The organism is Clostridioides sp. ES-S-0006-03, from assembly GCF_020662275.1.
Taxonomy (GTDB): domain Bacteria; phylum Bacillota; class Clostridia; order Peptostreptococcales; family Peptostreptococcaceae; genus Clostridioides.
In genome coordinates this window covers 1-57,671 of sequence record NZ_JADGMM010000003.1, presented here as the reverse complement: position 1 = coordinate 57,671, position 57,671 = coordinate 1, and the positions used below count along the sequence as shown (strand labels likewise).

58 protein-coding genes (1 of these 58 running past the window's edge) are annotated in these 57,671 nt (G+C 28.2%); 49 read left to right on the top strand and 9 right to left on the bottom strand.

What is annotated here, in order from left to right:
* The 13 genes from IR151_RS04710 to IR151_RS04655 form a co-directional block, all read left to right on the top strand.
* Positions 1–693, top strand: the 3' portion of a protein-coding gene (locus IR151_RS04710; protein WP_227433369.1) for a DUF4116 domain-containing protein. Its footprint begins 318 nt before the window's first position; the window shows 693 of its 1,011 coding nt (coding positions 319–1,011); its start codon lies beyond the left edge, outside the window; it ends in the stop codon at positions 691–693.
* A gap of 114 nt (positions 694–807) precedes the next feature.
* On the top strand, positions 808–1,296 hold the full coding sequence (locus IR151_RS04705) for a flavodoxin family protein (RefSeq protein WP_227433368.1): 489 nt from the start codon (positions 808–810) through the stop codon (positions 1,294–1,296).
* A 189-nt stretch (positions 1,297–1,485) separates the two neighbouring features.
* Positions 1,486–3,414, top strand: coding sequence for an EAL domain-containing protein (locus IR151_RS04700; RefSeq protein WP_227433367.1), 1,929 nt, complete (start codon positions 1,486–1,488; stop codon positions 3,412–3,414).
* A gap of 205 nt (positions 3,415–3,619) precedes the next feature.
* Complete coding sequence (locus IR151_RS04695) at positions 3,620–4,030, top strand: universal stress protein (RefSeq protein ID WP_227433366.1); 411 nt, start codon at positions 3,620–3,622, stop codon at positions 4,028–4,030.
* Positions 4,031–4,051: 21 nt separating this feature from the next.
* Positions 4,052–4,354 carry a PTS sugar transporter subunit IIBC gene (locus IR151_RS04690; protein WP_227433365.1) on the top strand — a complete coding sequence of 101 codons (303 nt, stop codon included), beginning with the start codon at positions 4,052–4,054 and terminating at the stop codon, positions 4,352–4,354.
* 183 nt (positions 4,355–4,537) lie between these two features.
* The gene (locus IR151_RS04685; RefSeq protein WP_413927348.1) at positions 4,538–4,702 is read left to right on the top strand and encodes a [Fe-Fe] hydrogenase large subunit C-terminal domain-containing protein; all 165 of its coding nucleotides are present in this window, start codon (positions 4,538–4,540) and stop codon (positions 4,700–4,702) included.
* On the top strand, positions 4,657–4,797 hold the full coding sequence (locus IR151_RS20375; protein WP_413927351.1) for a [Fe-Fe] hydrogenase large subunit C-terminal domain-containing protein: 141 nt from the start codon (positions 4,657–4,659) through the stop codon (positions 4,795–4,797). Before IR151_RS04685 ends, IR151_RS20375 begins: the two co-directional genes overlap by 46 nt.
* Positions 4,798–4,905: 108 nt before the next feature.
* On the top strand, positions 4,906–5,442 hold the full coding sequence (rbr, locus tag IR151_RS04680; RefSeq protein ID WP_227433364.1) for a rubrerythrin: 537 nt from the start codon (positions 4,906–4,908) through the stop codon (positions 5,440–5,442).
* 31 nt (positions 5,443–5,473) lie between these two features.
* The gene (locus tag IR151_RS04675; protein ID WP_227433363.1) at positions 5,474–5,863 is read left to right on the top strand and encodes a Fur family transcriptional regulator; all 390 of its coding nucleotides are present in this window, start codon (positions 5,474–5,476) and stop codon (positions 5,861–5,863) included.
* Between the two features lie 37 nt (positions 5,864–5,900).
* A complete protein-coding gene (locus IR151_RS04670) occupies positions 5,901–6,287 on the top strand; it encodes a desulfoferrodoxin family protein (protein ID WP_227433362.1) in 387 nt (128 codons plus the stop codon).
* Between the two features lie 133 nt (positions 6,288–6,420).
* Entirely contained in the window at positions 6,421–7,872 is a 1,452-nt protein-coding gene (locus IR151_RS04665; RefSeq protein ID WP_227433361.1) for a glutamate synthase-related protein, read from the top strand.
* 177 nt (positions 7,873–8,049) lie between these two features.
* Positions 8,050–8,865 carry an MBL fold metallo-hydrolase gene (locus IR151_RS04660; RefSeq protein ID WP_227433360.1) on the top strand — a complete coding sequence of 272 codons (816 nt, stop codon included), beginning with the start codon at positions 8,050–8,052 and terminating at the stop codon, positions 8,863–8,865.
* 646 nt (positions 8,866–9,511) lie between these two features.
* Positions 9,512–10,702 carry a hypothetical protein gene (locus IR151_RS04655; RefSeq protein ID WP_227433359.1) on the top strand — a complete coding sequence of 397 codons (1,191 nt, stop codon included), beginning with the start codon at positions 9,512–9,514 and terminating at the stop codon, positions 10,700–10,702.
* Between the two features lie 294 nt (positions 10,703–10,996).
* Here IR151_RS04655 and IR151_RS04650 read toward each other — a convergent pair whose 3' ends face one another.
* Positions 10,997–12,124 (bottom strand): DEAD/DEAH box helicase, encoded by a 1,128-nt coding sequence (locus tag IR151_RS04650; RefSeq protein ID WP_227863168.1) that lies wholly within the window; start codon positions 12,122–12,124, stop codon positions 10,997–10,999.
* A gap of 456 nt (positions 12,125–12,580) precedes the next feature.
* On the opposite strand from IR151_RS04650, the gene nifV reads away from it, so the two are divergent.
* The 9 genes from nifV to treR all read left to right on the top strand — a co-directional run bounded on the left by nifV (position 12,581) and on the right by treR (position 20,837).
* Positions 12,581–13,774, top strand: coding sequence for a homocitrate synthase (nifV, locus tag IR151_RS04645; RefSeq protein WP_227433357.1), 1,194 nt, complete (start codon positions 12,581–12,583; stop codon positions 13,772–13,774).
* Between the two features lie 24 nt (positions 13,775–13,798).
* Positions 13,799–15,724 carry an aconitate hydratase gene (locus tag IR151_RS04640; protein WP_227433356.1) on the top strand — a complete coding sequence of 642 codons (1,926 nt, stop codon included), beginning with the start codon at positions 13,799–13,801 and terminating at the stop codon, positions 15,722–15,724.
* A 20-nt stretch (positions 15,725–15,744) separates the two neighbouring features.
* Complete coding sequence (locus tag IR151_RS04635; protein ID WP_227433355.1) at positions 15,745–16,737, top strand: isocitrate/isopropylmalate dehydrogenase family protein; 993 nt, start codon at positions 15,745–15,747, stop codon at positions 16,735–16,737.
* A gap of 242 nt (positions 16,738–16,979) precedes the next feature.
* Positions 16,980–17,429, top strand: a complete 450-nt coding sequence (locus tag IR151_RS04630; RefSeq protein WP_227433354.1) for a MarR family transcriptional regulator — start codon at positions 16,980–16,982, stop codon at positions 17,427–17,429.
* Between the two features lie 33 nt (positions 17,430–17,462).
* Positions 17,463–17,957, top strand: a complete 495-nt coding sequence (locus tag IR151_RS04625; RefSeq protein WP_227433353.1) for a GNAT family N-acetyltransferase — start codon at positions 17,463–17,465, stop codon at positions 17,955–17,957.
* Between the two features lie 97 nt (positions 17,958–18,054).
* Positions 18,055–18,576 (top strand): nitroreductase family protein, encoded by a 522-nt coding sequence (locus IR151_RS04620; RefSeq protein ID WP_227433352.1) that lies wholly within the window; start codon positions 18,055–18,057, stop codon positions 18,574–18,576.
* Between the two features lie 189 nt (positions 18,577–18,765).
* A complete protein-coding gene (locus IR151_RS04615; protein WP_227433351.1) occupies positions 18,766–19,077 on the top strand; it encodes a helix-turn-helix domain-containing protein in 312 nt (103 codons plus the stop codon).
* A 28-nt stretch (positions 19,078–19,105) separates the two neighbouring features.
* On the top strand, positions 19,106–19,801 hold the full coding sequence (locus IR151_RS04610) for a CPBP family intramembrane glutamic endopeptidase (protein ID WP_227433658.1): 696 nt from the start codon (positions 19,106–19,108) through the stop codon (positions 19,799–19,801).
* Positions 19,802–20,123: 322 nt separating this feature from the next.
* Positions 20,124–20,837 carry a trehalose operon repressor gene (gene treR, locus IR151_RS04605; protein WP_227433350.1) on the top strand — a complete coding sequence of 238 codons (714 nt, stop codon included), beginning with the start codon at positions 20,124–20,126 and terminating at the stop codon, positions 20,835–20,837.
* A gap of 112 nt (positions 20,838–20,949) precedes the next feature.
* Here the strand turns inward: treR and treB are convergent, their stop codons facing one another.
* Entirely contained in the window at positions 20,950–22,389 is a 1,440-nt protein-coding gene (gene treB, locus IR151_RS04600) for a PTS trehalose transporter subunit IIBC (RefSeq protein WP_227433349.1), read from the bottom strand.
* A gap of 281 nt (positions 22,390–22,670) precedes the next feature.
* Here treB and treC point away from each other — a divergent pair, with 281 nt between their 5' ends.
* The 10 genes from treC to IR151_RS04550 all read left to right on the top strand — a co-directional run bounded on the left by treC (position 22,671) and on the right by IR151_RS04550 (position 34,146).
* Positions 22,671–24,329 (top strand): alpha,alpha-phosphotrehalase, encoded by a 1,659-nt coding sequence (gene treC, locus IR151_RS04595; RefSeq protein ID WP_227433348.1) that lies wholly within the window; start codon positions 22,671–22,673, stop codon positions 24,327–24,329.
* Between the two features lie 18 nt (positions 24,330–24,347).
* Positions 24,348–25,712 (top strand): sulfatase, encoded by a 1,365-nt coding sequence (locus tag IR151_RS04590; protein ID WP_227433347.1) that lies wholly within the window; start codon positions 24,348–24,350, stop codon positions 25,710–25,712.
* A gap of 47 nt (positions 25,713–25,759) precedes the next feature.
* Entirely contained in the window at positions 25,760–26,881 is a 1,122-nt protein-coding gene (locus tag IR151_RS04585) for a radical SAM/SPASM domain-containing protein (protein ID WP_227433346.1), read from the top strand.
* A 92-nt stretch (positions 26,882–26,973) separates the two neighbouring features.
* Positions 26,974–27,756: a sulfite exporter TauE/SafE family protein gene (locus tag IR151_RS04580; RefSeq protein WP_227433345.1), complete on the top strand. Its 783-nt coding sequence runs from the start codon at positions 26,974–26,976 to the stop codon at positions 27,754–27,756.
* A 60-nt stretch (positions 27,757–27,816) separates the two neighbouring features.
* A complete protein-coding gene (locus IR151_RS04575; protein ID WP_227433344.1) occupies positions 27,817–28,329 on the top strand; it encodes a PTS glucose transporter subunit IIA in 513 nt (170 codons plus the stop codon).
* 354 nt (positions 28,330–28,683) lie between these two features.
* On the top strand, positions 28,684–29,568 hold the full coding sequence (locus tag IR151_RS04570) for a fumarylacetoacetate hydrolase family protein (RefSeq protein WP_227433343.1): 885 nt from the start codon (positions 28,684–28,686) through the stop codon (positions 29,566–29,568).
* 98 nt (positions 29,569–29,666) lie between these two features.
* On the top strand, positions 29,667–30,842 hold the full coding sequence (locus IR151_RS04565; protein ID WP_227433342.1) for a phosphoribosylaminoimidazolecarboxamide formyltransferase: 1,176 nt from the start codon (positions 29,667–29,669) through the stop codon (positions 30,840–30,842).
* A 128-nt stretch (positions 30,843–30,970) separates the two neighbouring features.
* Positions 30,971–31,825 carry a hypothetical protein gene (locus IR151_RS04560; protein WP_227433341.1) on the top strand — a complete coding sequence of 285 codons (855 nt, stop codon included), beginning with the start codon at positions 30,971–30,973 and terminating at the stop codon, positions 31,823–31,825.
* A 44-nt stretch (positions 31,826–31,869) separates the two neighbouring features.
* Positions 31,870–33,105, top strand: a complete 1,236-nt coding sequence (locus IR151_RS04555) for a glycosyltransferase family 4 protein (protein WP_227433340.1) — start codon at positions 31,870–31,872, stop codon at positions 33,103–33,105.
* 102 nt (positions 33,106–33,207) lie between these two features.
* On the top strand, positions 33,208–34,146 hold the full coding sequence (locus IR151_RS04550; RefSeq protein WP_227433339.1) for a cell wall-binding repeat-containing protein: 939 nt from the start codon (positions 33,208–33,210) through the stop codon (positions 34,144–34,146).
* A gap of 334 nt (positions 34,147–34,480) precedes the next feature.
* Here the strand turns inward: IR151_RS04550 and IR151_RS04545 are convergent, their stop codons facing one another.
* Entirely contained in the window at positions 34,481–34,834 is a 354-nt protein-coding gene (locus tag IR151_RS04545; protein ID WP_227433338.1) for a GIY-YIG nuclease family protein, read from the bottom strand.
* A gap of 287 nt (positions 34,835–35,121) precedes the next feature.
* Here IR151_RS04545 and IR151_RS04540 point away from each other — a divergent pair, with 287 nt between their 5' ends.
* The 5 genes from IR151_RS04540 to IR151_RS04520 all read left to right on the top strand — a co-directional run bounded on the left by IR151_RS04540 (position 35,122) and on the right by IR151_RS04520 (position 39,968).
* Positions 35,122–36,033: a recombination protein NinG gene (locus IR151_RS04540; protein ID WP_227433337.1), complete on the top strand. Its 912-nt coding sequence runs from the start codon at positions 35,122–35,124 to the stop codon at positions 36,031–36,033.
* Positions 36,034–36,285: 252 nt separating this feature from the next.
* Positions 36,286–36,720: a DUF6323 family protein gene (locus IR151_RS04535; RefSeq protein ID WP_227433336.1), complete on the top strand. Its 435-nt coding sequence runs from the start codon at positions 36,286–36,288 to the stop codon at positions 36,718–36,720.
* A gap of 23 nt (positions 36,721–36,743) precedes the next feature.
* Positions 36,744–38,258 carry a DUF6179 domain-containing protein gene (locus IR151_RS04530; RefSeq protein WP_227433335.1) on the top strand — a complete coding sequence of 505 codons (1,515 nt, stop codon included), beginning with the start codon at positions 36,744–36,746 and terminating at the stop codon, positions 38,256–38,258.
* Between the two features lie 82 nt (positions 38,259–38,340).
* Positions 38,341–39,708, top strand: a complete 1,368-nt coding sequence (locus tag IR151_RS04525) for a M20 family metallopeptidase (RefSeq protein WP_227433334.1) — start codon at positions 38,341–38,343, stop codon at positions 39,706–39,708.
* Positions 39,709–39,743: 35 nt separating this feature from the next.
* Positions 39,744–39,968, top strand: a complete 225-nt coding sequence (locus IR151_RS04520; protein WP_227433333.1) for a NifU family protein — start codon at positions 39,744–39,746, stop codon at positions 39,966–39,968.
* Between the two features lie 121 nt (positions 39,969–40,089).
* On the opposite strand, the gene IR151_RS04515 is transcribed toward IR151_RS04520, so the two are convergent.
* Both IR151_RS04515 and IR151_RS04510 read right to left on the bottom strand, forming a co-directional pair.
* Positions 40,090–40,488, bottom strand: a complete 399-nt coding sequence (locus IR151_RS04515) for an HsmA family protein (protein WP_227433332.1) — start codon at positions 40,486–40,488, stop codon at positions 40,090–40,092.
* Positions 40,489–40,490: 2 nt separating this feature from the next.
* Positions 40,491–40,925: a MarR family winged helix-turn-helix transcriptional regulator gene (locus IR151_RS04510; RefSeq protein WP_255605859.1), complete on the bottom strand. Its 435-nt coding sequence runs from the start codon at positions 40,923–40,925 to the stop codon at positions 40,491–40,493.
* Between the two features lie 329 nt (positions 40,926–41,254).
* Between IR151_RS04510 and IR151_RS04505 the strand changes: the two genes are divergently transcribed.
* The 8 genes from IR151_RS04505 (at position 41,255) to IR151_RS04470 (ending at position 49,849) form a co-directional block, all read left to right on the top strand.
* Positions 41,255–42,241 carry an ABC transporter permease gene (locus tag IR151_RS04505; protein WP_227433331.1) on the top strand — a complete coding sequence of 329 codons (987 nt, stop codon included), beginning with the start codon at positions 41,255–41,257 and terminating at the stop codon, positions 42,239–42,241.
* The gene (locus IR151_RS04500; RefSeq protein WP_227433330.1) at positions 42,225–43,136 is read left to right on the top strand and encodes an ABC transporter permease; all 912 of its coding nucleotides are present in this window, start codon (positions 42,225–42,227) and stop codon (positions 43,134–43,136) included. The genes IR151_RS04505 and IR151_RS04500 overlap by 17 nt, the downstream gene beginning before the upstream one ends.
* Positions 43,137–43,251: 115 nt before the next feature.
* Positions 43,252–44,820: an ABC transporter substrate-binding protein gene (locus IR151_RS04495; protein WP_227433329.1), complete on the top strand. Its 1,569-nt coding sequence runs from the start codon at positions 43,252–43,254 to the stop codon at positions 44,818–44,820.
* Between the two features lie 73 nt (positions 44,821–44,893).
* On the top strand, positions 44,894–45,919 hold the full coding sequence (locus IR151_RS04490; protein WP_227433328.1) for an ABC transporter ATP-binding protein: 1,026 nt from the start codon (positions 44,894–44,896) through the stop codon (positions 45,917–45,919).
* Positions 45,912–46,856, top strand: coding sequence for an ABC transporter ATP-binding protein (locus IR151_RS04485; RefSeq protein ID WP_227433327.1), 945 nt, complete (start codon positions 45,912–45,914; stop codon positions 46,854–46,856). Before IR151_RS04490 ends, IR151_RS04485 begins: the two co-directional genes overlap by 8 nt.
* Positions 46,857–47,183: 327 nt before the next feature.
* Complete coding sequence (locus IR151_RS04480; RefSeq protein ID WP_227433326.1) at positions 47,184–48,038, top strand: protein-ADP-ribose hydrolase; 855 nt, start codon at positions 47,184–47,186, stop codon at positions 48,036–48,038.
* Positions 48,039–48,227: 189 nt separating this feature from the next.
* On the top strand, positions 48,228–49,199 hold the full coding sequence (locus IR151_RS04475) for an alpha/beta hydrolase (protein ID WP_227433325.1): 972 nt from the start codon (positions 48,228–48,230) through the stop codon (positions 49,197–49,199).
* Positions 49,200–49,399: 200 nt separating this feature from the next.
* A complete protein-coding gene (locus IR151_RS04470; RefSeq protein ID WP_227433324.1) occupies positions 49,400–49,849 on the top strand; it encodes a hypothetical protein in 450 nt (149 codons plus the stop codon).
* 171 nt (positions 49,850–50,020) lie between these two features.
* Here IR151_RS04470 and IR151_RS04465 read toward each other — a convergent pair whose 3' ends face one another.
* Complete coding sequence (locus IR151_RS04465; protein ID WP_227433323.1) at positions 50,021–50,950, bottom strand: helix-turn-helix transcriptional regulator; 930 nt, start codon at positions 50,948–50,950, stop codon at positions 50,021–50,023.
* 192 nt (positions 50,951–51,142) lie between these two features.
* Between IR151_RS04465 and modA the strand changes: the two genes are divergently transcribed.
* The 4 genes from modA (at position 51,143) to IR151_RS04445 (ending at position 54,427) form a co-directional block, all read left to right on the top strand.
* Positions 51,143–51,955 carry a molybdate ABC transporter substrate-binding protein gene (modA, locus tag IR151_RS04460; RefSeq protein WP_227433322.1) on the top strand — a complete coding sequence of 271 codons (813 nt, stop codon included), beginning with the start codon at positions 51,143–51,145 and terminating at the stop codon, positions 51,953–51,955.
* A gap of 148 nt (positions 51,956–52,103) precedes the next feature.
* Positions 52,104–52,787 carry a molybdate ABC transporter permease subunit gene (gene modB, locus IR151_RS04455; RefSeq protein WP_227433321.1) on the top strand — a complete coding sequence of 228 codons (684 nt, stop codon included), beginning with the start codon at positions 52,104–52,106 and terminating at the stop codon, positions 52,785–52,787.
* Positions 52,788–53,864 (top strand): sulfate/molybdate ABC transporter ATP-binding protein, encoded by a 1,077-nt coding sequence (locus tag IR151_RS04450; protein ID WP_227433320.1) that lies wholly within the window; start codon positions 52,788–52,790, stop codon positions 53,862–53,864.
* A 5-nt stretch (positions 53,865–53,869) separates the two neighbouring features.
* Positions 53,870–54,427 (top strand): sugar O-acetyltransferase, encoded by a 558-nt coding sequence (locus IR151_RS04445; protein WP_227433319.1) that lies wholly within the window; start codon positions 53,870–53,872, stop codon positions 54,425–54,427.
* A 213-nt stretch (positions 54,428–54,640) separates the two neighbouring features.
* Here IR151_RS04445 and IR151_RS04440 read toward each other — a convergent pair whose 3' ends face one another.
* The 3 genes from IR151_RS04440 to IR151_RS04430 all read right to left on the bottom strand — a co-directional run bounded on the left by IR151_RS04440 (position 54,641) and on the right by IR151_RS04430 (position 57,621).
* The gene (locus tag IR151_RS04440; RefSeq protein WP_227433318.1) at positions 54,641–55,657 is read right to left on the bottom strand and encodes an ABC transporter substrate-binding protein; all 1,017 of its coding nucleotides are present in this window, start codon (positions 55,655–55,657) and stop codon (positions 54,641–54,643) included.
* A gap of 32 nt (positions 55,658–55,689) precedes the next feature.
* On the bottom strand, positions 55,690–56,712 hold the full coding sequence (locus IR151_RS04435; RefSeq protein ID WP_227433317.1) for a CD0873 family tyrosine ABC transporter substrate-binding lipoprotein: 1,023 nt from the start codon (positions 56,710–56,712) through the stop codon (positions 55,690–55,692).
* A gap of 153 nt (positions 56,713–56,865) precedes the next feature.
* Positions 56,866–57,621, bottom strand: coding sequence for an ABC transporter ATP-binding protein (locus IR151_RS04430; protein WP_227433316.1), 756 nt, complete (start codon positions 57,619–57,621; stop codon positions 56,866–56,868).
* Positions 57,622–57,671 lie beyond the last annotated feature (50 nt).

Genomic DNA, 57,671 nt, shown 5'->3' with positions numbered 1-57,671 from the left:
AATCAGACAGAAGAATTATGTTTAAGAGCTGTTGAAAAAAATGGCACAGCTTTAGCATTTGTAAAAGAGCAAACAGAAGAAATATGTATAGAAGCAGTTAGAAATAGTGAATTTGGATTAGCAAGGGTAAAAAATCAAACAGATAAAATATGTATGGAAGCAGTTAAACAATGTAGTTATAACCTAAAATGGGTGGAAAATCAGACAGAAGAAATATGTATGGAAGCAGTAAGACAAAATGGGCTTGATTTGAAGTTTGTAAAAAATCAGACAGAAACAATATGTCTAAGAGCTGTAAGACAAAACGGTATGGCTTTAGAATTTGTAAAGGAACAGACTGTTGGAATATGCTTGAAAGCAGTGAGACAATATGGAATGGCTCTAAAATTTGTGAAAGAACAAACAGAAGAAATTTGCACAGAGGCTGTTAAACAAGATAAAAGAGCTCTTAGTTTTGTCAAAGGAGATAAAGAAAAATATAAAGTTTTATGCGATGGCAATGAGCCATTTGCAAAAAGATACGTTAGAAATGTAATAGAAAAAGAAAATAGAGCTTTGATTAAAAAAGGAGAAGAAAATGCAAAAATCAAAATTGCAGGAAAACTTCATGATAGAGGCATGTCTTTTGAAGATATATCAGATATAGTTGAGATTGAAATAAATAAGTTAAAGGTGAGTTTGGGGATTTTTTAATATAAAATAGTTAATTAAATAATAATTGGATAGTTCTTTGTAGGATAGTAAAATAAGTGCTATAATTTGACATATAATAAATTATTTTTATTACACATTAAGGAGGGATTGAAATTGAAAATTACAATATTGTATCAAACAAGAAGTGGAAACACAGAAAGGGTAGCTAAGTTAATAGAAGATGGTGCTAAAAAGGTAGACGGAATAGAAGTTAGACTTATGAGATTAGATAGTATTGATACAGAGTATTTAAATGAAAGTAAAGCAGTAATATTTGGAACACCAACATATTTAGCTAATACAACTTGGGAAGTAAAAAAATGGTTTGATGAGGATTCAAAAAAGATAAATCTAGCTGGCAAGTTGGGAGCAGTTTTTGCTACATGTGACTATGTCTGTGGAGGTCCTGATGTAGCAATTCTTACTATAGTAGGGCATTTAATGGTTAAGGGAATGCTTGTGTACTCTGGAGGTGGCTCTTTAGGAAAACCATTTATACATTTAGGACATGTACATTCAATTGAAGGACCAGAAATACAAGACGAAAAAGCTGTAATATTTGGAGAAAGAATTGCTACAAAAGCAAAAGAATTATTTGCTTAATTTCTATATACATAACAATGCTTGAAATAAGTTTAATGTTTTAATGGGGATTTAAGGTAAAAATTGTATACAAATAAAAATTTTCCATAAAATTACTCAATATGCTATCAATATGAATTATAATATGATTGTAAACATATTATATTAAATAAAATAGATAAAATTAAACGATAATAGTGAGGTAAGTTTATGGTATGGCATATAGAATATGAAATTTTTTCTGCAATTATAGTTATTTTTTTGATGGTATACTTTTTTAAAAGTAAATTTATACCTACTTTACAAAATAAAATATATTGTGCACTTTTAATTTGTTCATTTTTATTCATAATTTCAAATGTTTTAGGCTCACTTTGTCTAAATAATATAGACAAACTTCCAATTTTTTTAACTGCTTCATTGAATCAAATATATTTATTTTTATTGCCAATACCAGCGGCTCTTGTATTATTTTATGTCATGGCTATTATTTATCAAGATATTAGATATATGAAAAAAAAGCTTTTATTTTTATCTATACCACTTATAATTTGTATGATTCTATCTATAACTAATCCTTTTACACACATTTTATTTGGACTGTCAAAAGAAACAGGTTATGTACGTGGTTATGGATATGCTGCAACTTTTTTATCATTTTTCTTTTATGCAATATATTCGGCATTTTTATCTTTTAAATACAAAAAAGCAATGCATGAATCTAAAATATGGGCTATTAGAGGTTTTCTCATAGTTTCAATTATAGCAATTATTTTGCAGGCAATTTTTTTACAGTATCTTCTTACAGGAACAGCATGTGCATGTAGTTTGCTCTTGACATATCTCTCCATGCAGAATAGAGGTCTTATCATTGATGACCTTACTGGTGTACTTAATAGACAATCCTTTATTCAAGAACTAGATTTAAATATAAATACTGAACAATCAGGATTTATCATTACAATTGCTCTTGATGATTTCAAATTTATGAATGAAACCTTTGGAACTAAAAATGGAGATATTGCATTAAAAGAGGTTGGTAAATATTTGATTCATATTCATGATGTAAATCATGTGTATAGAATAGGAGGAGATATATTTTCTATTGTTGTTAATAGCCAGTTAGGTATATCTCCAGAGAAAATTACTAAACAGATAGAAGAAAGATTTAAAAAAGCATGGCTAATAGAAGAGATAAGTTTTAACTTATCAACTAGTATTGCAGTTGTTTCTTTTCCAGAAAATGCTGAAACGACAGAAGATGTTATAGTTGCAATTGATTTCTCTATACATGAAGCAAAACGCTCTGAATCAAGACAAGTTATTTATGCAGATGCATCTATAAGTGAAAAGATAAAGAAAAAACATATAATAAAAAATTGTTTGAAAGAAGCTCTAGAAAATGATGGCTTTGATGTATATTATCAGCCTATATTTTCTACTAGTAAAGATAGATTTGCTTTAGCAGAGGCTTTGATTAGGCTAGAACATAAAGAGTTAGGGTTTATACCACCAGATGAATTTATACCAATTGCAGAGCAGACAGGTCTTATTAATTCAATTGGGTTAGTGGTTTTTGAGAAGGTATGTAAATTTATAGCTAGTGATGATTTTGAAGATTTAAAGTTAGATACCATAGCTGTCAATCTTTCTGTAGTACAATGCATGCAAAAGAATTTGGCTGATGATTTGTTTGATATTATGAAAAAATACAAAGTGTCACCAAATAAATTTAAACTTGAAATTACAGAAACTGTGGCATCAGGTTCATTTAATATAATTAGAGAGACAATGGAAAAATTAATTACTTTAGGGGTTAAATTTGCACTTGACGATTTTGGGATAGGTTATTCTGGAGTTACTAATATGCTTTCCTTACCATTTTCAGTAATTAAGTTAGATAAGAGTCTGATTTGGTCTATGAATGAAGATAGTAAGCATAAACTCACAGTTGAAACTATTATATCTCTTATAAATAAATTAAATATGAAAGCTGTAGCAGAAGGTGTTGAAACCATTGAATACGCTAAAGATTTAAAGTCTATGAATTGTGAATATTTACAAGGGTATTATTTTTCTAAACCTGTTCCAGAGGAAATTTTAAGGGATTTGTTGAGAGAAAATGCTTTTACAGTTTAATACCCTTTATTTTTTTAATTACAATTTTGTTCATTGACACTATTAGCTAAATATTATAAAATTAACACAATAATAAATATTAAAATTATTATATATATTATTAATATTTAATATTAATTCCTAGAGTAAAGATTTATTATATATTTTTATAGCTTAAAATATATATTTTACTTAATTATTCTAACGTAAGAAAGGAAGATGTGACATGAATAAAAAGAAAATATTAGTACCAATTGATGGAACAGAAAGAAGTATGCATTCTTTGGAATTTATACAAGGAATATTCAAAAAAGATGAAGTCGAAGTGGAAATAATGAATGTAAAAGAACTAGTATTTATTGATGGCATATCCCTAGCTGAAGAGATAAAGAATTCTGAGAACTTAGGAAGACGAATCCTGGACAGAGCAGCAGAGATAATGGGAGAGTATGATGTTAAAGTTCATTTTACTTTTGGTTATCCAGGAGATGAAATAATTAGAAAAGCAAAAGAAGATAATGTAGATATTATAGTTATGACAAAATCTACTAAAAAAGGTCTAACAAGAATGATAGGTTCAGTAACAGCAAGTGTAGTTAAACAAGCAAAGTGTATAGTAATGATTGTACCGGAGTAGAATTAGTGAGGTATCTGAAATATGAATAAAAAAATAGCAGCAGTTTGTGAAAGTGAAAAAAGTTCAAATTCTCTTAAAGAAGCTGCAAATATTTTAGGGTTTGACTTAGTTTATGAAATTCAAAACGATGGAAGTATAAAAAATGAACTTTCTATGTATGATATAGAAGATGCATCTATAGTGTTATTTGTTACAAGTGATTCTATAGAGGGTATAGAAAAGATTGATAGATTTATAGATAGGGAGTTTTATGAGGTCGAACCAAAATATATAATAAGTGATGCAAAATCTATAGTAAATGAAATTTTAATAGATTTAAATTAATCTTAAAAATATAGGAAAAGCTTCAAGTAAATAGTATTTACTTGAAGCTTTTTTAATATTGAGGATTAAATTATATTTGTTATTAGACAATATTTAGATGAAACACTCATTTACTGAAGTTAGAATTCCTATTGAAAAGGACAATCCTGCAATACTTAGGGACGAATATATGTTGAAGAAAAGATGGTTTCTACTTTAAGAAAATTAGGGGTAGATTATGTATTTGATACTACATTTTCAGCTGATTTAACCATTATGGAAGAAGCATCTGAATTAATAGAGCTTATAACAAAGAATGATAAATCACTAAATTTACAAGTTGCTGTCCAGTTTGGGTTAAGTTTGTAGAAACATTTTATCCAGAACTGATACCAAATTTATATCCAGAATATAATTCTAAAAATTATATGTTAAATAATATATTAAAAAATGAGAATATTTAAATAAAAAAAATAATATTATATATAGTTGACAAAATGTGGAAATTAATATATTATATAAATATAGAAATAGTAATCATTACTATTATTAAAAAGGGGGAGGAATTAATTATGAACTTAAAAGGAACTAAAACAGAAAAGAATTTAATGGCAGGATTTGCAGGGGAATCAGAAGCAAGAAATAAATATACATACTATGCATCAAAAGCTAAAAAAGAAGGTTACAATCAAATAGCTGCTATATTTGAGGAAACTGCTAACAATGAAAAAGAACATGCAAAACTATGGTTTAAACTTTTACATGATGGAATGCCTTCAACAGAAGAAAATTTAAAAGATGCAGCAGCAGGTGAAAATTATGAGTGGACTGACATGTATGCAACATTTGCTAAAGAAGCTAGAGAAGAAGGATTTGACAAAATAGCTTATTTATTTGAAGCTGTTGGAAGAATAGAAAAAGAACATGAAGAAAGATACTTAAAACTTTTAGAAAACCTAAATGAAGGAAAAATATTTAAAAGAGAAGAAGAAGTTGTTTGGCAATGTCAAAACTGTGGTCATGTGTATGTAGGTACTGAAGCACCAGAAAAATGCCCTGTATGTGACCATCCAAAAGCTTATTTCAATATAAAAGCTGAAAACTATTAAAAATTATTATAATTAAAAAGGAATGTTAACTATGAAATTTTCTAAACAAAGAGAACTGATTTTAAATGAAATATTAAATAATCCAGTTCATCCTACTGCTGATTGTTTGTATGAAAGTCTAAAAAAAGATAATCCGAGCTTAAGCTTAGGGACTGTGTATAGAAATTTAGCTCAGCTAACAGAACATGGTTTTATAAAAAAAGTTAGTATTCCAGGAAATCCAGATAGATTTGATGGTAGAATAGAAAATCACTATCATATTATATGTGAAGTATGTGGAGAGGTGTACGATTTAGAATCTGAAATTCTTAGCAATTTAAAAGAATCAATATCAGAAGAAACAGACATAAAAATAACATCTTATAACATAAGTTTTAAAGGGATTTGTAATAATTGTAGAAAGTGTAGTCAAGTAGGTTAACTTTTCAAATTCTAAAAATAATTAATGAGGTGAGTTTATGTGTAGTGAAAAAAGATTTTTTATATGTGAGACTTGTGGTAATCTTATAGGGATGATACACAGTGCAGGTGTTCCTGTTTTCTGTTGTGGAAAGCCTATGAAAGAGCTTGTTCCTAATACAACAGATGCAGCAGTTGAAAAACATGTGCCTGTGATTGAAGTAGATGGAAATAATGTTACTGTTAAAGTGAGTAGTGTTGCTCATCCAATGACTAAAGAACATCATATAGCATGGGTGTATCTTATGACTGAACAAGGTGGTCAACGTAAATGTCTAGCAGTAGATGGAGAACCTGTAGTTAAATTTGCTTTGAATGATGACGATAAAGTAATATCTGCATATGCTTATTGTAATTTACATGGATTATGGAAAGCTGAATTGTAATATTTAAATAAACTGAATTAAAAAGGAGGCTAAAAAATAGAAATTTATTTCTATAAAAATAGCCTCCTATAAATTTATATAATCTCAAATCTTAATTTATTTTGAGATTAATAGCGTATAAGGAGAAAATAATATGTCAATTTATAAATGTAGTGTTTGTGGATATATTTATGATGAATCTAAAAATGATAAAACATGGGATGAGTTAAGTGAAGACTGGACATGTCCTGTATGTACAAAGGGTCGTAGTTATTTTGGAAAAATAAGTACAGTGTATTTTGAAGGTGAAGAAAAGAAAGAAAATAAAATAGAAGCATCTGTTCAAGAAAAATCTGATGTGAGTAGTGAAAAAACAGGCGATTTAAATTATTTAAATACATATTTAAGAAGAGATGATGAAGTTGAACAACATATGGATATAATTCATGAAATGGCTGTTACAGGAAAGTCTATAATAGAGCCTATGAAAACTAAACTACCAGTAATTTCTTGGGATGATATTTTAATTATGGGAGCTCAATTAAATCCATTACCGCTAAATGAACATGATGAAGTAAATACAACAACGATAATAGGAAAAAAAGCAAAAAAGCCTATGGTAATAGAAAATCCAGTTTATATTTCTCACATGTCATTTGGTGCTTTGTCTAAAGAGTTAAAAATAGCTTTAGCAAAAGGTGCAGCTAAAAATAAAACAGCTATGTGTAGTGGTGAAGGTGGTATATTACCAGAAGAAAAGGAAGCTTCATATAAATATATTTTTGAATATGTACCAAATAAATATAGTGTAACTGAAGAAAATCTTAAAAATTCTGATGCTATAGAGATAAAAATTGGTCAGGGAACAAAGCCTGGAATGGGAGGTCATCTTCCTGGTGAAAAAGTAACTGAAGAAATTGCAAAAGTTAGAAATAAACCTGTGGGGCAAGATGTTATAAGCCCATCTTGTTTTGAAGAAATACAATCAAAAGAAGACTTAAAGAAACTTGTAGATGAACTTAGAGAAGTTTCAGAAGGACGTCCAATTGGTATTAAAATTTCAGCAGGGCACATTGAGAGAGATATGGAATTTATAGCTTATGCTAAACCTGATTTTATGACTATTGATGGACGTGGTGGAGCTACTGGAGCAAGTCCAAAGTTACTTAAGGATGCAACTTCAGTTCCAACAATATTTGCTCTTTATCGTGCTAGAAAATACATAGATACACATGGATTAGATATAGATTTAGTTATAACAGGTGGGCTTCGTATATCTACTGACTTTGCTAAGGCTATAGCTATGGGAGCTGATGCAATTGCTATTGCTAGTTCTGCACTTATGGCAGCAGCGTGTCAACAATATCGTATATGTGGTTCTGGTAAGTGTCCTGTAGGAGTAGCTACTCAAGATGAGGAGTTAAGAAAAAGATTACATATAGAAAATAGTGCAAATAGAGTGGCAAATTTCTTAAATGTTAGTCTAGAAGAACTTAAGACTTTTGCTAGAATTTCTGGTCATAAAGATATACATGATTTGAGCGTTGATGATTTATATACAGTTAACTCTGAAATATCAAATTATACGAATATACAACATGTATAAATTTTATAAAGAAAACTATTTAAAAATATGAGTTTATAAAAGAAAATAGATTTTATAAAAAGAGAATTTTATATTATAGAATTCTCTTTTTTAATGTGAAAATTGGAGAGATTAAATTGTAAAATACCTTGTAATATCGTACTATTAAACTAAACAACAATTTAAGGAGTGATTAGTATGGAAAAAATGCAGATACAAGTTCTCGTTGATAATAATACATATATTGATAGATACTTTGTTGGAGAACCAGCAGTTAGTTACTATATTGAAATTGATGGAAATAGAATTTTATTTGATGCAGGATATTCAGAAATATTTATATCAAATGCTGAAAAAATGGATATAGATTTAGGTGACTTGACTCATATTATTTTTTCTCATGGACATAATGACCATACAAGGGGTATTCAATTTTTAGAAAATAAATATGATTTATCTAAAGTTAAACTTATAGCACACCCTAATTGTTTTGAACCTAAAAAATGTGGGGAGGATAATATAGGAGCACCATTTTCTATTGAGAAAGTTAGAAATACTTTTATGTATGAACCAACTAACAAACCTTTTAAGATAAGTGAAAATTGTATATTCTTAGGAGAGATTCCATCTGTAAATAATTTTGAAAAAAGAGCTAAAATAGGAAAATATAAATCAGAAGATTTATGGGAGGATGATTATGTTTTAGATGATTCAGCTATAGCATGTAAGACCGATAAAGGTGTTTTTATTGTTACAGGATGTTCTCATAGTGGAATTTGTAATATAGTGGAGTATGCCAAAAAATTATGTGGTGATGATAGAATTGCTGGAATCTTGGGTGGTTTTCATCTTTTTGAATTGGATGATAGACTAGATAGTACTATTCAATATTTAAAAAAAGAAGAAATAAAAATGTTGTATCCTTGTCACTGTGTTTCTTTTAAGGCAAAAGCCAAGATGAATGAAATGTTAAATGTAAATGAAGTTGGAGTAGGATTAACCATAAATATATAGTATATTAATAATGAGTTTGGAAAAATAAATTTTATTTAAAAAAATTAAGGGAATTAACAACAACTACAGGTGTATAAATTAAAAGCAAAAAGATACTTTCTAAAAGAAAGTATCTTTTTTATATTATGTATTTATTTTAAGATAAATAGAAATGTATAGTATTAATTTGTTGAAAGAAGAGTTATTTTTAATTATTTAGTATTTTCATTAGTAGATAATTATATCATGTATTAATAATAATGATATAAGAGAAATAAATTAAATTAGTTTATCTAAATACAATATTATTTTAAATATAAATTTATTTTTATATATAAATCTTAATGATTTCAATAAGAACGCAAATACAGTAATAAATAATTATGACCATTATAGGTATGTTAAGTATTTTCTAATTATAGAAATTGATTTGTAAAAAATTTAACACTGTAAAAACGATTTCATATAAAATAACAAGATATAAAAATATTATTAATTCATAATAATAAAATAAATATATAAAATTTACCTAATTAGAAATAAAAAAACTAAAATTGTAAATTTTTAGAAAAATTATGGTTGAATTAACTTGACAAAAATGTTATTCTTTTGTCAAATGTATGTTAAATTATAAATTTTTACTATTATTTCTAGAGAGGATGATTTTATGCAAAAAAATGTAAAAAAAGCAAAAGCAACAGGCTCTATTCTAGCTATATTTGGAGTTGCAAGTGTTCTTTTTAGTTCGCATGCAGGTGGAGGGTTTGCTACAGGTAATCAAGAAACACAGTATTATGTGCAATATGGATGGATTGCACCACTCATGGCAATTTTAGCAATGATTATACTTACTGCCACTATGAGAGAAGTTATTATAATGTATAATAATAATAATTGTAAGAATTATAAGGACTTATTTTGTGAACTTTGGAATCCATATCCAAAGCTTGAAATAATATGGGAGATATATTATTATTTAATGGTTTTAATAGCTGTAAGTGCTGTTATAGCAGGTGCAGCAGCAGTTTTCCAAAGTATAGGAATTAATTATTTTATAGCTGTCTTTATTATCGGAATTGTACTTCTTGTTTTTACTATATTTGGAGCTATGCTTGTATCTAAAGCAGCAACAGCAATGACAATAGCTATATTAGTATGTACTCTTACTATTTTCATAGTGGGTATAAAAGCTAAGGTACCAGAAATATCTGAAATATTTTCAAATAAAACGAGCTTCACACCTGGATACTTTAAGCCAATACTTAATACTCTTATTTATGCAGGATTCCAATCAGTTGTTATACCTACACTTGCAAGCTGTTCAAGACCACTTCTTAAAAATTCCAAAGAAGCTACTAAAGCAATGCTAGTTTCATTTGTTATGAATGCAGTTGCGTTGGGGCTTGCTGTAACTATGTTAATGGGATGGTATAGAGAATTTACTGCTGCTGGGCAAACAACTCTTCCTACTCTTTATGTTGCAGGTCAATCTGGAAATAACACTATATACATAATTTATAATGTAGCACTATTCCTTTGTTTGATGTCTACAGGAGTAACTACAATATTTGGTCTTGTAAATAGATTTGAAGACCATAAAGCACTTTCTTTCCTTTCTTCAAAAATGAAAAGAAGAGTATTTACAGCATGTGCAATAATGATAGTATCAATGCTTATATCTTTGACAGGGTTAAGTAACATAGTTAAGTATGGATATGGGTATTGTGGCTATCTTGGTCTATTCACTATAGTTATACCTTTTCTAACATTAGGTCACTATAAGAATAAGAAATTTGCAAAAGAACATCCAGAGGCTAAGTGGCCAGCTGATTTAGATGAGAATGTTGAGAATTTATAGTATAAATTAGTAGTTTAAGTATAAAAAGATGGTCTAGAAAAGATTCATTAATGATGATTTAAGTGAAAAATTAATATAATATTAATAGCAGAAAAAATTTAAAATGATGTTAACAATATTATTAAAATGAAATGATATGAAAATAAAGTAAAATATAAAAATGTATGTGAATTTATCTAGGATAAGTACGCATACATTTTTATTTATGACTTTATTCAATTTTTATTTATACTGTCTTTATTTATACAATAAATATTGAAAATATGTTTTATTATTTGATAGTTGCCTTATATATTATAATTCTATAATTCTTCTATTAATTTTAGATTCTATAGCTGTTTCAATTTCACTTAACATTCTCTCATTTTTAGGGTCAATAAAAGCACAAGTATAACCCTGTTCTCCAGCTCTACCAGTTCTACCAATACGATGAATATAGTCTTCAGGCGTTTCTGGTAAATCGTAATTATATATGTGACTTACTCCAGATATATCAAGACCTCGAGAAGCTACATCTGTGGCTATTAAATATTGTATTTCTAAATTTCTAAATGATTTCATTATTCTTTCTCGCTTTGATTGTGCAATATCACTATGCAACTTTTGACAATTATATCCTCGTATAGCAAGAGCCTCTTCAAGGTTGTCAACTCTTCTTTTAGTTCTACAGAATATTATAGCCATAAAAGGATTATCTTCATTTAAAACACTGCATAAAGCATCTAATTTCTTTCTATCTGTAGTTTCTACTACTTCCTGCTTTATATTAGTAAGAGTAATTTCTTCTTTTTCAATAGAAACAACAACAGGATTTTTTGTATATCTATAAGCTAATTTTTTAACTTGAGAATCCATAGTTGCAGAAAAGCATAATGTCTGTTTTTTATTTGAAGTTTCTTTTAAAATAGCTTCAACTTCATTTTTAAATCCCATAAGCAACATTTGGTCTGCTTCATCTAAAACAAAAGTTTTTAATTTGCTAAGGTCAATTGTTTTTCTATTTAAGTGGTCTAGAAGTCTACCTGGTGTAGCTATAATCATATGAATATTTCCTTTTAGTTTTTTTATCTGAGAACCAATGTCTTTTCCACCATAAGCTGCTAGAATATTTATATCCTTAGATTCTTTAAGTTTTATAGCTTCTTCTGTTATTTGAATAGCAAGTTCTCTAGTTGGAGACAGTACAAGTACTTGTATATCATCTACATCTAATGATATATTCTCAAATATCGGAAGCAGGAAAGCCAGTGTTTTACCTGTCCCAGTCTGCGCTTCGGCTATGACATCTTTTCCTGATTTTATTAAGGGGATACTTTCTTTTTGTATAGGTGTAGGTGTTGTTATTCCTGATGTTTTTATAATATTTATAGTATTTTCGCTAATTCCTAAGCTCTTAAAATCCATTATTATCTTACCTTTCATGAAAAATTTTCTATTTTATTAATCAATTAATAATATCATATTTGTAAGTATTTTTAGTAATTTTTTCGATTATTATTTATTTATTATTTATATAGTTTAAAAATATAGTGTATAACTCTTAAAATATAGTGTAGATTAAATTAGATTTTAGCTAGAATTTTAGAGGTTTATTTTAAAAGGTTTTTTGAAAATAAATCTATTTATAAATTAAATTAAAATGCAAGAAAAACATAATAACTTTCATTTTTAAGAAGTTTTCACAAAAAGGAAAAAATATAGTGCAATAATTAATATAAAGTAATATAATAGATTACAAGATATGAAAAGCTAAAAAAATAAATTGCAAATGAAATTAAAATGAATAAAAAATAAAAAAATAATCAAAAGTTAGAGACATCACTGAAAGATAAGACCTAATATTATTAAAACTAAATGTATACTAAGGGGGGCATTAATATGTGCATTATATCAAAAGATAGAGCAAAGGAAATCAAAATAGTAGATACTACTTTAAGAGATGGGGAACAAACAGCTGGGGTTGTATTTGCGAATAGAGAAAAAATAATGATTGCTGAAATGTTAAGTGATTTAGGTGTTGACCAAATTGAAGTTGGTATACCTACTATGGGTGGAGACGAAAAAAATGTAATAAAGCACATATGTAATAGAAATTTAAAAGCAGATATAATGGCTTGGAATAGAGCAGTGATAAAAGATGTTGAAGAATCTATTTCTTGTGGTGTTGATGCAGTAGCCATATCAATATCAGTATCTGATATTCATATAGAAAATAAACTTAGAACTTCTAGAGGTTGGGTTTTAGAGAATATGGCTAAGACAGTTGAATTTGCAAAGAAAAACGGATTATATGTTTCAGTAAATGGAGAAGATGCTTCAAGAGCGGATATCGACTTCTTAACTGAGTTTATAAATGTTGGAAAGCAAGCAGGAGCAGATAGATTTAGATATTGTGATACAGTAGGAGTTATGAATCCTTTTTCTATAAAAAATGCAATAGAAACTCTTTACGAAAGAACTAATTTTGACATAGAAATGCATACACATAATGATTTTGGTATGGCAACTGCAAATGCACTTGCAGGATTAGCAGCAGGAGCAAATTATGTTGGAGTTACAGTTAATGGCTTAGGCGAAAGAGCTGGAAATGCAGCATTAGAAGAAGTTTTAATGGCACTTAAATGCATCTATAAATGTGATTTAAATAACGTAGATACTAGAAAATTTAGAGGAATATGTGAATATGTGTCACAAGCATCAGGAAGAATACTTCCTACATGGAAACCAGTAGTTGGAGATAATATGTTTATACATGAATCTGGTATACATGCTGATGGAGCATTAAAAGACCCACATAACTATGAACCATTTGACCCAAGTGAAGTAAATCTTGAAAGAAAAATAGTAATAGGAAAGCATTCAGGAAGAGCAGCAGTAATAAATAAATTGAGTGAATATGAAATGTATATTTCTCCAGAAAACGCTACCAAATTATTAAATGCAATAAGAGCTACATCTATAAGATTGAAAAGAAGTTTGATGGATAAAGAGATTCTTCAATTATATTGTGATATACTAGCACATGAAAAAGGTACAACAGAAGAAGAAGCAGTTAGAGGTTCATATATTTAAGATATAATTGTTTAGGAGGAAAGTATGGGAGATAATATAGTTTATAAAATAATCAAAAAACATATAGTGGATGGAGAGGCTGTTGCTGGCAATTCAATTGGGATAAAAATAGACCAGACTTTAACACAAGATTCCACTGGAACAATGACATATCTTCAATTAGAAGCTATGGGCATAGATAAAGTAAAAACAAAAAGAAGTGTTGCATTTGTAGACCATAATATGTTACAACAAGGATTTGAAAATGCAGATGACCATAAATATATACAAACAGTAGCTGACAAATACGGTGTTTATTTTTCTAAACCAGGAAATGGTATCTGCCATCAAGTATTTTTAGAAAGATTTTCAACACCAGGAGATACACTTTTGGGTTCTGATAGTCACACGCCTACTGCTGGTGGTGTTGGTATGATGGCTATTGGTGCTGGGGGATTGGATGTTGCTCTAGCTATGGCAGGAGGAGCATACTATATAAAAGCACCAATCGTCTGTAAGGTAAACTTAGTTGGAAAATTAAATAATATGGTATCTTCAAAAGATATAATATTAGAAGTGTTGAGAAAACAAACTGTAAAAGGGGGCGTAGGTAAAGTCTACGAATATGGAGGAGAAGGAGTTAAAAATCTATCTGTTCCACAAAGAGCCACAATAACAAACATGGGAGCTGAACTTGGAGCAACTACTTCAATATTCCCAAGTGATGAAAAAACATTAGAGTTTTTTAAGAGTCAAGGAAGAGAAGATGCATGGATGGAACTAAAACCTGATTCAGATGCAGTTTATGATGAAGAGATTACTATAAACTTAGATGAATTAAAACCATTAGCTGCAAAGCCTCATAGTCCAGATAATGTAGATGAAGTTGAAAATATAGGAAAGATAAAAATAGACCAAGTTGCGATAGGAAGCTGTACAAATTCTTCTTATGAAGACTTAATGAAAGTAGCTCAAATCTTAAAAGGAAACAAAGTTCATAAGAATGTAAGTTTGGTAATAGCACCAGGCTCAAGACAGGTTATGGAAATGATAGCTAGAAATGGAGCTTTAGGAGATATAATAAGTGCTGGAGCTAGAATATTAGAAAACTCTTGTGGGCCATGTATAGGTATGGGGCAATCTCCAGGAACTGATTCTGTATCCTTAAGAACTTTCAATAGAAACTTCTATGGAAGAAGTGGAACTCTATCAGCACAAGTATATTTAGTGAGCCCAGAAGTAGCAGCAGTAAGTGCTATAAAAGGAGAACTTACAGACCCAAGAGAATTTGATGTTAAATTTGAAAACTTAGATGTAAGTGAATTTTTAATAGATGATAGTATGATAATAAAGCCTTCTGATGTAGGAAGTGATGTAGAAGTAGTTAGAGGTCCTAATATAAAACCTTTCCCTCTTAACACAGAACTAAGTGAGTCTATAAGTGGAAACGTAATATTAAAGACAGAAGATAATATAACTACTGACCATATAATGCCATCAAATGCCAAGTTACTTCCTTTTAGAAGTAACATACCATATCTTGCAAACTATTGTTTTAATACTGTGGATACAGAGTTTCCTCAAAGAGCAAAAGATAATAATGGTGGATTTATAATTGGTGGAGACAACTATGGACAAGGTTCAAGCAGAGAACACGCTGCTTTAGCACCATTATATCTTGGTGTTAAAGGAGTAATAGTAAAAAGTTTTGCAAGAATACACAAAGCCAATTTAATAAACAGTGGAATAATTCCAATGGAGTTTTGTGATGAAAAAGATTATGAAAATTTATCTCTTTTAGATAATCTGGAAATACCAAATATTTTAGATAATTTAGATAGTGGTGTTTTAGAGGTTAAGAATATAAGTAAAGGAGCTTCTTTCAAAGTTAAAGTAGAATTATCAGCAAAAGAAGTTGATGTATTAAAAGCAGGTGGAAAATTAAATTACACTAAGAATCAAGCTAATTAATATGAAAAGAGGGAATATTGATGTATAAAGTGACACTTATACCAGGAGATGGAATAGGTCCAGAAGTTGCGAAAGCTATGAAAAAGGTTGTAGAAGCTACTGGAGTAGAGATAGAATGGGAAGAAGTTAATGCAGGAGAAGCAGTTATTGAGGAATATGGAACTCCACTTCCTCAATATATTATAGATAGTATAAAAAAGAACAAAATAGCTATAAAAGGTCCAATCACTACTCCTGTGGGGAAAGGGTTTAGAAGTGTAAATGTAACTTTGAGACAAGCATTAGATTTATATGTTAATTTAAGACCAATTAAGAGTTTTAAAGGTATAAAGTCAAGATATGAAGATGTTGATTTAGTTGTAGTAAGGGAAAATACAGAAGACTTATATGCTGGTATAGAGCATAAGATAGGTGATTATGCAGCTGAAAGTATAAAGATAATAACAAGAGGAGCAAGTGAGAGAATTGTTGACTTTGCATGTAACTATGTTAAAGATAACAAGAGAAAAAAAGTCACTGCTATACATAAAGCGAATATAATGAAAATGTCTGATGGTTTGTTTTTAGATGTATTTAGAGAAGTAGCATCAAAACATGGTGTTGAGTATGATGATTTAATTGTAGATGCAGCAGCTATGAACTTAGTTTTAAATCCAGAAAATTATGATGTAATGGTAATGCCAAATCTTTATGGAGATATACTATCTGATTTAGGAGCTGGTCTTGTTGGAGGCTTGGGTATAATTCCAAGTGCAAACATTGGTAAAGATTGTGCTATATTTGAAGCTGTTCATGGAAGTGCTCCACAAATAGCTGGGCAAAATAAGGCTAATCCAACAGCGCTTATTCAATCATCAGTAATGATGCTTAGATATTTAGGAGAATATGAAAATGCACAAAAGATAGAAACAGCTCTAGAAGAAGTATTTCTTGATGGAAGCAAATTAACTGTAGATTTAGGTGGTTCAGCTTCAACTACCGAATTTGCAGATGAGGTATGTAAGTATATTTAGTTGTTGTTTATAATAATATGATGTAAGTTTTAAAAAGAGCTGTTAATTGTATACGGGACAATTAACAGCTCTTAATTTAGTTTTGTAATGATATATTTGTAAACATCCAGTCAAAAACAAAAATAAATGTAAAAAGATTGTTTTTTTAGTTGAGTATTCAACTAATATATGGTAATATACAAATATAGTTGAAAGTTCAACTAAAAATATTTTGAATTTAGAGATATTGATTGGAGGTGTATTTGATTAAAACTTTAGACAGTAATATATTAAGAGAAGTTGGTACTTTATCTAGAGCAGTAAATTCAATAAATGATATGAAGTACAAAGAATTAAAGTTACAAAAAGGGCAATTTACTTTTTTAACACGAATTTGTGAAAATCCTGGAATAAACCTTGTAGAATTATCAAATGTGTTAAAAGTAGATAAGGCCACTACAACTAAAGCTATACAGAAGTTAATAAAAGCTGGATATGTAGATAAAAAGCAAGATGAGTTTGACAAAAGAGGATACAATTTAGCTCCTACCAATAAATCTTTAGAAGTATATGAGCTAATAATTGAAGAAGAAAATAGAAGTATAGAAATATGTTTTAATAATCTTACAGATGAAGAGAAGCAAACAGCAAATAATATACTAGAGAAAATGAGAAAAAATATAGAAGAAGAATGGTTTAGAGTAAAAAGATAATAAATTAATGGATGAATATAAGGAGATATTTTTATGATTAGAAAAGCAAATATAAGTGACTTAGATAGTATTATGGGAATTATAAAATCAACAGTAGAAGAAATGAAAGGCTATAATAATACACAGTGGGATGAAAATTATCCATCAGATAAAGACTTTATTTCTGACATTGAGAAACAAGATTTATATGTAGAAGAAGTAGATGGAAAAATAGCAGGATTTATATGTATTAATTATGATGAACCTAAAGAATATATAGATTTAAATTGGTCATCTAATGATAAGGCTATGGTAGTACATAGAATGGCAGTAAATCCAAGTTTTAGAAAGATGAGAATTGCATCTAGACTAGTTAATTTTGCTGAAGAATTAGCTAAAGAAAACGATGTATCATATTTAAAGAGTGATACATATTCAATAAACTCAAAGATGAATTCATTGCTTATAAAATGTGGCTTTATTAAAATTGGTGAAATGAGTTTCCTAGGAAAAGAGAAATCTTTCTATTGTTATGATAAAATATTATAAAAAGTATTTATCATACAAAGGCTAAAGGATATATTTTTAGTACTAGTAGGGGAATAATGTAAGCCAAATGTATGCTATTATGAAAGGGTTGATTTAGATGATTGAATTTCTAAAAAAAAGAAGAAGTATTAGAAAGTATAAAAATGTTGAAGTAGAAAAAGAGAAGTTAGATAAGATATTAAAAGCGGCTCTTTTAGCACCATCATCAAAGGGACTTAGAACATGGGAATTTATCGTGGTAGACGATAAAGAAACATTGACTAATTTATCTCAGTGTAGGACTAAAGGTGGTGGGTTTTTCCTAAAAAATGCACCTTTAGCTATTGTAGTTATTGGAGATAAAGAAAAAAATGATGTTTGGATAGAAGATGCAAGTATTGCTGCTTCATATATACAGCTTCAATCTCATGAGCTTGGATTAGGTTCTTGTTGGATACAGGTAAGAAATAGGATGCATGATGATAGTATAGATGCTGATAAATATATTAGAGATGAACTGAACATACCTGATAAGTACAGTGTAGAATGTATAATTTCTATAGGCTACCCTGATGAAGAAAAAAAATCATACTGTGACTCTGATTTGGATTATGAAAAAGTCCATTTTAATAAATTTTAATGTATAATATATTATATTAAGACAGTATGTTTTTTTGATATTGTTAATATATATTTAAAATTGTAAAAATATATCTGAATTTTACTAACTTATATAAGGGTTATGTACAAGGATTTTAAAGATAAGTATAGAAATTAATGTTTATAATCGATACATAACTATAGTAACAAAATTTAAGGAGGTTCAAATATGGGTATATTTAAAACAAAAATTGATGAGGATTGGAAAGTAAATTACATCAAAGAATTTAATGAAATGAGAGACTCTTATGAGAGTAAGCTTCAAAAAAAACAATTTGAAGTAGATAGTTTGAAATCAGAATTAGATAGACTTAGAAGTTATAAAAATAGTCTTAAGCCAAAGGAAAAGCAAATTACTGATGATGATATAAATAATATAAAAAACTTGAGAAGAGATGGTTTAAGCTATAAAGAAATTTCAAGTGAAACAAGTTGGAGTAAAGCAACTGTGAGTAGAGTACTAAATGGACTTTACGATTAGTATACACATGGGGTGATTTAAATTGGGGATGAAGTATAGTTATAAAAAATGTATAATAGATTCTATTTCATTGATGTTCATAGTTCAGATAGTAAGAATGATTTTAAATTATATACTTCTAAGTCAATTTGAATTTACTCTTGAAAATTTTAATATTGTAAATTTAATTTCTTTTACACTAGTTGGATTATCATTAATTTTATTTTTGAAAAATAGTTCTTTGTATAATAAAATGAGAAATAGAAAGATTACAGAAGCTTTCAAGGAAAATAAAGATAGTGTACTTATAAAAAGGTGTAAGTTGATACTTTTTATAGTAGTCTTATCTCTAGCTGTAATCTCAATTTATTATAATAGAAGCTATATGTTTTTTAATGTAACTATGATGACTTTATCTGTATTAATAATTCCAGTATTTGAAGAATTATTTTTTAGAGAGTACATCTGGAATTATTTAAACAATTTTATAAAATCAAAGAGTAAAGTTGTATGTATAACATCTATATTATCTGGTATTTATAATATAGGATATATAGATGTTATACGTAATTACATAATGTTATATAATAACTCTTACTATACATTTGAAGTTGTTATTTCAAAAATTATTATAGGTACTGTTTTTGGTATTATACTTGGTATTGTTAAGTCAAGATTTAAAGATGTAAGCTTTTGTATAATATTGAGAAGTCTGTTTACTATACTTACTAGACAGATAATATGATTATATATACTTAAATAATTGTAATAAGTGTATGAAGAGAATAAATGATAGCTATATATATAAAATAAACTCTAGTATCTGGAGTTTATTTTTTTTTATGAAGTTATTTTAATAAATTTATATAAGAACTGGATAAATTGCTACAATACAAATTGAATGTAAATATATTTTCTATCACAATTAAGAAATAAATGTATTACTTATACAATTTATTTTTTTAAATATTAAGAAGACTATTTGACAGGTTAGCCAATAATATGATATTTATATAAAATAAGATGAGTGTACAAACTAAAACTAATTATGAATGAGAGTGATTTACTTGAAGAAATTTTATGAAATATATTTAGATTTAGAGAAAGATATAAGAAATAATGTATATGAAGTAGGAGAGCTTTTACCAACAGAAGTAAAGCTTGCTCAAAAATATCGAGTATCAAGAGAAACTATTAGAAAAGCACAGTCGCTTTTACTAGAGAAGGGGTTTATACAAAAAAAACAAGGTAAAGGGGCTATTGTTTTAGATATAAATAAATTTGAAATAGAAGGGTCAGGGTTGATTAGTTTCAATGAATTACAAAAGAATAAAAATTTAGATACAGAAATAAGTGTACTAAAAAATAAAAAGGAGATTATGCCCTTAGAAATTTGTAAAAAACTAGATATAGATACAAAAACTAAGATTATAGCAGTTGAAAGACTTAGAAAAATTAATGGAGAAGCTGTTATTTTAGATAAAGATTACTTTATATCTGAAATAATACCAGAAATACCATTAACAGCGGTTCAAAGTTCAATATTTAATTATATAGAGAAAAATTTAGAACTAAAAATAGGTTATGCAAATAAAGAAGTAACAGTAGCTCCTGTTACAGAAGAAGATAAAATATTGCTAGATGTTGGAACAGACACACATGTTGTAGTGATACGAAGTGAAGTTTATTTAGAAGATACAAGATTATTTCAGTATCATGAATCTAGACATAGAGTTGATACATTTAGATTTGTAGATTTTGCAAGAAGAAGAAATCTTTAATTATATAAAAAGAGTGTCTTTTTTGTACTGTACCCTCAATTGTTAAATCAAAATTCTAATGATTGGGTTTCAGTATATTTAGACACTCTTTTTTTATTAGACCATATATTATTTAATTTTCTATAAATTCTTTATTAAAGTATTTGCTCTTTGAGAATATGTATGTAAGGATACAAGTAATGGCTATAGAAAGTCCCATTGCCAAGAAGTAAACACCCCATTGGTCTGTAAATATAGATAAAAACGCTGGTAACCCTGATATACCTATAGAACTTGCTTTAACATTAAAGTAAGATACAACCCCTCCAGCTATACCTGCACCTATCATAGATGCTATGAATGGGAAACGATAACGTAAGTTTATACCAAATATTGCAGGTTCAGTAATACCTAACCAAGCTGAAATTGAAGCTGTTAATGCAACACCCTTGATTTTTTTATTTTTTAATATAAAGAACATTGTCAAAGCTGCTGCACCTTGACCAAGGCTAGCCATAACTTGTATTGGCCATAATGTAGCAAATCCTAAAGTACCTATCATTTGTAAATTTATACCTAAGAATAAGTGATGCATTCCTGTTATAACCAATGGAGATAATATGAATCCAAAAAGTGCTCCTGCAAGGACTGCATTAATTTCAAATAATCCAAGAATTCCACTTGTAATTAAGTTTGCAAATGACATTGTTATAGGACCTATGATAGAGAATGTTAAGAAACCAGTTATTAATAATGTAAGAGGAGCAACAAAAATAAGTTGAACCATCTCAGGAATTTTTTTAGTTAAGAACTTTTCAATTGTTGCTAGAAGATAAGAAGAACATAAAACAGGGATTACTTGTCCTTGATAGCCTATTTTAGCAATATTAAAACCTAATATATTCCAGTAAGTAACAGCTTCAGGTGTTTTAGAGTATTGTGCACCAGGCATTAAATCTGGATTAATTAAAATAAGACCTAATACAATACCAAGTACAGGATTTCCTCCAAACTTTTTAACAGCTGACCAACCTATTAGTGCAGGTAAAAATGAAAAAGAAGTATTTGCTATAAGATTAATCATATTAGATATACCAGCCCAATTGCTATGAACTTCTAAAAAGGGTTGTTCATAGAAAATTCCTGGGTTAGCAAGTAGATTATTTATACCCATCAATAAACCAGAGGCAACTATAGCAGGTAATATAGGAATGAATATATCTGCCAACACCTTTATAGCTTTTTGAAGTGGATTTAATTTTTTATTAGAAATCTCTTTAACCTCAGATTTTGTTGCTTCCTTAAGCCCCGTAATTTCTATTAATGTAGCATAAACTTTATTCACAAGACCTGGACCTATAATAACTTGAAATTGACCATTTGAGGTAAAGCTTCCTTTCACTATATCTATTTGTTCTAATTGCTTTACATTAACTTTACTTTCTGAATTTAGAGCAAATCTTAATCTAGTAATACAGTGTGTTGCAGATATTATATTCTCTACTCCCCCAATTGCTTCAAGGATTTGTTCAACCTGCTCTTTATGATATGTATTTTCTTTTAATGTACTCATAAAATTACCTCCCCCTTAGAATGTGATGTTGTATAGACAAATCTTGAAAATAATATACCATAGAGAAATTTTTATGTCAACGTTATCCTAAATTTTTCTGAAATTTAATTACTAAAATATAAATTGTATATTATTGGAAAATCAGAAAAGTAAGAGAAAATTTGGAAGGAGTATAGGGAATATATTTTTTTATTTAGAGTAAATATTGATTTTAACAAAAAAAAGGTTTATTATAAAAATATAAAAATTGTCTAGACAAAAATGAAAGGAAAAATTTGCGTATGGATTTCAAGAAGAAAGTTATTTATCAAATATATCCAAAATCATTTAATGATTCTAATAATGATGGGATAGGAGATTTAAAAGGAATTATAGAGAAATTACCTTATTTATATAAATTAGGTGTAGATATAATTTGGATTAACCCATTTTTTGTTTCTCCACAAAGGGATAATGGATATGATATTGCTGACTATACATCAATAGATTCTATGTTTGGAACTATGGAGGATTTTGAAAAGTTAGTGGATGAAAGTAAAAAATATAATATAGAGTTGATGCTGGATATGGTGTTAAATCACACATCAACAGAACATAAATGGTTTAAAAAAGCTTTGGCAGGAGATAAAAAGTATCAAGATTTCTACTTCATTAGAGATGGCAAAGAAAATAATCAACTACCAACAAATTGGAAATCTAAATTTGGTGGAGATGCTTGGGGAAAATTTGGGGATACAGATAAGTACTACTTACACTTATATGATGTTACACAAGCCGACCTCAACTGGCGTAATCCTGAGGTTAGGGAAGAATTATATAAAGTTGTAAATTTTTGGATAGATAGAGGAGTTAAGGGGTTTAGGTTTGATGTAATAAATGTAATTGGCAAAGATGAAGAATTGAAAGACTCTACAAATAATATAGGAAAAGAAATGTATACAGATAAACCTATTGTCCATGAATTTATTAAAGAAATGAATAAAGAAACTTTTGGAAGAGTTGAGGGCATAACAACTGTTGGAGAAATGTCTTCAACAACTATTGAAAATTGTATCTTATATTCTTCTCCAAAAGAAAAAGAGCTTTCAATGACATTTAATTTTCATCATCTAAAAGTAGATTATGAAAATGGAGAAAAGTGGAGCGATATATCTTTTGACTTTATGATGTTGAAAAAACTCTTAAATGAATGGCAAGAAAAGATTGAAAGTGGCGGTGGCTGGAATGCACTATTTTGGAATAATCATGACCAACCAAGAGCTATTAGTAGATTTTGTAATGAAGAATACAGAGTTGAAGCATCAAAAATGTTAGCTGCTACAATACATCTATTAAGAGGAACACCATATATATATCAAGGTGAAGAAATAGGTATGACAAATCCAAATTTTGAAAGAATAGATGATTATTTAGATGTTGAAACTCATAATGCGTATAGTGAATTTTTAAAAAATAAAATTGAAAAAGAAACAATAATGAATATTATAAAGTCCAAATCCAGAGATAATAGTCGTACACCTATGCAGTGGTCAGATAAATTAAATGCAGGTTTTACAAATGGGAAGCCATGGATTAAAATAGCTGAAAATTATAAAGAGATAAATGTTGAAAAGGAACTTAAAGAAGGGTCAATTTTTAACTTCTATCAAAAGTTAATATCTTTAAGAAAGCAATTAAATATTATATCTGAAGGTTCCTATAAGGGAATTTTACTAGATAATGATAAGGTTTATGCTTATGTTAGAGGCTTAGAAGATGAAAGATTAATAGTATTTAACAACTTCTATGATTGTGAAGTTGAAGTTGAGATTAGTGAGGAATTTTTAGGAAAATCATTTACATATTTGATAGGGAACTATGAAAAGCGAGATTTAGAACCTAAGTTAGAGTTAAGACCTTATGAAACAGTAGCATTTTATAGTAAGGATATAAAAAAATAATGGAAAGAGGTAGTATTAATGAAACCAAATATTTTACTTATGATTTCTCATGACAGTGGTAGAAAATTCAGTAACTATGGATATAATGTGGAAACTCCATGTATAAATAAATTAGCTCAAGAAGGAATTCAATTTGATAATTATTTTTGTGCAGCACCTCAATGCAGTCCAAGTAGAGGAAGTATACTAACTGGATTATACCCTCACAATAATGGGTTAATGGGACTTGCACATCTAGGATTTTGTATAGATTCTAAACATACAACACTTCCTATGGAGTTACAAAAAAACGGATATGAAACAACATTAATAGGACTAAGCCATGAAACAATAAATGAAGCACCACCAATAAAAGATAGAGTATTTTCTTCAACCTATGACTTAGGATATGATAATTTTATAGCGGTTCCAGGGGATAGAGCTCCTAAGGTTGCTAAAGAGGCAGTTAAATTTTTAGAGGAATATAAAGAAAATCAGGAAAAGCCATTTTATTTAAATATAGGATTTTTTGAAACACATAGAGATTTTGATGAATATAAACCTTATGCAGATAAATTGGATGAAGTAGAGGTATTTAAGTTTTTACCCGATACAGAAGATGTAAGAAAAGATATAGCTTTATATAATGGTTCAGCAAAAGTATTGGATAAGGCAATAGGCAAAATATATAATAAATTACAAGAAACAGGATTAGATAAAAATACAATTGTTATACTGACAACAGACCATGGAGTTGCTTTTCCAGGAGCTAAAGGAATGTTAAAAGAAGCAGGATTAGAGACAGCACTTATAATTTTATTACCTAATTCCTCTCAAAAAAATGTAAAAAAAGAAGCATTATTATGTAATGTTGATTTATTGCCAACGATACTAGATTTAATAGAAGCTGAAATTCCTAAAAATATAGATGGAGAAAGTTTTGCCAATTTATTAAAAACTAATGAAGATATAGGTAGAGACTCATTCTTTACAGAAATGACATGGCATGACCAATATAGACCAATGAGAGGCATAAGGACTAATGAATATAGCTATGTTAAAAATTTTGAAGATGGGCCTAAAATATATATTACAGTTGATTCACATTTGAGTTTATCAGGTAAAGCTGTTAGAGATAAATTTTATGTTCCTAATGATAAAGAAGAACTTTATGATTTAAGAAAAGACCCACTAGAAGAAAATAATCTGATAAATGATTCAGATTATCAAGACATAGCAGAGGAATTGAGAAAGAAAGTTGATAATTGGATGTTAGAAACGAATGACCCACTTTTAAAAGGACCTGTAAAAGGAACAGGCTCAAGTAGATGGAAAACAGAAATAGAAGAGGGTAGAGCTTATCCAGGAAGAGACGAATATTATAGACTATTATCTGATAAGTAGAAAATATTAAACAAGTAAAAAATATTTAATAAAGAAGGTCTTTTATAATGAAAAGTATATCAGTTTTAATTAAACCTGTTTCATCGTTATGTAATTTGAGATGTAGATATTGTTTTTATGGAAATGTGAGTGATTTAAGAGAAGTAAAATCCTATGGTATTATGCAGGAAGACACTATAAAAAACATAGTAAATAATACATTTGAAATTTTGGATAATGGAGATATAGTTACATTTGCTTTTCAAGGTGGAGAGCCTACTTTAGCTGGATTAAGATTTTTCCAATATTTTATTGAGTATGTTAGTAAAATAAAAAAAAATATAACAGTAAACTACTCTATTCAAACGAATGGAACTCTTATTGATAATCAATGGTGTGAGTTCTTAAAGAAAAATAATTTTTTAGTAGGATTATCATTAGATTTACTAGAAGACTTGCATGATAAAAATCGTGTATATTCAGATAATAAGGGAAGTTATATAGATGTAATAAATACAAAAAAACTACTGGAAACACACAAGATAAACTTTAACATACTGTGTGTTTTGACAAAACAGATTGCACTTAATCCAAAAGAGGTTTTTAATTTTATAAAATTAAACAATGTGAAGTATATACAATTTATACCTTGTTTAGATGATTTAGACTGTAAAACTAAGTCAGAGTACTCTTTAGAACCTAAATATTTTGCATACTTTTATAAAATAATATTTAAGCTTTGGAAAAATGAGTTTGATAAAGGAAATTATATAAGTATTAATTTGTTCGATAATCTTATATCTGTTTTAATTACAGGAATTCCTAGTACCTGTGGGATAATTGGGAAATGCCAACCGCAATTTGTAATAGAGGCTGATGGAAGTGTATATCCATGTGATTTTTATGTACTAGATAACTTTAATTTAGGTAATATAAAAGATAACACTTTATTGGATATTTTAAGAAAATCTAAAATGCAAGAATTTTTGCATAAAGATATAAACAAAGAAAGTATTTGTTTAAAGTGTAATTTTCACAAAATATGTGGTGGTGGATGCAAAAGAATGAAAAATTCTATGTATATTGATTCTAGTAATAATTACTGTGGATATAAAGAATTTTTAATGTCTACTTTTGGTGATTTAGAAAAAATATCAGTATTAGTATATAAAAATCAAATACCAAAATAATTTTAGTATTTAGCATTCTAAGTTAAAGTGATTAAAAATTATGTATAATTAAAGGGTTTTGAGCAGAGTAAATTTAGTTAGGATGGTTTTAAATGAATGTAATTTTATTTGCAATAGCTGTACTTTCAACAACTATAGGAGCTATAACAGGCATTGGTGGAGGTGTAATAATAAAGCCAGTACTAGATTTGATTGGAATATTTGATGTTTCAACTATAAGTGTGTTATCATCTTTTACTGTGTTATCGATGGCAATTGTTTCTGTATATAAACAAATTAAATCAAAACTTTTTAAAATAAACTTTAGACTTATTTTAATTGGTGTAGCATCAGTATTAGGAGGTACTATAGGTCAAAGGTTATTAGATTTATCTATTTCATATGTAAATAATCCTTCTATAATAAAAATAACTCAAAATATTATGATGATTATTTTGTTAGTAATGGTTTATTTATATAGAGATAAAAGTTTAAATGTTAAGTTTAATACTAACATTACATATTTTATTGTTGGCATTTTTTTAGGGGTTACATCTTCATTTTTAGGAATAGGTGGAGGTCCTATAAATGTGGCCGTGTTTACAATATTATTTGGATTATCAGTTAAAGAAGCTGCGTTTAATTCCATTATAACTATTTTATTTTCTAATATTTCAAAGTTAGTTACAGTTTTCATAAATACAGGGTTTGGTATATATGATTTATCTGGATTACCTTTTATGATAATAGGAGCAGTGTTGGGAGGAATTATAGGTTCCTCTATTAGTAAAAATATGGATGACAAAAGAGTTAAATATATGTTCTCGTATATGACTATAATTATTACTGGAATAAATATATATAGTATATTTCAGGTAATATATTTTATGAATTAAAGTGTATAATGTAGATAATACGAGAAGTTAATTTAAATTATTGGAATGAGGAGATTTAATATGTTCAAAAAGTTATTCTCAAAAAATAAAAATGAAGAAGTAAAAAGTAATTATATAAAAGGAATATTACAATCGCCACTTACAGGGAAAGTATTAAGTATAACTGATGTTCCTGATGATGCTTTTTCTAGTAAAATGCTAGGTGATGGGATTGCTATAGAGCCACAAGAAGGAGTCGTATCTTCTCCTGTTGATGGTGAGGTGATTCAAGTGTTTTTGCCATCTAAACATGCTATATGCATAAAGAGTGAAGATGGTTTGGAGATACTAATACATATCGGATTAGATACTGTAAAGATGAATGGAGATGGATTTGAAGTATTAGTAAATGCAGGAGATAAAGTTTACTGTGGGCAAAAACTTATAAGATTTAATTTAGAAAAAATTAAAAAAAGCGTTAAATCTGTTATAACTCCTATAGTTATAACCAATTCTTATGACATAGATAGAGTTGAAATTTTAAGAACTGGAGATATATGTATTGGAGAAGATTTAATGAAAGTTTATAAGTAAATAGGTTTTACCAAGAGGTTTTGTCTAAATAAAAAATATTATAACTATAAAATGGCTGTATATAATAATATTGAAAGAGTGTAGGTATGCTTATTTTATTAAGGATACCTTTTTTTTATTGTGTTTTATAGAAAATTTATCTGCATAAATAAAGTTTTTAAAACTCTATTCTTATAATTATTTTACTTTTACTAATTATATTACTTATAATAATTTCTGATATTTATGAATTGTTATACTTTTTAGAACTCTATTTTTAAATATATATTGACATATATATATTATCTATTACAATTGATATAAACTAATAAAAATAAAATATTATTAATCAAATTATTGAATGGAGGAATAGAAATGAAATTTGTAACTTTCTGTACTGGCAATGAAGAAAATATAGGTGTATTTAACTCAGAAGCAAATAGTATATATGAAATTAATAGTTTGGGATTAAGTAAATTATATACAGATATGAATGATTTTATTGAAAATGTATCTACAGGTGATTTAGAAAAAATAAAAAACAATTCATTTGAAAATGCAAAGTGTTATAAGTTAGAAGAAGTGAAATTATGTTCCCCAATTGTAAGACCTAAAAAAGATATTATATGTTTAGGTCTAAACTATAAAGACCATGTCAATGAAATTCCAGATGGTGTTATAAAAAATGTAGTTATGCCAGACTATCCAATTTATTTCTCTAAAAGAGCAGATAAGGCAATTGGAGTAGATGATAAGATAAGTTTGCATGGAGATTTAGTAGAAAAGCTGGATTATGAATCAGAGCTAGCAGTAATTATAGGAAAAGAAGGTATAAATATATCAAAAGAAGATGCCTATGAATATATATTTGGATATACAATAATGAATGATATAAGTGAAAGAGCACTTCAAGACAAACATGTGCAGTGGTATAGAGGAAAAAGTTTAGATACACATACCTCTATGGGGCCTTGCATAGTACATAAAGAAGAATTTGAGCATCCTTTAAAACTGGATATAAGTAGTGTGGTAAATGGAGAAGTAAGACAAGATTCTAATACAAAATATTTTATATTTGATATACCTACTGTAATAAGTGATTTATCAAGAGGAATGACTCTAAAACCAGGAGATATAATTTCAACTGGAACTCCAGCAGGTGTTGCTATGGGAATGAATCCTCAAGTATATTTAAAACATGGTGATGTGGTTGAATGTAAAGTCGAAGGAATAGGAGTTTTAAAAAATATAGTTGATTAATGGATAAATATGCCATATAATTTTATTAGTACGAATAATTTAATTAATATGGGATTAGTCAAATTTAAGATTAATTTACTATAGAGAGGGATGAGTATATGGCAAAAGAACTAGAACTAAAGTATGGCTGTAATCCAAACCAAAAACCATCAAAGATTTATATGAAAAATGGAGAACTTCCTATAGAAGTATTAAATGGAAAGCCTGGATACATAAATTTTTTGGATGCATTTAATAGTTGGCAACTTGTAAAAGAATTAAAAGAGGCTACTGGTCTTCCAGCAGCAACTTCATTTAAACATGTAAGTCCAGCAGGTGCAGCAGTAGGTATACCTTTATCAGATACTTTAAAGCAAATATACTTTGTTGATGATTTAGAGCTTTCTCCATTAGCTTGTGCTTATGCAATGGCAAGAGGGGCAGATAGAATGTCTTCTTATGGAGATTTTATAGCACTTTCAGATGTGTGTGATAAAGAAACTGCAACTATTATAGCGAGAGAGGTTTCTGATGGTGTAATAGCCCCAGGATATACAGATGAGGCTCTTGAAATATTAAAAGGAAAGCGTAAAGGTAATTACAATATTGTAAAAATTGATGAAAATTATACTCCTGAACCTATTGAAACAAAGGATGTTTATGGAATTACTTTTGAACAAGGCAGAAATGAAATATTAATAAATGAAGACCTGTTAAAAGATATCCCAACTGATAATAAAATCTTTACAGATAACGCAAAGCGTGATTTAATTATAGCTCTTATCACATTAAAATATACACAATCAAACTCAGTTTGTTATGTTAAAGATGGACAAGTAATAGGAGTAGGTGCAGGACAACAATCACGTATTCACTGTACTAGACTTGCAGGTAATAAAGCTGATATTTGGTATCTTCGCCAACATCCTAAAGTATTAAATTTAAAATTTAAAAAAGATATAGGTCGTCCAGATAGAGATAATACTATTGATGTATATCTTTCTGATGATTATATGGATGTACTTGCTGATGGTATATGGCAAAATTTCTTTGAAGAAAAACCAGAACCTCTTACTGGAGAAGGTAAAAGAGCATGGCTTAAAACTCTAACAGGAGTAGCTCTTGGTTCTGATGCATTTTTCCCATTTGGAGATAATATAGAACGTGCTAAAAGAAGTGGAGTAAGTTTTATAGCACAACCAGGTGGCTCTATTCGTGATGATAATGTTATATTAACTTGCAATAAGTACAATATAGTTATGGCATTTACTAAAAATAGATTGTTCCATCATTAAAGTGTAAAGAATATAAATTAAATACTGATTAAATTAAAAATCTACAACAAGTTTTGTTGTAGATTTTTTTATTTGCTGTATAATTTTAAATAGAACTTTATTTTTAGATATTCAATTTGGAGGATGATATGGCTTTAAATATAAGAGACTATAGCCTATTGTGTAGTCAGGGTACAGCTAAATTTAATGAAGATGTAGTTGGTATAAGCCCATTTGGTGCGTGGATTTTGGATGGTGCGACAGGGCTCAATGGAAAAAACTTAGTATCAAATGAAAGCGATGCAAGATGGTATGTTCAGTGGTGGAATAAGTATTTATATAAAAATATGAATAGAGAAGAATCATTAAAGAGTATTATCAGTAGTGGGATAAAAGAAGTTAAAAAAGAGTATGAGATGAAATTAAATGGAATAAAGGTCGAAAAATTAGATTTGCCATCAAGTTCTATAGTCATTGTTAAGTTTCATGAAAATAAAGTAGAGTATTTTTTATTAGGAGATTGTGCTTTGTTTATTAAAAATGGAGATTCTAAAGTCATAAAAGATAGAACTATCTGTAAATTTGATAATGCTGTGTTTGATGAAATGAGTAAGTTTTCTAATTTAAAAGAAATGACTTTTGATGAGATAAAGTCAAGTGTCATGGATACAATAGTAAGCAATAGATTGAAAAAGAATACCAAAGATGGATACTGGATATTGGATTTTGATGAGGATGCTGTGGAAAATTCAATATATGGATACTTAGAAATAAAAAAAGATTTTCAATTGATGTTAACAAGTGATGGCTTTACAAGTGCATGTGATAGGTATAACCTCATAAAAGAAGAAGAATTGATACGTATAGCAGAAAAATTTGGTATAGGATATATACATAATAAAGTTAGAGACTTTGAGGATAACGACTATAAAGCAATTAAGGTTCCAAGATTTAAAGTAAAAGATGATTCATCCTGTTTGTATCTAGATATATATAATGATTAGATTATATGAAATTGTTTAATTTTAGAGGGGCGGTAAGTAAAAAAGTGAAAATTCTTCATATAATAACACAAAAACCAAATAGTACGGGTAGTGGAATATACATGTGCGGTATGATAAAAGGGTTTGAAAAAATAGGTTATGAGCAAGCTGTAATTGCAGGTATAGATGTTAATGACAATGTAAACTGTTTTTCAAGTGATATAAGTTTTTATCCAGTAAAGTATAATTGTGGAGAACTAAATTTTCCTGTTGTAGGAATGAGTGATTCTATGCCATATGAAAGTACTAGATATAGAGATTTAAATGTAGAAATGATAGATATATTAAAACATCAATTTAAAATAAATATAGACAGAGCTATGGAAGATTTTAAGCCAGATATTATAATATGTCATCATTTATATCTTTTAACAGCATTTGTCAGAGAGATTGTGAAAGATATTAAAGTTATGTCTGTTTGTCATGGGACTTGTTTAAGACAGTTAAATACTATAGATTTAGAAAAAGAATATATAATATCAAATATAAAAAAATTGGATTTAATATTTGCTCTTCATAAAAATCAAAAAGATGATATTGTAAAGACTTTTGGAGTAAGTGAAAGTAAAGTAGTTGTGATTGGCAGTGGATACAATGATAGTGTATTTTATGATAAAAATTATAAAATGCAAGGTGATAAGATAAGGATAGTGTTTGCAGGGAAGATATGTAAGTCAAAAGGGTTGATTCCATTTATAAAAGCTATATCTGGACTAATATATCGTAAAGATTTAATAGAAGTCAATTTTGCAGGTACAGGAAGTGATATTGAATCTTATAATGAGATTGTTAAGCTTGCAAATCAATCTCCATTTAAAATGAATTTCCTAGGAAAATTAGACCAAAGTGACTTAGCGGAGTTATTTAATAAGTCACATATATTTGTATTACCATCGTTTTATGAAGGGTTACCAGTTGTAGTTTTAGAGGCTTTATCATGTGGGTTAGATGTAATTACCACTGATATTCCTGGTGTTAGAGAGTGGATTGGTAGCCAAATTAATGATTCTGGCAAGATAGAATATGTAACTCTACCTTCTATGCATGGAGAAGGTATTCCAAATGAAGAAGAGTTATCTATATTTGAGAAGAATTTATATAATGCAATAGACTCTAAAATACAGTATCTATTATCCAATTTAGAGAAAAGGTCATTTGCAGATATGTCAAAAAAAACATGGGACGCTTTAGCTTATAGGATGAATGAAGTTATTTTAATGGATGAGATGTGTGTAATTTAGAGTGATTTAAATTATAAAAAAAGTGTAACTATTTCTACACTACTTTTAAGCGAATTTATATTATACTAATACTAAATATATTTATTTTGAGGGAGGTAATTTATGAAGTTTAGTAAAAGAATATTAGCATTAGGTATTTCAGCATTATTATTAAGTGTTAGTTTTCCAACATCAGCAAATGCACTAGATAAAATCGAAAATATCAAGGGAACGGATAAATATGAAACAGCTGGTATTATTTCTGATAAGCAAGATTATACAACAGCTGTACTTATCAACTCGGATTCTACGATGGTCGATGGTATTTCTGCTAGTGGTCTTGCAGGGGTAAATAATGCAGCAATTTTATTAACTAATAAGAATGATATACCAGAAGCCACTTTACAAAGGCTTAATAGAGTTACTAAGATATATATAATAGGTGGCGAAAATACTATAAGTAAAGATGTAGAAAAAATGCTACTTATGAGAAGAATGCAGGTTATAAGAATTGATGGAGTAGATAGAGTAGATACAAGTTATAAAATTGCAGCTGAAATAGAAAAGATAAAGAGTAGTGATAAGACGTTTTTAGTAAATGGATTTAAAGACGAGGCTGATGCAGTGAGTGTTGCGTCTGTTGCATACAGAGATGGTGCTCCTATTTTATTGACAAAGGATATAGCTTCAGCAGAAGAAGATACAGATTTAGACCCATGGTTTGGTGTTTCACCTGTTCCAGTATATGCTATTGGAGGAAAATCTACACTAAGTGATTATATAGTAAGTAGATATAGAGCAACTAGAATTGATGGTAGTGATAGATATGAAACTAATAAGAATGTAATTAAGAAGTTTTATAATGAAACAAAAGAGTTCTATGTGGCAAGTGGAGATGATTTAGTTTATGCTTTAGTTGCTTCACCAATGGCTAAAAACGCTCCTGTTGTTTTAGTTTCAGACAAAAGCGATAAGAGTATATTAAATAATGCTAATAAAGTTACTGCAATAGGTATAAATGATAATAAGGTTATAGAGCAATGTTTAGAAGCTACAAAATAATAAAATGTTGTTAGTAAAATGAATACATAATATATAGTAAAAGTCAGTATAATGCTTATATTTTAGTGATATATAGTATATAAATGTTAAACTATATGAATCTTCTAGTTGATTTTATGATAAAAATCAATTAGAAGGTTTTTTTTATTAAAATTATGTATCAAAATTATATACTAAATTGAATTGTATATGTTAAAAAAGAGTACGTGAGCTATTCATATATACGAATCAATTATCCTCATAAGTGAAAAGGCGAATGGAGTCATACACAAAATTGTATGACAATTCCATCCTATCACGTTTACATCAAAAAAGAAGATATGATGCCTATTTTTTATAAAGAATAAATCTCATAAGAGTTATCTTCTTTTAGCTTTTCTAACCAAACCATTTCTAAAATATCTAATTCTTCTAAGTAGTCTTTTTTAGTTTTGTTATCATCATGTTTTATAAGTTCTAAAATTTCAAATGTAAATGTTTTTTCTCCATATTTTTTCCAATCATTGTTTAAATCTCTTACCATACATGACCCAGCACCAAGTTGAAATTTGAGGGAGTTAAACTTGCTTTTTATGTCATTGCTCTTTCCAAGATAAATCTTTTTAGTAGTATCATTTTTTATCATAAATACACCAATGTCAAATTTCATTTCCTTATATAGTTGTTTTAATTCACGTTTTCTATCCATTTTCTTAGTACCTCTCTTTATAATTAATATGTAATATGTAATATGTAAAATTATTTATATATTACATATTATTATAAAGAGATTAATTTCAAATGTAAATAGATTTTGATAAAATTAATTATAAGTTTACTATTACTTAGTATCAATATCTAGGCTAATTAGAGTTATTATATGACTTAATATTATATAAAATTAAAAGAAGAGTTGACATGATGAAAATTATAGAATAAACTAAAAATGTAATAGTTAATAAATCTTAACTATTACATTCAAAGGAGGCTGTTATTATGAATAAAAATATAGAATTAATTGGAAACTTTGCAAGTGATTGGATTCGCTATAGTGATTATGAATATAAAATTACTGAAGAAGATGAACTGTATATAGTACCAACAGAAGATGCTGTATTTACTATGTACAATCCATTTGATGTTGCAGATGAAATTATAGTAGATATAATTCGCATAGGACAAGAAGCATTACAAGAGATATCAAAAGAAACTAAAGAAATGAGATTAAAAAAAGAAGTACTTGAATTTGTAAAGAAATATGGGTTGTTAGGATTAATTTATTCAAGTGTATATAATAGAGATATTGTTGGTGAAGAAAGAGTACTGATGATTGAAAAGAATTATATTACAAAAGAGAATATATTGAATACTGATGAGTATGTAAATATGTTCATCCCATTTGCAAGTGATGAAGATGTATACTTTAAAAAATATAAACGAGGTATAGATGTATCAAAACGAGAGGAATCACCCAAGTTTTTTGGAAAAAGACCATTGATTTTAGATTTAGTATTTTCAAGGTTTTATACAGAACAATTGGATTGGATTGTAAATTTTGCTAAGGATATGTGTAGACATTTTAATCAAATTTGTGTCTATAAAAACATGTCTAACCTACTAACTGAAAGTGTGACTATTATGTCTGGAGGGTTTAACCCTCAAAAGATTGGATTTTCTATAAGTCAATTAGATAAACCCACAATTGCATGGGAATTTAATTCTTTAAAAACAGCTATTGAAACTATATATGCATTTGCAATTACAAGTGAACCTGCATCTTTAAATAAATGTAAGTATTGTGGAAAGATTTATATACCTACAAATTCTAAATCTCAATACTGTTCACCTTCCTGTAGAAATTGCTCAAATGTAAAGAAAAGCAGAAGTAGAGCTAAAAAAGATAAGTAGATTAATATATCATTCTTTAGATTTTAATTATAAATAACTATTAAATTGATGAATAGTTATAAAAAATATATCTGAGTAATGATATATTTTTTTTATTGAAAAATTTAATTAAAATAGTAATTTTGAGTTGACAAAAACTACTTATAATAATATTATTATAAGTAGTTCTATAAGTTAATAAATATACTAATTTAAATATAACATAAAATGAATTAAAAGTCAATAGAAAAAATAAAAAAGGAGAATTTTAAAATGATATCACCTATTATTTTGAGTTCTATGCATCAAAATTTAAAGGAAATAGAAAGAAATGAATTGCTTGAAACTAATAAAGAATCTAAGTGTTATGGTCTAGTACTTTCCGAAGCGGATGTAAAAGATATAATAACTTCAAGAAATGATACTTTAAAGGGATATGGAAGAATAGAATTAGATATAAAAGTTACAAAACAATTAATAGAAAACATATATACATCACAGTTTACGAATATGGATGATTATTTAGAAATTATTAATGATATGCAAGAAATCTTTTATTACTTAAAAAATGAAACAGATGATAAAATTTGTGATGATGAAATTATAGAAATACTTGATGAACTTTATGAAAAATTTACAGGGAATATGGATAATGTAAGGGGAGAAGCAGAGGAATTTGCAAAAAAGTTTAAATTTGGAGAAGTTTAATCTAATGAGAGGGGAAACTTACTATGTCAAATAATAATCTAACCAACATCAATATAAATGAAAATAATCTAATAAAAAATCAATATGCAATATCTCTACTTAAAGAATGTATGGATTGTAAAGTAATAAATGAGAGAGAAGTATATAACATACAACAGGAAATATCCTTAATTCTTATAGATTTAATTAAAAAATATACAAATGGTCAAAGTACATCAGTAAAGACTGAAGTTGCTGAAAAATTATTGCTTTCAATTTGGTATTCTATTGATGCATATGTAAGTAAACTTGAAAATATAGAAAAAAGAGTTGCAGAATTGACGTCTAAAAATATTAAGTATGTATACTTAGAAGGCATTAAAATTCTTGAATATGATTTACTTGAGTTAGAAAAATTTTATGAAGTAATGAAAATTAGAAAATTAGACACTAATTTAATGGCGTATAATGATACTTTAATGGAACTGTCTGGTTTCTTTAAAAACTATAGTATAAAATTTGAAGCATATGATATTCCAGTGAGTATAGATTATCCATTGGCATTAGATGATATGGATATTCAAGGAATTTATTATGTGAAAAATTATATTGAGAGTATGGATATAGAAAATAGATTTTGTAATTTATTTAGAAAGAAAGATAGAGAAAAATTATTTTATGATTATGGAATAACTTATAAAATAGATTGTGATGTTATACTTATAAATTTATTTGAACTTATTATAAATAACTCTATTTTCTCTACAATTTTAGGTAATGAATCAACTAATTTGAAGATTTCAGAATATGAATATGAATTTTTAGAAAAACAATTTAAAAACATATACAATCATACTTTTGAAGATGAAATTAAGCAATATGAGGAAAATAATGTAGTTGAATTTATTGAAGAAAGTAATAGTTTTGATTTTAATAATTCTGAAGAGCTCAATAAAGAAAGTATAATAAATGAAAAAATAGTTTTATTGCTTGAAGAAGCAATTGATGTTTTGATAGAAAGATTAAATATAGAAGATGAAGCCATGATAAAATACATAAAAGCATATGAGAAGATATTTATTGAGTCTGTACTAAGTTCAATAAAAAGTGGCACTTTTAAAAGTATGATAACTGTAAGTAAGAATGAAAGTGAACCTTTAGAAAAGTATATTGTTGATGATGAAAATAAATTAGATGATAAGTCATTTAGAGCGATATTCAATGCTGTACTAGAGAGTACTTCTATAATTGAAAAAATAAAAATAATAAAGGAAAATATCAATGCAAAAAAAGACTTTATTGATATTCTTGAATCTGAGTGCTTATTTGGGGATGATTATCTAATGCTATTTGCTTCATTAAGTGAATTTGAATTGGCAATACTAGGAAGTGTAGTATTTTATGAAGATATGAGAATGGAAGAAATTAATTTATTAGAACTATTACTAAACAAAAATAATAAAACTACACTATGGAAAAGAGAGTACATTGAATTTATGAAGAAAAAAAATAAGGAAAAAATACATTGTATAGAAGAATATATAAATCAAATTAATTAACAAAAAATTGTGAATAAATAGAATGTTAGTATATAATATAATTTGTAAAGCATATCAAAAATACATATCTGTGGAGGAGACTATGAAAGAATATATTATAAATAATATTGAGGAGATAAGAGAAGAATTAATTGATTTATCTAAAAAAATATGGGAAAATCCAGAATTAGCTTTTGAAGAAAAGTATGCAAGCAGTATTCAAAAGGAATATCTAAAGTCAAAAGGATTTGAAATTGAAGAAGTAGACAATTTACCAACTGGATTTATAGCGAGTTTTGGAGAAGGTAAGCCCGTAATTGGAATACTTGGCGAATATGATGCTTTGCCAGAACTATCACAATCTGTGAGTACAGAAAAAAATCCATTGGTAGAGGGAGAATCTGGACATGGATGTGGTCATAATTTATTGGGTGTAGCAGGTGTAGGAGCAGTCGTTTCTATCAAAGAACTTATGGAAAAAAATAAATTTAATGGAACAATAAAATATTTTGGTTGTCCTGCTGAAGAAGAAGGTGGAGGAAAGACTGTAATGTGTGTAAATGGATGTTTTGATAATGTAGATTGCGCATTTACATGGCATCCTTTTGATATAAATGGAACATGGAGAGGTGGAAGTCTGGCAAATTTATCTGCTAGATTTAAGTTTAAGGGAATAACAGCACATGCAGCTCAAGCCCCTCATAATGGTAGAAGCGCATTAGATGCTGTTGAACTTATGAATGTAGGAGCAAATTATTTAAGAGAACATGTAATTGACTCTATAAGAATGCATTATGTTATAACTAATGGTGGAGGAAGACCTAATGTAGTTCCTGGTTTTGCGGAAAGTTGGTATTTTATAAGAGGTAAAAAAGCAAAGGATGCAGAGAATGTTCTTGATAGGCTAATAAAAGTGGCACAAGGAGCAGCTATGATGACAGAGACTGAAATGGAGTATGTAATTACTGATGGGATTTATGATTATATACCAAATCAGTGTTTAACTGATTTAGTATACGATAATATGATTCTTGTTGGAACTCCTAAAACTACTCCTGAAGAAGAAGAATTTGCAAAAAAATTATGTGCTACTCTTACTAAGGATGAGAGACTAGGTGTAGCTACAGCATTCCAAGACGATAAATCTATTGTGGACAGTTATATACATCATGGTATAGCTGATGGAGCAGAAGATAAGGGATTAGCTGGTTCTACTGATGTTGGAGATGTAAGTTATGTGATACCAGTAGCTCAATTTGCAATGGCAGCATGGCCTGTTGGTGTGGCAAGCCACACATGGCAGTCATGTGCATCAGCTGGTTCAAGTATAGGATTTTCAGCTATGATAAATTCAGCTAAGGTATTGGCTTGTAGTGCTTATGATGTATTTATGAATACTAAGATTATTGATGAGGCAAATATAGAGTTTGAAAAATCATTAGATGGACAAAAATTTAAACCATTGGTATAATCTTGGTAATAAAAATATTTATGGGGGGAATAACTATGAGAGAACAAGTTGAAAAAGTACTTGAACAAAAGATAAAACCTGTATTACAAAGAGATGGTGGAGATGTAGAGCTTATAGATGTAAATGAGAATGGTGTAGTTTTAGTTAGATTACAAGGTGCTTGTAGTGGATGTCCAGGAGCAACTATGACAATAAAAGCTGTTATTGAAAATGTTTTGGTAAGCGAAGTTCCAGGAGTAACTCAAGTGTTAGGTGTTTAATAAATTTAAATTATACATAAGGATTTATTAAGCTGTGTAAAAGAGTAAGTAAAACATTATAGATATATATGAAAAAGTGTGTAAGTGTATATTCATTTTCTTACACACTTTTTTTTATTTATTATCCAGCCATACCAATAAACATACCTATAAAGTATGGAATTAACCAGATAGTCCATACAACTATACTAAACTTATGGAAGAATTTTTTCTTATCTTCATCGTCCTTATACAAAACAAAAGTAGCCCAGCCTGCATGAAAAAGCATAAGCACAATTGCTAGGAGACCAGTTATACTATGAAGATTTTGGGACAATACAGACTTCACTTCAAAAGCGTGGCTATTAGCTATATTACTCATTGTAAATGTTCCTAAAGTATCAAATATTAAACCAAGCCAAAATATAATTACATGTTTCTTTTTTAAAATTTTAGCTTTTCTTTCTCCAAATACACCTATAGTGTAAAAAATTAAAGCTGATGTTATAAACACTATTGCAAGTATTAATTTAGAACTCATAATTATCTCTCCTTTATTTTTGCTAATATATTTCTAAGATTTTTTACTAATTCATTTAATTCTTTTTCATCACAATTTTTAAAAATACCATCAAAGCTTTCTTGCATTTTACTTTTAAAATTTGTGGCGAATTCAAGTCCATCCTCTGTAAATTTAACATATGTATTTCTCTTATCATCATATTTTTTGAACTTTTCTACATATCCAAATTGCTCTAATCTACTGATTATACCTGATACCGTTCCTTTAGCTAAAGACATCTCATCGCATAGTTGTGAAATTGTTAGTTCTTGATTATGAGCTATTAGCTTTATAACTATAATCTGTTGATGTGTTAATCCATTTTCCTTAAAATTTTCCTCTACTGTGTACATTGTTTTAGAATAGAGTTCTTTTAGAAGCATAGCTATTCTAAAACAATCATAATTAGTTTTCAATAAAATCACCTCTTAGATAGTTTGCATAGAAACTAATATAATATAGTTTCAGTAAATAGTCAATATAAAATTTAATAATTATGTAATAAATAAGAGATTAGTAATATCATAAAAATTTAATTTTAGGTAAAAATAAAACAATTTGATGAAATTTTAACAATTTTTCAAAAGTTTGTTTACACACAACATAAATGATGCTAAAATTGGTTTATAGATAAATATTTAAAATTTAATTTTTATTTAATGATAATAAAACCACGAAGGTTTAAACGTCGATTGACGCTTGCTTTTGGTGGTTTTTTTTATTGCAACAAAGGGGGAATAGGGGTTTGTTAAAGGATATAGTTAAAAAGTTGTTGCAGTTTATTTTAGTAATGTTTTTATTATCTTTTGTGGTTTTTTATATGGCAAGACTTGCTCCAGGAGACCCATTAATTTCTTACTATGGAGATGGTGTAGAAAGAATGAGTACTCAAGAAAAAGAAAATGCTATGAAAAAACTTGGTCTAAACGAACCAATATACAGTCAATATATAAAATGGATTTCAGATGCATCAAAAGGAGAATTTGGGATTTCATTTAAATATAAGCAAAATGTTACTTCTGTTATAAATGATGTTTATATAAATACTATCATATTAGGTGGTTCAGGATACATACTTACCTTTGTTCTAGCATTACTTTTAGGAATTTTTTGTACATTGCATGAAGATAAGCTTATAGATAGGGTTATATGTAAACTAGGTACGATAACCAATTGTATTCCATCATTCTGGGTTGCTTTAGTACTTATACTTATATTCAGTATAAATCTAAGTATACTTCCAAGTAGTGGAGCTTATTCAATGGGAGAGGAATATAGTATATCAAGTAGGATATCTCATTTAATATTACCTCTTACAGTACTTATATTGAGCCATTTATGGTATTACACATATATGATAAGAAATAAATTGCTAGAAGAAATAAGAGAAGATTATGTATTGCTATGTAAAGCAAAAGGTTTAAACAATAGAACCATTGTTTTTAAGCATTGCCTGAGAAATATAATGCCATCATATATAAGTATCATGGCTATTTCAATACCTCATATATTAGGAGGAACTTATGTAGTTGAAAAGGTTTTTTCTTATCCAGGGTTAGGAACTCTTTGTTTTGAGAGTGCAAAGTATCACGATTATAATATGTTATTAGTTTTATGTCTAATAACAGGAGCTTTAGTGGTATTTGGAAATATGCTAGCTCAAATTATAAACAATAAAATAGACCCTAGAATGAAGTACGATAGAGGTGATAACAATGAAGCCGCAATGTAGTGATTTTGAGATTGTAGGAGAAAATTATATTTCAGTAGTAAAAGATGAACAAATAGAAATAAAAAAAACTCTGTTTGAAAAATTTAAACAGTTACCATATATATCAATCATAATTTTATCTATTATAGTTATTGGAAGTGTATTTTCATCTTTGATAATGACACATGAGCCAACATATATGGATTTAGTAAGTTCTAATTTAGCTCCAAGTAAAGATTTTTTCTTTGGAACAGATTCAATGGGAAGAGATATATATTCTATGATATGGTATGGAGGAAAAATATCTTTATTTATAGGAATATTTTCGACAATAATATCAACTATTATAGGAATTGTTTATGGTAGCATAAGCGGTTCAGCATCTGAGCTTGTAGATGATGCAATGATGAGATTTACAGAAATCATACTTAGTATACCATCAATATTAATTATAATATTTGTACAAGCGATACTTGGGAATTCAAATCCAATATCTATGTCCATAGTAATAGGGATAACAAGTTGGATGAATATATCTAAGATTGTAAGGACTGAAGTTAGACAAATAAGAAATAGTGAGTACATACTAGCAGCTAAAAGTATGGGTGGAGGATTTTTATATATATTAAAACAGCACTTACTTCCAAACTTTGTTGCATCAATAATGTTTATGGTAGTAACAAATATAGGTGCAGCTATTGGAACTGAGTCAACACTGAGTTTTTTAGGAATTGGTTTGCCAATAGAAATTGTTTCTTGGGGAAGTATGCTATCTTTATCAGAAGAAGCACTGCTTTCAAATAGATGGTGGATTATCCTAATTCCAGGTATATTTTTAGTTACTACATTGGTCTGTATAACTAATATTGGTAATTATATAAGAAAGAGCAATAATAAAAAATCAAGTAATTTATAAATCAGCGTTTTAAGTGTTAAATAAGCAAATACTAAGGTATTTGAAATATCTATTTAAATAAATGGGGTCAAAGCTTTAAAAAATATTTATTATTAAAAGCAAAAGGGGGAGCATCATGAAATTAAAAAAATTAAAAGTTTTAAGTCTAGTAATGATACTTAGTCTAATGGCAGGCTGTTCGAGTGCAGGAAATGGGGACAAAAAAACAGATAAACCTAAAGATGGTAAAGTACTTGTTTATGGAAGTAATGACTATACAAGTATAAATCCAGCACTATATGAACATGGCGAAATAAATTCATTGATATTTAATGGATTAACAGCTCATGATGAAAATAATAAAGTAGTTCCTTGTCTAGCAAAAGATTGGAAATTTGATGAAGCAACAAATACATATACTTTTAATTTAAGAGATGATGTTAAGTGGCATGATGGAGAGAAATTTACAGCAAATGATGTTAAATTCACAATGGAAACTATAATGAATCCAGACAATGCTTCTGAAATAGCATCAAATTATGAAGATATAACAAAAATTGATGTAATTAATGATACTACTATAAAAATTGCTTTAAAAGCACCAAATACAGCAATGCTTGATTATTTAACAGTTGGAATATTACCAAAACATGCATTAGAAGGTAAAGATATAACTACTGATGGATTTAATCAAAAACCAATAGGTACTGGACCATTCAAACTTGAAAAATGGGATAAAGGGCAAAGTATAACACTTGTTAAAAATAGTGATTATTTTGTAAAAGAGCCAGGACTGGATAAAGTAGTATTTAAGATTGTACCAGATGACAAAGCTAAAGCAATGCAATTAAAATCAGGTGAATTAGATTTAGCACAAGTAACTCCTAAAGATATGTCTAATTTTGAGAAAGACGAAAAGAATTTTAAAGTAAATATAATGAAAACTGCAGATTATAGAGGTATACTATATAACTTCAATTCTAAATTCTTTAAAGATGAAAAGACTAAAGGATTACCAAATGCTTTAAGTTATGCAATAGATAGAAAAGCAATAGTTGATAGTGTATTATTGGGGCATGGTGTAGCCGCATATTCACCTTTACAAATGGGACCATATAATAATCCTGATATAGAGAAATTTGAATATAATCCAGAAAAGGCTAAGCAAGAAATTGAAAAATTAGGTTGGAAGTTAGGTTCTGATGGAATATATGAAAAAGAAGGTACTAAATTAGCTTTTGAAATAACAGCTGGCGAAAGTGACCAAGTTAGAGTTGATATGGCTAAAATATGTGCACAACAGCTAAAAGAAATAGGTGTTGATGCTAAAGCTGTAGTTGTAACTGAAACAGATTGGGCTAATCAAGATGCGCACTTAATCGGTTGGGGAAGTCCATTTGACCCAGATGACCATACATATAAAGTATTTGGAACAGATAAAGGTGCAAACTACAGTGCTTATTCTAATCCTACTATAGACAAAATACTTCAACAAGCAAGAGAAACAGAAAATAAAGATGAAAAATTAAAGTTATATAAACAATTCCAAGTAGAGATGACTAAAGATATGCCATATACATTTATTGCTTATATAGATGCTATATATGTTGGAAAACCAAATATAAAAGGTTTAACACCTGATACAGTTTTAGGTCATCATGGTGTAGGGATATTCTGGAACATAGCTGATTGGACAATAGAATAATAGTTAGATTAATTAGAAACCTTATGGATGAAATATATCCCTAAGGTTTGAATAGCATAGGGGTTGATGGTTTTTGGAACATTTATTGGAGGTTAATAATCTATCTGTAAGCTTTAAAATAGAAGAAGGCGAAGTACAGGCTGTGAGAGATGTGTCCTTTACCCTAAAGAGGGGTGAAACACTAGCTATAGTTGGAGAATCTGGTTGTGGAAAATCTGTATTATGCAAAAGTTTGATAAAGATACTTCCATATAATGGATATATCAAAAGTGGAGAGGTTCTATTTAAATCAAAGGACTTAGTTAAAAAATCTGAGAAAGAAATGGAAGATATTAGAGGAAGAGATATATCAATGATATTTCAAGACCCTATGACATCTTTGAATCCAACCATATCAATAGGAAAGCAAATAACTGAAGCTATAGTAATCCATCAAGGCATAAGTAAAAGTGAAGCTAAGAAAAGAGCTATAGAGCTTATTGAATTAGTTGGGATAGATAATCCTGAAAAAAGATTTAAACAATTTCCGCATCATTTTTCAGGAGGAATGAGGCAACGTATAGTAATTGCTATAGCACTAGCTTGTAATCCAGAAGTATTAATTGCTGATGAGCCTACAACAGCCTTGGATGTGACTATACAAGCTCAAATAATTGACTTAATAAAAGAACTACAAAATAAAATAGGCTTATCAATAATATTTATAACTCATGATTTAGGTGTAGTTGCAACTATGGCTGATAGGATAGCAGTTATGTATGCAGGTAAGATTGTAGAAATAGGAACAGTAGAAGATATATTTTATGACCCTAGACATCCATATACTTGGGGATTATTAGGTTCATTACCTACTTTAGATTCACAAGAAGATTATTTGTATAATATACCTGGAATGCCTCCAAATTTATTAAATCCTCCAAAGGGGGATGCATTTGCAGTAAGAAATAAAAATGCTCTTAGGATAGATTATGAAAAGGAGCCACCAATGTTTAAAATTAATGATACACACAGTGCAGCAACTTGGTTATTGCATCCAGATGCACCTAAAATAAATATACCAGTTAGGGTAAATGGTGGAAGGGTGATTTCTAATGAATAAAGAAAAAATACTAGAAATAAAAAATTTAAAACAATATTTTCATTTGGATAAAAGTACTATTGTAAAAGCAGTTGATGATATAAGTTTTGATATATATAAAGGAGAAATATTTGGTTTAGTAGGAGAATCTGGTTCAGGAAAATCTACAACTGGTAAAACTATAATAAAGTTACATGAGCCTACTGGTGGAGACGTAATTTATAAGGGAAATTGTATCTCAGATAAAAAATCATATAAATTTGTAAAAAAAGATGTAAATAAAAGTATGCAGATTATTTTTCAAGATTCTACCTCATCATTAAATCCTCGTATGACAATTGGAGATATAATTTCAGAGCCACTTAAAATTCAGGGTGTCTGTAAAAATAAAGCAGAAAGACTGGATAAAGTCTATGAGATGTTAAATTTAGTGGGACTTGATAGAAGCTATGCAAATAAATATCCTTCTGACTTTTCAGGTGGGCAAAGACAACGTATTGGTATAGCTCGAGCTCTTTCAGTAGACCCAGAGTTTATAATAGCTGATGAACCGATAGCCTCTTTAGATGTGTCTATACAAGCACAAATAGTAAATTTATTTAAAAAATTACAGAAAGAAAAGAATTTAACTTGTTTGTTTATAGCGCATGATTTATCTATGGTGAGACATATTAGTGACCGTATAGGAGTTATGCATAATGGAAAATTAGTAGAATTAGCGAATTCAGAAGAGTTGTATAATAATCCTATACATCCATATACAAAGTCTTTACTTTCTGCAATTCCTATTCCTGACCCAAGATATGCTAAGGTAAGAAATAGAGTGGAATATAATTATAGTATGTATAATTGTTCAAGTGATGAGTTATCAAGTTGGATTGAGGTTTCAGATGGTCATTTTGTATATGCTTCTAAATCAGATATAAATAAATACCAACAAAATTTAAAAGTTGTTTAGTGTAAAAACCATTCTAGGTAAGAGTTGCTTATTTAGAGTGGTTTTTATGTATGTAAATTTATGTGTAAAAGTGTAAGCTTTAGAACGTTCCCTTTAATTATTATCTTTAAAAATTTTATGATTAAAGTGTTAGCAAGTAGCATATTATTTTATAAAGGTTTATATAAAATACTTAAAATTGTTCTATATTTTGTCTTTAAATATATTAATATTAAAAAATTTACACTTTTAACAGGATTTATGTAAGTGTTTATAGAAATAAATAAGTATGTACATAATACATAATTATTTTTTATAATTCTAAAATAAAAGAATGGAGAGATAGCTATGAAGTGGAGAGATTATGCTGATGATGTAAACTTATTTGAGGATTTTGATAGAAGTATCAAACCTCTAACTGACGAACAAAGAAAGAAAAATATAAACACTTTAATTGCATATTTTTCAAAAGAAGTTCCTTCTAAAATATACAATTTATCAAATGATGAAATCAAGCCTAGAGATATACTTAGAGGACTTCTTAATGTATATCCACCAAAAGAAATTGCTCCAGAGATACTTAGTATGTTACATAACTTATTGTTAATTGAATGTGAAGAAAGAGAGTTAGTAGATGTAAATGATATAGAAGAAGTTGAGGAAGGCATTGCTATATGGAGAGGCAATATAACTAATTTAAAAGCAGATGCAATAGTAAATGCTGCAAACAATAAGCTATTAGGATGTTTACAACCATTACATTTATGTGTAGATAATGAGATACATTCATGCGCAGGTCCTAGACTTAGAGAAGATTGTGACAAAATAATAAAAAAACAAGGACATTTAGAATATACAGGAGATGCTAAAATAACTAGAGGTTATTGTCTACCTGCAAAATTTGTAGTACACACTGTTGGACCTATTGTATCTGGTGGTCAGCCAAGCAAAGAACAGGAAAAACAATTACTACATTGCTACAAATCATCTCTAAATACTATAAGAGAAATTGATGAAATAAAGAATATCGTTTTTTGTGGTATTTCTACAGGGGTATTTGGATATCCAAAAAAAGAAGCAGCTAATCTTGCTGTAAATAGAGTGAGATTATGGCTAAAAGAAAATCCTGAGAAAAATTTAAAAGTTGTATTTAATGTATTCACAGAAGAGGAAGAAGAAAAATATAGAAGAATATTTAGATAGCACTTGCCAATAAAGTATCTAGTAATATTTATTAGATAAGGCAATAGCTTATAAATATTAATGATTGATAAAATATAATTTGTAATTTTAGTAGATTAATAGGTATAATAGAAATCATAAGAGTAGTATAAGTAGCGATTGTATTACTTTTAAAAAACAAAATATAGGAAAATTAAATGGTAAATAAATATGAAAAATAGTTTTAAGAATTATATTAGTTTAAGAAATAAGGTAATAATTGTATCAGTTGTATTTCTGTTAATACCGTTAATCATATCGTATATATTTGGCAAATTGGTGTACGATAGCTCAGTTGGCTCAGAACAGTTAATAAAAAAAGAAGATGTATTAAAAGTATTTTCTAAGAGGAAAGATAAGCCCTTAGATAAATTGAAAAACTACAAGACAGATGAGCTGATGATACAAAGCTCTAATAATTACAAACTTGAAAGTCTTTTTATGAATTCAAATATAAAAACAAAAAATACTATTATAATTGTTCATGGAATGGGAAGTAATCACTATGAAATGCTAAAAATAGCATATGAATACTTAGATAAAGGTTATAATGTATTGATTTACAATCAAAGAAATACTGGTAATAGTGGAGGCGACAATTATACATTTGGTCTTTATGAGAGATATGATTTAGATAGTATAGTTAAGTTTGTAAAAAATAAATTCCCAGATGGTAAATTGGGAATCCATGGATTTTCTATGGGTGCAGGAACAGCTGCTATGCATACAGCTATAAACTCAGAAAGTCAAGAGGTCGATTTTTATATATTGGATTCTCCATATTCTGAAATGAAGGATGCCATTAGAATGGGAGTAATAGAAAAACATATACCAAATGTATTAGTAAATTATGTCGTAGCATGTGGGGATGTGTATAATAAATTTAAATCTGGATTTTGGTATAGTGATGTAGAACCATATAAGGCAATCGAAAAGAGTAATGTTCCTATACTATTTATACATGGAACAAAAGACACTGTTTGTAATTATCAAAATAGCCAAACCATGTATGACTTAGTCAAGCATAATAAAAAAGAGCTATGGCTCATAGAAGGTATTGAACATGTTGCTGGATATGACTCTGATAGTAGAGCATATTTCAATAGAATTTTTAGGTTTATAGATAGTAGTATTATCAATTAATAGAAATTAGTTGTATATTTTAATAGCTTATTTATTTTATTACAAAATAAATAAGCTATTTTTCATATTAAATATAAATATTTAATATGAATTAATTGATTATGAAAATGAAAATAACTACCAATTAAATTCACCTGTACCTCAAATAAAAGAGTTAGTATTATATACAATAAAATCTAACGAAAAGAGAGGTAGTATATATGAAAAACAAAAATAATAAAGAAAAAGGCATGTTGAATATGAGAGTATTAAGAGTTTTGGGATTACTATTAATATTTTTTGACTATACAGGAGATACTTTAAATTTTTATAACTTTTTTGCTAAACCCTTAGTATCAGGAAGTTTATATCAATCAGGAGGAGCTGATTATATAGTATTATTGTTATTTGTTACAGAATGTGTATACTTAGTTGGAAGATACATATTAAAAGTTAAAATAAATTGGAGTGAAGTTATTGAAAATGAAAAAGATAATTTTATTAATAATTTATTAGTTGAGAAGATACAAGAAGAAAGCAACTTTGTATATAACCTATTAAACTCATTTATTTTACCGCATGTATACAAGATAGGAAAATTATTCATATCAAAAACACATAATACGTTAATCTACATTAAGGAAAATTACTATTATGTAAATATATATTAATATATTTAACTATTTAGTATATTGAATTTTATATGTGGCTACCAAAATGAACAATATAGGTTTTTATGATAGACTGAATTTTTTGATGTACGTTTTTGGCATACATAAAAATCGCAATTTACTTTACAATTAATTTATAAATCATGTAAAAATAGATTGCGATTTTTATTTTTAAACTTCTGCTATGATTTTGCCTGTGTCAATCAAATCATATCCACCAAGACCTTGAAGTTCGGCCTTAAATTCAGCTGAATTAATTATACTAATTATAGTTTGGTAGACAGGGTTTTTCAAGTCTTCTTTTTTAATAACCAAATCATAACGTTCCTTGTGAAGAGGAATAAAGTCAATATTGTTTACTTGTAGAGCAGCTTTTTCATTGCCTAATCCAACATCAGCTATACCACGAGAAACCTTGCTTGCTACACCTAAATGCGATAATTCTTCATTATAATAACCATTTATATCAGTGCCATTAAAATTTAAAAGTCTAAGTTTGCCATCAAGCAAAACTCTAGTTCCAGCCCCTTTTTCTCGATTTACAAGTGTTATATTTGGTCTGGTTAAATCATTCCAACCTTTTATTTCCTTAGGATTTCCTTTAGCAACATAAAAACCTTGCATTCTATATGCTAGATTTATAAGTACACATGGGATTCCTGGCAATAGTTTTTTAACAAAAGTACTATTATATTCGTCTGTTTCAAAATCCCATAGATGGGATGATGCTATAGAAACCCTGCCATTATATAATTCATATAAAGCATTATAACTTCCTATATAAGAGCGAAATGTATTTACTCTATCTAATCTTTTTTCAACAGACCTAGCTAAAATGTCTAATATTACATCTTGACCAGAAATAATAATTTTACGATTATTATCAATATCTATATTTTTATTGTTAAAATGTGTATCTTTAATTTTACCAGTTTTTTGATTGTTGATATATTCTTCGACATCTTTAATATCAACTCTTATTTTTTTACCTACTTTGTAAGAAGGAAGTTCACCTCTTTTGATTAATTCATATACAGTATTTTTTGTTATCTTTAATAATTCAGCTACTTCAACAGGTGTCAAAGATGATAATGAGTCCATAATCCACCTCCATATAAGGTTATTTTAACATTAAAAAAAGAAAAATGTAGAAAAATATTTAAAAGTAATATAAATAATTTACTTGAAAATTTATTAGCAGGTATATATAATTAAGTTATACATAACAAAACATGATAAAACATGATAAAACGAATTAAAATATGTATCAAATTTACAAAAAGGGAGAGTATTATGAAAAAAATATTGGGAATATTAGGATTAGTTGCATGTTTAACTTTGGGGACAGTTGGATGTAGTAGTAAAGAAAGTCCAAAAGATGATAGTAAAGAAGAAAAAACAAATAAAAGCAGTGAGACAGTAGAACTAAACATATCTGCTGCTGCAAGTTTAAAAGAAGCAATGGCAAAAATTGAAGAAGAATATAAAAAAGTTGATTCCAATGTAAAGCTTACAGTTAACTATGGAGCATCAGGTTCACTTCAACAGCAAATAGAACAAGGTGCACCATGTGATTTATTTATTTCAGCAGGTCAGAAACAAATGAAAGCTTTAGATGAAGAAAAGTTATTGGTTTCTGATACTATGAAAGATTTAGTTAAAAATGATTTAGTTCTTATTTCTTCAGCTGATAGTGATGTATCTAGTATGAAAGACTTAACTACAGATAAAGTAAAGAAAATTGCAGTTGGAGAAGCTGAAAGTGTTCCAGCAGGTAAATATGCAGATGAAGTATTAACTAATTTAAATTTAAAAGATACATTAAAAGATAAATTGGTGTTTGCGAAAGATGTAAAAGAGGTTTTAGCATGGGTGCAATCAGGTAATGCAGATGTTGGATTCGTTTATTTTAGTGACACTGTGAATAATGATAAAATAAAAGTAGTTGAGAAAACAGATGAAAAAACTCATTCACCTATTACATATCCAGTTGCAGTAATTGAAGCTAGTAAAAATGCAGATGCTGCTAAGAAATTTGAAGAATTCCTGTTGAGTGATGCAGGACAAAAGATTTTTGAGGAATTTGGATATAAAAAAGTAGAATAAGCTTACAAATAATTTATATGTAATTAAAAAGAAGTTGTATATAAATAAATGAAAATTGAAAATAATTGTATATTATAATAAAATGGAAATAGTGAAATTAATATATTTATTAATTTCACTATTTCCATTTAAATTAAGGAGGGAAAAAATGGGGACAGATTGGTCACCTTTATGGATATCACTTAAGACAGCTTTTTTGTCAACGATAATAACTTTTATAATAGGAATATTTGTGTCATATATTATGGCTAACTATAGAGGTAAGTGGAAAGGTATTATAGATGGTATCTTTACACTTCCATTAATTTTGCCACCCACAGTTGTTGGATTCTTTTTATTGTTGTTATGTGGGAAAAATGGCTTTGTAGGTAAATTTTTACTGAATTTTGATAAAACCTTAATATTTAGCTGGACAGCAACTGTAATCTCAGCAGTAGTAGTATCTTTTCCTATGATGTATAGAACTTCAAGGTCAGCTTTTGAACAAATTGATAGCAACATGTTGTCTGCTGCTAGAACCTTAGGTCTTAATGAATGGAAAGTTTTTTTAAAGATTGCAGTACCATTAGCTTGGCCTGGGATAATAGGTGGACTTGTGTTGTCGTTTGCTAGAGCACTTGGAGAATTTGGTGCTACACTTATGATAGCTGGAAATATACCTGGAAAAACTCAAACTATGCCAATCGCTATATTTTTTGCAGTTGAAGGTGGAGATATGAATAAAGCTATGATGTGGGTTATGATTATTGTAGCGATATCTATAGCAATGATTTTATTATTAAATTATTGGTCAGAATTCCAGCAGAAAATAATAGGAAAGAGGTGTAGATAGTTGAGTTTATATGTAGATATTGAAAAAGATTTATCCTCTTTTAAATTAAAAGTAAAAATTGAACAGGAAAAAGGAATTTTAGGATTTTTAGGTGAATCTGGTTCTGGAAAAAGTATGACGTTAAAATGTATAGCAGGACTTGAAAAACCTACAAGAGGTAAGATTATATTAAATGAAAGAGTATTGTTTGATTCTGAAAAAAAGATAAATTTATCAACACAAGAAAGAAACATTGGTTTTTTATTTCAAAACTATGCATTATTTCCTCACATGACTGTAAGCCAAAATATCGAACTTGGTCTTTCAAAGTTAAGTAAAGATGAAAAAAAGGAAATAATAATGAAATATTTAGAAATACTTAAATTAAATGGATTTGAGGGTCGATACCCTTGGCAATTATCTGGTGGTCAGCAACAAAGAGTAGCACTAGCTAGAGCCTTAGCTACATCTCCAGATATACTACTTTTAGATGAACCTTTTTCTGCATTAGACCATCATTTGAGAAGTAATATGGAAAAAGAACTTATGAATATGTTAAAAGATTATAAGGGAGATATATTGTTTGTTACTCATGATATTGAAGAAGCTTACCGAGTTTGTGATGATATTATGGTTTATAATAAAGGAGAAGGTCTTCCAAAAAGACCTAAAAAAGAACTATTTGAGTCTCCAAAATATCTTATAGAAGCAAAAATAACAGGATGTAAAAATATATCTCGATTAAATAGAATAGATAACAATACTATTTATGCTACAGATTGGGGATGTAAGTTGACATTAACTGGAAACATAGGTGATAATATAGAATATGTGGGAATCAGAGAGCATCATATTAAGGTTTTAGATTCTAGTGAAAATTTAGATGGCAAGTTATGTTTTAGACTAATTAACATTATAGAAAATCCATTTACATACACTATATATGCTATAAACAATAATTTATCTAGCAAAAGTATGCCTATTCAGATAGAATTAGAAAAAAACAAAATGAAATTTGATAAGGGAGACAGCATTTATTTAGATTTTCCACAGGAATATTTATTTTGCTTTAAGTACAATTGCAAAGAAAAGGAGTAATTTATATGACTGAAAAAGAAAAAATGTTGTCAGGGAAAGGTTACTATGCAAATGATGAATTGCTAGTAAAAGAAAGAGAGTATTGTAAAAAATTAACTAGGTTGTTTAATAACTCTTTGGAAGATGAATATGAAAAAAGAGTGGATATTTTAAAAAAACTATTTGGTTCAGTTGGGAATCAAATAAATGTTGAACAAAATATAAGGTGTGACTATGGATATAATATACATGTAGGTGAAAATTTCTTTGCAAACTATGACTGTATTTTTTTAGATGTATGTAAAATTGAAATTGGTGATAATGTAATGTTAGCTCCAAATGTTCAAATTTATACAGCTTATCATCCAATTGAGGCACAGCTTAGAATTTCAGGAATAGAGTATGGTTCACCTGTAAAGATAGGAGATAATGCATGGATAGGTGGAGGCGTGATTATAACTCCAGGAGTTACTATAGGTGATAATGTGGTAATAGGTGCAGGAAGTGTAGTGACAAAAGATATACCATCAAATACTGTAGCCGTTGGAAATCCATGTAGAGTAATAAAACATATAGAAGAATAATTTTATTTATATAAATAAGTTAAGATTATTAATATATTATCTTTGGATAAGAAATATATCAATGTAAAATTGAATAGACAATATATTAAAATAAAAAAATATGCCTGTTTTTATGTTTGGAAAGATTCATAGAAACAGGCATATTGATTGTATATAAAAATATCATTAAATTTTACTTTATTTTCATATTTTATATTAATTAGAGTGGTCAAATTATTTATTTTCAGTTTTAATATAAACTATGTTCTTGTCAGAAGGTTTATCTAGAGAAAGTGCCTTTAGAGTATCTTCATTAATAATTAAATTAGTTTCTTCTAAACTTGTTATAGGCATATCTGAAACTTTAGATTCTCCTTTTAGGACCTTAACAGCCATCTCACCAGTCTTATAACCTAATTTTTCATAATCTATACCTTGGCAAGCTAATGCTCCACCTTTTACCATACCTTCCTCTGCAGCTATTATAGGTATTTTATTTTTAGTAGCAAGTTGAGAAACGATAGGCATAGAAGATGCAAGTAAATTATCTGTAGGAGCATAAATAACATCTACGCTACCCATTAAACTAGAAGCAGCTTGATTTATTTCACTAGAAGAACTAATTCCTTTTTCAACAACTTTAAGACCTTTATCATTTGCATATTTCTTCAAGTTATCAACTTGAACTTTAGAATTTACCTCACTAGTATTATATATAACACCTATAGTCTTTGCTTGTGGGATTAGTATATCAAGAGCCTTTAAACTCTTATCAATAGGTGTAAAATTAGAAGTTCCAGAAACATTTTTACCTGGTTTATCTAAAGAATCTGCAAATCCAGCTGAAACAGGGTCAGTTACAGCAGTTATAAGTATAGGTATATCTTTAGTAGCATTGTATGATGCCTGAGCAGATGGAGTAGATATAGCAAATATCAAATCTTTTTTATCAGAAACAAATTTACTAGCTATAGTTTGTGTAGTAGGCATATCATTTTGAGCATTTTGATAATCTATTTCTATATTTTTACCATCTTTAAATCCATTATCTTCTAGAGCTTTAATGAATCCTTCTCTGGATGCATCTAAAGCTTGATGCTCAACTAACTGAGTAATACCAATTTTTTTAATTTCATTATTTTTATCAGATGATTTATTTGACTCACCTTCATTATTTTTAGAACAACCTGTAATGGTAGATACACTAAGAACACCAATTAAAATTAAATTTATCAACTTACTGGACTTCATTTTGACCACTCCCTCATAAAAATCTATTATATTTATTCTTGTTTAGTTTTTACATAAGAAATATTTTCATTAGAAGGTTTTTCCATACCTAAAGCTTTTAGTATATCTTCATTAACAATGATATCTGTATCATCTGATGTAGCTACAGGCATATCAGAAACTGATTCACCATTTAAAATTTTAACAGCCATTTCACCTGTTTTGTAACCAAGTTTTTCATAGTTTATACCTTGACAAGCAAGAGCACCTTTTTCAACTGGACCAGATTCAGCTGCTATAACTGGAATCTTATTTTCAGTAGCTATTTTAGAAACTATTGGCATAGAAGAAGCTACTAAGTTGTCAGTAGGAACATATAAAACATCTATCTTACCAACTAAGCTAGAAATTCCCTGATTGACTTCATTTGAAGTAGTTATTCCTTTTTCAACAACTTTAAAACCATTTTTAGAAGCATATTCTTTTAAAGCATCAACTTGAACTTTTGAATTAACTTCACTAGTATTGTACATAACTCCTATAGTCTTTGCTTTAGGAGCAAATATTTTAAGTAGTTCTAATCCTTTTTCTACAGAAACAAAGTCTGATGTTCCAGATACATTTCCACCTGGTTTTTCAATTGATTTAACTAAGCCAGCAGCGACAGGGTCACTGACAGCAGTTATAAGTATAGGTATATCCTTAGTTGCATTATAAGCTGCTTGAGCAGATGGAGTAGATATTGCAAATATTAAGTCCTTTTTATCAGATGCAAATTTACTTGCAATACTTTGTGTAGTAGGCATATCATTTTGAGCATTTTGGAAATCTATATCAATATTTTCTCCATCTTTAAATCCATTTTTTTCTAAGGCTTTTACAAATCCTGTTTTAGTAGCATCTAATGCTGGATGTTCAACCAATTGAGTTATACCAATTTTTTTAACTTCTTTGTCTTTAGAGTTATTTTCTTGTTTAGAATTGCTAGAGTCTCCACCTTGTGAACATCCTGTAAGCATAGATATTCCAAGAGCACCAGCTAAAATTAAACTTACCAATCTTTTTTTATTAATCATTTTTATATCCCCCTCGAAAATTTTATTATTATATATGTTCATATATTCATATGAATGGTTGTAGTATTGCTAAAAATATTATGACTTTAAAATTATTTTATAAATAAACTAATTTGTAACTAAGCTAAAATTAAATTATCATAATATATACTTTTAAACAGCATATTCAAATTTTTCTAAGATTTCTTCAACTGTTAATTCTTCTTTTTCTTTTCCCTTTACATCTAAGACAACTTCACCTTTATGGAGCATAATTAATCTATCTCCATATTGAAGAGCATGCTTTAAGTTGTGAGTTACCATAAGTGTAGTTATATTTTTTTCTCTTACAATTTTATCGGTTAATTCAATTACCTCATTTGATGTCTTTGGGTCAAGAGCTGCTGTATGCTCATCAAGTAACAAAACTGAAGGACTTGTTAAGCATGACATAATTAGTGAAAGTGATTGTCTTTGACCTCCTGATAAAAATTGTACTTGTACGTCTAGGTATTTTTTTAAATCTAGAGAAACTCCTTCTAATAAATTTTCTAGAAAATCTCTTTTATAACGAAGACATTTTTTTAGATTTAATAACTTACCTTTATTAAGAGCCAAAGATAAATTTTCTCTAACTGTCATAGAGGGACAAGTTCCTAAACTTGGGTCTTGAAAAACTCTACTTACTATTTGAGTTCTTCTATGTTCAGCCAAATTAGATAAATTGTGTTTATTTAACAATACTTGGCCAGAAGATTCTTTTATAAGACCCGATATTATATTTAATAAAGTGGATTTACCAGTTCCATTGCTACCTATGATACTTACAAATTCACCGTCTTCTATGTCAATTGATAAATTTTCAAATATAGTATTAGGTTGACCGTATGGATTTGGGAAACTCTTTGAAAGATTTTTAATTTGTAACATCTATAACACCTCTTTTTTCAGATTTATTTTTGGTACTAGCCTTGCACTTG

Bases quoted from the DNA above. Each gene is read 5' to 3' on its own strand.
- IR151_RS04700 (WP_227433367.1), top strand. From the start codon at position 1,486: ATGGTATGGCATATAGAATATGAAATTTTTTCTGCAATTATAGTTATT.
- IR151_RS04695 (WP_227433366.1), top strand. From the start codon at position 3,620: ATGAATAAAAAGAAAATATTAGTACCAATTGATGGAACAGAAAGAAGT.
- IR151_RS04690 (WP_227433365.1), top strand. From the start codon at position 4,052: ATGAATAAAAAAATAGCAGCAGTTTGTGAAAGTGAAAAAAGTTCAAAT.
- IR151_RS04685 (WP_413927348.1), top strand. From the start codon at position 4,538: ATGGTTTCTACTTTAAGAAAATTAGGGGTAGATTATGTATTTGATACT.
- rbr (WP_227433364.1), top strand. From the start codon at position 4,906: ATGAACTTAAAAGGAACTAAAACAGAAAAGAATTTAATGGCAGGATTT.
- IR151_RS04675 (WP_227433363.1), top strand. From the start codon at position 5,474: ATGAAATTTTCTAAACAAAGAGAACTGATTTTAAATGAAATATTAAAT.
- IR151_RS04670 (WP_227433362.1), top strand. From the start codon at position 5,901: ATGTGTAGTGAAAAAAGATTTTTTATATGTGAGACTTGTGGTAATCTT.
- IR151_RS04665 (WP_227433361.1), top strand. From the start codon at position 6,421: ATGTCAATTTATAAATGTAGTGTTTGTGGATATATTTATGATGAATCT.
- IR151_RS04660 (WP_227433360.1), top strand. From the start codon at position 8,050: ATGGAAAAAATGCAGATACAAGTTCTCGTTGATAATAATACATATATT.
- IR151_RS04655 (WP_227433359.1), top strand. From the start codon at position 9,512: ATGCAAAAAAATGTAAAAAAAGCAAAAGCAACAGGCTCTATTCTAGCT.
- IR151_RS04650 (WP_227863168.1), bottom strand. From the start codon at position 12,124: ATGAAAGGTAAGATAATAATGGATTTTAAGAGCTTAGGAATTAGCGAA.
- nifV (WP_227433357.1), top strand. From the start codon at position 12,581: ATGTGCATTATATCAAAAGATAGAGCAAAGGAAATCAAAATAGTAGAT.
- IR151_RS04640 (WP_227433356.1), top strand. From the start codon at position 13,799: ATGGGAGATAATATAGTTTATAAAATAATCAAAAAACATATAGTGGAT.
- IR151_RS04635 (WP_227433355.1), top strand. From the start codon at position 15,745: ATGTATAAAGTGACACTTATACCAGGAGATGGAATAGGTCCAGAAGTT.
- IR151_RS04625 (WP_227433353.1), top strand. From the start codon at position 17,463: ATGATTAGAAAAGCAAATATAAGTGACTTAGATAGTATTATGGGAATT.
- IR151_RS04620 (WP_227433352.1), top strand. From the start codon at position 18,055: ATGATTGAATTTCTAAAAAAAAGAAGAAGTATTAGAAAGTATAAAAAT.
- IR151_RS04615 (WP_227433351.1), top strand. From the start codon at position 18,766: ATGGGTATATTTAAAACAAAAATTGATGAGGATTGGAAAGTAAATTAC.
- IR151_RS04610 (WP_227433658.1), top strand. From the start codon at position 19,106: ATGAAGTATAGTTATAAAAAATGTATAATAGATTCTATTTCATTGATG.
- treB (WP_227433349.1), bottom strand. From the start codon at position 22,389: ATGAGTACATTAAAAGAAAATACATATCATAAAGAGCAGGTTGAACAA.
- treC (WP_227433348.1), top strand. From the start codon at position 22,671: ATGGATTTCAAGAAGAAAGTTATTTATCAAATATATCCAAAATCATTT.
- IR151_RS04590 (WP_227433347.1), top strand. From the start codon at position 24,348: ATGAAACCAAATATTTTACTTATGATTTCTCATGACAGTGGTAGAAAA.
- IR151_RS04585 (WP_227433346.1), top strand. From the start codon at position 25,760: ATGAAAAGTATATCAGTTTTAATTAAACCTGTTTCATCGTTATGTAAT.
- IR151_RS04580 (WP_227433345.1), top strand. From the start codon at position 26,974: ATGAATGTAATTTTATTTGCAATAGCTGTACTTTCAACAACTATAGGA.
- IR151_RS04575 (WP_227433344.1), top strand. From the start codon at position 27,817: ATGTTCAAAAAGTTATTCTCAAAAAATAAAAATGAAGAAGTAAAAAGT.
- IR151_RS04570 (WP_227433343.1), top strand. From the start codon at position 28,684: ATGAAATTTGTAACTTTCTGTACTGGCAATGAAGAAAATATAGGTGTA.
- IR151_RS04565 (WP_227433342.1), top strand. From the start codon at position 29,667: ATGGCAAAAGAACTAGAACTAAAGTATGGCTGTAATCCAAACCAAAAA.
- IR151_RS04560 (WP_227433341.1), top strand. From the start codon at position 30,971: ATGGCTTTAAATATAAGAGACTATAGCCTATTGTGTAGTCAGGGTACA.
- IR151_RS04550 (WP_227433339.1), top strand. From the start codon at position 33,208: ATGAAGTTTAGTAAAAGAATATTAGCATTAGGTATTTCAGCATTATTA.
- IR151_RS04545 (WP_227433338.1), bottom strand. From the start codon at position 34,834: ATGGATAGAAAACGTGAATTAAAACAACTATATAAGGAAATGAAATTT.
- IR151_RS04540 (WP_227433337.1), top strand. From the start codon at position 35,122: ATGAATAAAAATATAGAATTAATTGGAAACTTTGCAAGTGATTGGATT.
- IR151_RS04535 (WP_227433336.1), top strand. From the start codon at position 36,286: ATGATATCACCTATTATTTTGAGTTCTATGCATCAAAATTTAAAGGAA.
- IR151_RS04530 (WP_227433335.1), top strand. From the start codon at position 36,744: ATGTCAAATAATAATCTAACCAACATCAATATAAATGAAAATAATCTA.
- IR151_RS04525 (WP_227433334.1), top strand. From the start codon at position 38,341: ATGAAAGAATATATTATAAATAATATTGAGGAGATAAGAGAAGAATTA.
- IR151_RS04520 (WP_227433333.1), top strand. From the start codon at position 39,744: ATGAGAGAACAAGTTGAAAAAGTACTTGAACAAAAGATAAAACCTGTA.
- IR151_RS04515 (WP_227433332.1), bottom strand. From the start codon at position 40,488: ATGAGTTCTAAATTAATACTTGCAATAGTGTTTATAACATCAGCTTTA.
- IR151_RS04500 (WP_227433330.1), top strand. From the start codon at position 42,225: ATGAAGCCGCAATGTAGTGATTTTGAGATTGTAGGAGAAAATTATATT.
- IR151_RS04495 (WP_227433329.1), top strand. From the start codon at position 43,252: ATGAAATTAAAAAAATTAAAAGTTTTAAGTCTAGTAATGATACTTAGT.
- IR151_RS04485 (WP_227433327.1), top strand. From the start codon at position 45,912: ATGAATAAAGAAAAAATACTAGAAATAAAAAATTTAAAACAATATTTT.
- IR151_RS04480 (WP_227433326.1), top strand. From the start codon at position 47,184: ATGAAGTGGAGAGATTATGCTGATGATGTAAACTTATTTGAGGATTTT.
- IR151_RS04475 (WP_227433325.1), top strand. From the start codon at position 48,228: ATGAAAAATAGTTTTAAGAATTATATTAGTTTAAGAAATAAGGTAATA.
- IR151_RS04470 (WP_227433324.1), top strand. From the start codon at position 49,400: ATGAAAAACAAAAATAATAAAGAAAAAGGCATGTTGAATATGAGAGTA.
- IR151_RS04465 (WP_227433323.1), bottom strand. From the start codon at position 50,950: ATGGACTCATTATCATCTTTGACACCTGTTGAAGTAGCTGAATTATTA.
- modA (WP_227433322.1), top strand. From the start codon at position 51,143: ATGAAAAAAATATTGGGAATATTAGGATTAGTTGCATGTTTAACTTTG.
- modB (WP_227433321.1), top strand. From the start codon at position 52,104: ATGGGGACAGATTGGTCACCTTTATGGATATCACTTAAGACAGCTTTT.
- IR151_RS04445 (WP_227433319.1), top strand. From the start codon at position 53,870: ATGACTGAAAAAGAAAAAATGTTGTCAGGGAAAGGTTACTATGCAAAT.
- IR151_RS04440 (WP_227433318.1), bottom strand. From the start codon at position 55,657: ATGAAGTCCAGTAAGTTGATAAATTTAATTTTAATTGGTGTTCTTAGT.
- IR151_RS04435 (WP_227433317.1), bottom strand. From the start codon at position 56,712: ATGATTAATAAAAAAAGATTGGTAAGTTTAATTTTAGCTGGTGCTCTT.
- IR151_RS04430 (WP_227433316.1), bottom strand. From the start codon at position 57,621: ATGTTACAAATTAAAAATCTTTCAAAGAGTTTCCCAAATCCATACGGT.